The 57,671-nt window shown below is 63.3% G+C and carries 44 protein-coding genes, 5 tRNA genes and 1 pseudogene (1 of these 50 running past the window's edge); 30 read left to right on the forward strand and 20 right to left on the reverse strand.

Going from position 1 to position 57,671, the window contains the following annotated elements; all coding sequences use genetic code 11:
• Positions 1–269: 269 nt before the first annotated feature.
• Genes CKW37_RS04820 through CKW37_RS04830 form a run of 3 tightly spaced genes read left to right on the forward strand, consistent with a single transcriptional unit; the run spans position 270 to position 3,835 of the window.
• A complete protein-coding gene (locus CKW37_RS04820; protein WP_095154370.1) occupies positions 270–929 on the forward strand; it encodes a paraquat-inducible protein A in 660 nt (219 codons plus the stop codon).
• On the forward strand, positions 916–1,539 hold the full coding sequence (locus CKW37_RS04825; protein ID WP_095154372.1) for a paraquat-inducible protein A: 624 nt from the start codon (positions 916–918) through the stop codon (positions 1,537–1,539). The genes CKW37_RS04820 and CKW37_RS04825 overlap by 14 nt, the downstream gene beginning before the upstream one ends.
• Entirely contained in the window at positions 1,532–3,835 is a 2,304-nt protein-coding gene (locus CKW37_RS04830) for a PqiB family protein (protein WP_095154374.1), read from the forward strand. Before CKW37_RS04825 ends, CKW37_RS04830 begins: the two co-directional genes overlap by 8 nt.
• A gap of 128 nt (positions 3,836–3,963) precedes the next feature.
• On the opposite strand, the gene rpsT is transcribed toward CKW37_RS04830, so the two are convergent.
• Positions 3,964–4,236, reverse strand: a complete 273-nt coding sequence (rpsT, locus tag CKW37_RS04835) for a 30S ribosomal protein S20 (protein WP_095154376.1) — start codon at positions 4,234–4,236, stop codon at positions 3,964–3,966.
• Between the two features lie 253 nt (positions 4,237–4,489).
• Here rpsT and murJ point away from each other — a divergent pair, with 253 nt between their 5' ends.
• From murJ to ispH, 6 genes are all read left to right on the forward strand, one after another.
• Positions 4,490–6,028 (forward strand): murein biosynthesis integral membrane protein MurJ, encoded by a 1,539-nt coding sequence (gene murJ, locus CKW37_RS04840; protein WP_095154378.1) that lies wholly within the window; start codon positions 4,490–4,492, stop codon positions 6,026–6,028.
• Between the two features lie 118 nt (positions 6,029–6,146).
• Positions 6,147–7,097, forward strand: a complete 951-nt coding sequence (gene ribF / locus CKW37_RS04845) for a bifunctional riboflavin kinase/FAD synthetase (protein ID WP_095154380.1) — start codon at positions 6,147–6,149, stop codon at positions 7,095–7,097.
• Positions 7,094–9,925, forward strand: coding sequence for an isoleucine--tRNA ligase (gene ileS / locus CKW37_RS04850; protein ID WP_095154382.1), 2,832 nt, complete (start codon positions 7,094–7,096; stop codon positions 9,923–9,925). Before ribF ends, ileS begins: the two co-directional genes overlap by 4 nt.
• Positions 9,918–10,433 (forward strand): signal peptidase II, encoded by a 516-nt coding sequence (lspA, locus tag CKW37_RS04855; RefSeq protein WP_095154383.1) that lies wholly within the window; start codon positions 9,918–9,920, stop codon positions 10,431–10,433. Before ileS ends, lspA begins: the two co-directional genes overlap by 8 nt.
• Entirely contained in the window at positions 10,426–10,863 is a 438-nt protein-coding gene (gene fkpB, locus CKW37_RS04860) for an FKBP-type peptidyl-prolyl cis-trans isomerase (RefSeq protein ID WP_095154384.1), read from the forward strand. Before lspA ends, fkpB begins: the two co-directional genes overlap by 8 nt.
• A gap of 14 nt (positions 10,864–10,877) precedes the next feature.
• Positions 10,878–11,825, forward strand: coding sequence for a 4-hydroxy-3-methylbut-2-enyl diphosphate reductase (gene ispH, locus CKW37_RS04865; RefSeq protein ID WP_095154386.1), 948 nt, complete (start codon positions 10,878–10,880; stop codon positions 11,823–11,825).
• 7 nt (positions 11,826–11,832) lie between these two features.
• Here ispH and CKW37_RS04870 read toward each other — a convergent pair whose 3' ends face one another.
• The gene (locus CKW37_RS04870; protein WP_095154387.1) at positions 11,833–12,324 is read right to left on the reverse strand and encodes a GspH/FimT family protein; all 492 of its coding nucleotides are present in this window, start codon (positions 12,322–12,324) and stop codon (positions 11,833–11,835) included.
• A 106-nt stretch (positions 12,325–12,430) separates the two neighbouring features.
• On the opposite strand from CKW37_RS04870, the gene pilV reads away from it, so the two are divergent.
• The 5 genes from pilV to thiO are packed head-to-tail and all read left to right on the forward strand — an operon-like array spanning position 12,431 to position 15,531.
• Complete coding sequence (pilV, locus tag CKW37_RS04875) at positions 12,431–12,793, forward strand: type IV pilus modification protein PilV (RefSeq protein WP_095154389.1); 363 nt, start codon at positions 12,431–12,433, stop codon at positions 12,791–12,793.
• Positions 12,790–13,437, forward strand: a complete 648-nt coding sequence (locus CKW37_RS04880) for a PilW family protein (RefSeq protein ID WP_095154391.1) — start codon at positions 12,790–12,792, stop codon at positions 13,435–13,437. Before pilV ends, CKW37_RS04880 begins: the two co-directional genes overlap by 4 nt.
• Positions 13,437–13,952 carry a pilus assembly protein PilX gene (locus tag CKW37_RS04885; RefSeq protein WP_143501902.1) on the forward strand — a complete coding sequence of 172 codons (516 nt, stop codon included), beginning with the start codon at positions 13,437–13,439 and terminating at the stop codon, positions 13,950–13,952. Before CKW37_RS04880 ends, CKW37_RS04885 begins: the two co-directional genes overlap by 1 nt.
• A gap of 8 nt (positions 13,953–13,960) precedes the next feature.
• Positions 13,961–14,371, forward strand: a complete 411-nt coding sequence (locus CKW37_RS04890) for a type IV pilin protein (RefSeq protein ID WP_095154395.1) — start codon at positions 13,961–13,963, stop codon at positions 14,369–14,371.
• A 56-nt stretch (positions 14,372–14,427) separates the two neighbouring features.
• The gene (gene thiO, locus CKW37_RS04895) at positions 14,428–15,531 is read left to right on the forward strand and encodes a glycine oxidase ThiO (protein WP_095154396.1); all 1,104 of its coding nucleotides are present in this window, start codon (positions 14,428–14,430) and stop codon (positions 15,529–15,531) included.
• A 19-nt stretch (positions 15,532–15,550) separates the two neighbouring features.
• Here the strand turns inward: thiO and CKW37_RS04900 are convergent, their stop codons facing one another.
• Both CKW37_RS04900 and CKW37_RS04905 read right to left on the reverse strand, forming a co-directional pair.
• Positions 15,551–15,781, reverse strand: a complete 231-nt coding sequence (locus tag CKW37_RS04900) for a PP0621 family protein (protein ID WP_095154398.1) — start codon at positions 15,779–15,781, stop codon at positions 15,551–15,553.
• 103 nt (positions 15,782–15,884) lie between these two features.
• Positions 15,885–16,901 (reverse strand): outer membrane protein assembly factor BamD, encoded by a 1,017-nt coding sequence (locus CKW37_RS04905; RefSeq protein WP_095154400.1) that lies wholly within the window; start codon positions 16,899–16,901, stop codon positions 15,885–15,887.
• 149 nt (positions 16,902–17,050) lie between these two features.
• Between CKW37_RS04905 and rluD the strand changes: the two genes are divergently transcribed.
• The 8 genes from rluD (at position 17,051) to CKW37_RS04950 (ending at position 24,434) form a co-directional block, all read left to right on the forward strand.
• Positions 17,051–18,013 carry a 23S rRNA pseudouridine(1911/1915/1917) synthase RluD gene (gene rluD, locus CKW37_RS04910; RefSeq protein WP_095154402.1) on the forward strand — a complete coding sequence of 321 codons (963 nt, stop codon included), beginning with the start codon at positions 17,051–17,053 and terminating at the stop codon, positions 18,011–18,013.
• Positions 18,010–18,750 (forward strand): peptidoglycan editing factor PgeF, encoded by a 741-nt coding sequence (gene pgeF / locus CKW37_RS04915; protein WP_095154404.1) that lies wholly within the window; start codon positions 18,010–18,012, stop codon positions 18,748–18,750. The genes rluD and pgeF overlap by 4 nt, the downstream gene beginning before the upstream one ends.
• Before the next feature lie 125 nt (positions 18,751–18,875).
• Positions 18,876–21,440 carry an ATP-dependent chaperone ClpB gene (clpB, locus tag CKW37_RS04925; protein WP_095154406.1) on the forward strand — a complete coding sequence of 855 codons (2,565 nt, stop codon included), beginning with the start codon at positions 18,876–18,878 and terminating at the stop codon, positions 21,438–21,440.
• A 293-nt stretch (positions 21,441–21,733) separates the two neighbouring features.
• Positions 21,734–21,809, forward strand: a tRNA-Asn gene (locus tag CKW37_RS04930).
• 10 nt (positions 21,810–21,819) lie between these two features.
• Positions 21,820–21,896: transfer RNA gene (locus CKW37_RS04935), tRNA-Pro, on the forward strand.
• A 5-nt stretch (positions 21,897–21,901) separates the two neighbouring features.
• Positions 21,902–21,977, forward strand: a tRNA-Lys gene (locus tag CKW37_RS04940).
• Between the two features lie 98 nt (positions 21,978–22,075).
• A tRNA-Pro gene (locus tag CKW37_RS04945) sits at positions 22,076–22,152 on the forward strand.
• Between the two features lie 242 nt (positions 22,153–22,394).
• Positions 22,395–24,434 carry a multicopper oxidase family protein gene (locus CKW37_RS04950; protein ID WP_256587687.1) on the forward strand — a complete coding sequence of 680 codons (2,040 nt, stop codon included), beginning with the start codon at positions 22,395–22,397 and terminating at the stop codon, positions 24,432–24,434.
• 43 nt (positions 24,435–24,477) lie between these two features.
• On the opposite strand, the gene CKW37_RS04955 is transcribed toward CKW37_RS04950, so the two are convergent.
• The 3 genes from CKW37_RS04955 to CKW37_RS04965 form a co-directional block, all read right to left on the reverse strand.
• Entirely contained in the window at positions 24,478–25,773 is a 1,296-nt protein-coding gene (locus CKW37_RS04955; RefSeq protein ID WP_095154408.1) for an NAD(P)/FAD-dependent oxidoreductase, read from the reverse strand.
• A gap of 84 nt (positions 25,774–25,857) precedes the next feature.
• Complete coding sequence (locus tag CKW37_RS04960; protein ID WP_095154410.1) at positions 25,858–26,031, reverse strand: DUF3094 family protein; 174 nt, start codon at positions 26,029–26,031, stop codon at positions 25,858–25,860.
• Positions 26,032–26,198: 167 nt separating this feature from the next.
• Positions 26,199–26,828 (reverse strand): DUF1780 domain-containing protein, encoded by a 630-nt coding sequence (locus tag CKW37_RS04965; protein WP_095154412.1) that lies wholly within the window; start codon positions 26,826–26,828, stop codon positions 26,199–26,201.
• 139 nt (positions 26,829–26,967) lie between these two features.
• Between CKW37_RS04965 and CKW37_RS04970 the strand changes: the two genes are divergently transcribed.
• Complete coding sequence (locus CKW37_RS04970) at positions 26,968–27,657, forward strand: energy-coupling factor ABC transporter permease (RefSeq protein WP_095154414.1); 690 nt, start codon at positions 26,968–26,970, stop codon at positions 27,655–27,657.
• Here CKW37_RS04970 and yacG read toward each other — a convergent pair.
• From yacG to CKW37_RS04990, 4 genes are read right to left on the reverse strand one after another with little or no spacing between them, the layout of a single operon-like run.
• The gene (gene yacG, locus CKW37_RS04975) at positions 27,654–27,860 is read right to left on the reverse strand and encodes a DNA gyrase inhibitor YacG (protein ID WP_095154416.1); all 207 of its coding nucleotides are present in this window, start codon (positions 27,858–27,860) and stop codon (positions 27,654–27,656) included. The genes CKW37_RS04970 and yacG overlap by 4 nt on opposite strands.
• Positions 27,857–28,480, reverse strand: a complete 624-nt coding sequence (coaE, locus tag CKW37_RS04980) for a dephospho-CoA kinase (protein WP_095154418.1) — start codon at positions 28,478–28,480, stop codon at positions 27,857–27,859. Before coaE ends, yacG begins: the two co-directional genes overlap by 4 nt.
• Positions 28,480–29,346: an A24 family peptidase gene (locus CKW37_RS04985; protein WP_095154420.1), complete on the reverse strand. Its 867-nt coding sequence runs from the start codon at positions 29,344–29,346 to the stop codon at positions 28,480–28,482. The genes coaE and CKW37_RS04985 overlap by 1 nt, the downstream gene beginning before the upstream one ends.
• Positions 29,347–29,348: 2 nt before the next feature.
• Positions 29,349–30,554 carry a type II secretion system F family protein gene (locus tag CKW37_RS04990; RefSeq protein ID WP_095154421.1) on the reverse strand — a complete coding sequence of 402 codons (1,206 nt, stop codon included), beginning with the start codon at positions 30,552–30,554 and terminating at the stop codon, positions 29,349–29,351.
• A gap of 212 nt (positions 30,555–30,766) precedes the next feature.
• Between CKW37_RS04990 and CKW37_RS04995 the strand changes: the two genes are divergently transcribed.
• The 6 genes and pseudogenes from CKW37_RS04995 (at position 30,767) to CKW37_RS05020 (ending at position 48,581) form a co-directional block, all read left to right on the forward strand.
• On the forward strand, positions 30,767–31,183 hold the full coding sequence (locus tag CKW37_RS04995) for a pilin (RefSeq protein ID WP_095154423.1): 417 nt from the start codon (positions 30,767–30,769) through the stop codon (positions 31,181–31,183).
• Positions 31,184–31,238: 55 nt separating this feature from the next.
• A tRNA-Thr gene (locus CKW37_RS05000) sits at positions 31,239–31,314 on the forward strand.
• A 551-nt stretch (positions 31,315–31,865) separates the two neighbouring features.
• Positions 31,866–39,701, forward strand: a complete 7,836-nt coding sequence (locus CKW37_RS05005) for an autotransporter-associated beta strand repeat-containing protein (protein ID WP_095154425.1) — start codon at positions 31,866–31,868, stop codon at positions 39,699–39,701.
• 86 nt (positions 39,702–39,787) lie between these two features.
• Positions 39,788–47,314, forward strand: a pseudogene (locus CKW37_RS05010) (autotransporter-associated beta strand repeat-containing protein); the annotation flags it as partial.
• A 140-nt stretch (positions 47,315–47,454) separates the two neighbouring features.
• Positions 47,455–48,018: a hypothetical protein gene (locus CKW37_RS05015; RefSeq protein WP_095154429.1), complete on the forward strand. Its 564-nt coding sequence runs from the start codon at positions 47,455–47,457 to the stop codon at positions 48,016–48,018.
• Positions 48,015–48,581 (forward strand): nucleotidyltransferase family protein, encoded by a 567-nt coding sequence (locus tag CKW37_RS05020; RefSeq protein WP_256587689.1) that lies wholly within the window; start codon positions 48,015–48,017, stop codon positions 48,579–48,581. Before CKW37_RS05015 ends, CKW37_RS05020 begins: the two co-directional genes overlap by 4 nt.
• 54 nt (positions 48,582–48,635) lie before the next feature.
• Here CKW37_RS05020 and CKW37_RS05025 read toward each other — a convergent pair whose 3' ends face one another.
• The 8 genes from CKW37_RS05025 to CKW37_RS05060 all read right to left on the reverse strand — a co-directional run bounded on the left by CKW37_RS05025 (position 48,636) and on the right by CKW37_RS05060 (position 56,048).
• Positions 48,636–51,068: a TonB-dependent receptor gene (locus tag CKW37_RS05025; RefSeq protein ID WP_095154431.1), complete on the reverse strand. Its 2,433-nt coding sequence runs from the start codon at positions 51,066–51,068 to the stop codon at positions 48,636–48,638.
• Between the two features lie 91 nt (positions 51,069–51,159).
• Positions 51,160–52,125, reverse strand: coding sequence for a FecR domain-containing protein (locus CKW37_RS05030; protein WP_095154433.1), 966 nt, complete (start codon positions 52,123–52,125; stop codon positions 51,160–51,162).
• Complete coding sequence (locus CKW37_RS05035; RefSeq protein ID WP_095154435.1) at positions 52,122–52,652, reverse strand: sigma-70 family RNA polymerase sigma factor; 531 nt, start codon at positions 52,650–52,652, stop codon at positions 52,122–52,124. The genes CKW37_RS05030 and CKW37_RS05035 overlap by 4 nt, the downstream gene beginning before the upstream one ends.
• An 85-nt stretch (positions 52,653–52,737) precedes the next feature.
• A complete protein-coding gene (locus CKW37_RS05040) occupies positions 52,738–53,868 on the reverse strand; it encodes a hypothetical protein (protein ID WP_095154437.1) in 1,131 nt (376 codons plus the stop codon).
• A gap of 176 nt (positions 53,869–54,044) precedes the next feature.
• Positions 54,045–54,386, reverse strand: a complete 342-nt coding sequence (locus CKW37_RS05045) for a HopJ type III effector protein (RefSeq protein ID WP_095154439.1) — start codon at positions 54,384–54,386, stop codon at positions 54,045–54,047.
• Positions 54,379–54,675: a DUF1244 domain-containing protein gene (locus CKW37_RS05050; RefSeq protein ID WP_095154441.1), complete on the reverse strand. Its 297-nt coding sequence runs from the start codon at positions 54,673–54,675 to the stop codon at positions 54,379–54,381. Before CKW37_RS05050 ends, CKW37_RS05045 begins: the two co-directional genes overlap by 8 nt.
• Positions 54,676–54,689: 14 nt before the next feature.
• Positions 54,690–55,382, reverse strand: coding sequence for a dihydromonapterin reductase (gene folM, locus CKW37_RS05055; protein WP_095154443.1), 693 nt, complete (start codon positions 55,380–55,382; stop codon positions 54,690–54,692).
• An 84-nt stretch (positions 55,383–55,466) separates the two neighbouring features.
• Positions 55,467–56,048, reverse strand: coding sequence for an antibiotic biosynthesis monooxygenase (locus CKW37_RS05060; protein WP_095154445.1), 582 nt, complete (start codon positions 56,046–56,048; stop codon positions 55,467–55,469).
• Positions 56,049–56,262: 214 nt separating this feature from the next.
• Here CKW37_RS05060 and CKW37_RS05065 point away from each other — a divergent pair, with 214 nt between their 5' ends.
• Positions 56,263–57,207 carry a MerR family transcriptional regulator gene (locus CKW37_RS05065; RefSeq protein ID WP_095154446.1) on the forward strand — a complete coding sequence of 315 codons (945 nt, stop codon included), beginning with the start codon at positions 56,263–56,265 and terminating at the stop codon, positions 57,205–57,207.
• A gap of 6 nt (positions 57,208–57,213) precedes the next feature.
• Here CKW37_RS05065 and CKW37_RS05070 read toward each other — a convergent pair whose 3' ends face one another.
• Positions 57,214–57,671, reverse strand: partial view of a hypothetical protein gene (locus tag CKW37_RS05070; protein ID WP_095154448.1) — the 3' portion only. It continues 151 nt past the right edge of the window; the window shows 458 of its 609 coding nt (coding positions 152–609); the start codon falls outside the window, past its right edge; it ends in the stop codon at positions 57,214–57,216.

A 57,671-nucleotide genomic window follows, 5' to 3' on the forward strand; every position in this document is an offset into this window, starting at 1 on the left:
CCCGAACTCAGCAGTGAAACGATGCATCGCCGATGGTAGTGTGGAGCTTCTCCATGTGAGAGTAGGTCATCGTCAAGATTAAATTCCGAAACCCCTATCTGCGTATGCAGGTAGGGGTTTTGTCTTTTCCGGCTTTTTATCTTGGCTTAGGCAGCGCTGTTTTGGCGGCTTGAACGCTTCAGCAGAATGCTTAGACTGGCTGTCCTTGCTCCCACAAATGTGAGCAAGAGCACTAGAATAGAGCCCGACATCTTATTCAGAATCTATTTATGTCCGATCCCGCCGACGTTCGGCCGCTCGCGAATCTGCCCCTCGATCAGTTGGTTGCTTGCCATGAGTGCGACCTGCTGATGCGCAAGCCGGTGCTCAGTCGAGACGAAAAGGCTCAATGCCCGCGCTGCGGGTATGAGCTCTACGCCCACCGTCATAATGTGGTTGAGCGGAGCCTCGCATTGGTCCTGGCTGCTTTACTGCTCTATGTGCCCGCGAACTTCTTGCCAATCATGCAACTCCATCTGTTGGGGCAAAGCGCCGACGATACGGTGTGGAGTGGTGTGATCGGGCTGTATAGCACCGGAATGCGCGGCATCGCTGTTGTGGTGTTCCTGTGCAGCATGGCTATTCCGCTACTTAAACTGCTATGTCAGCTCGCTGTGCTGCTGAGTATTCGTTGGAATGTCGGTAGGAACTACGGATTGCTCCTCTACCGCATTTATCACCATCTGCGCGATTGGGGCATGCTCGAGGTCTATTTCATGGGTGTGCTGGTCGCTATCGTCAAGCTGCTGGATTTGGCCGAGTTGAGCCTTGGGCTGGGGCTCTTGTGTTTCATCAGTTTGTTGCTGGTCCAGGTCTGGCTTGAAGTGGTGATGTCACCACATCAGATCTGGGTAGCTTTATCTGGAGAGGATTTGCATGCGGGCGATTGATGCAGGGGTCCTGATTTGCGGCGAGTGCCATGAGCTCAATCGTCAGGAGCCTGATACTAGCGCCCAGACGTGTACACGCTGCGGTGCGATCGTTCATGCGCGCCGGCCCAATAGCCTGGCCAGAACCTGGGCCTTGCTGATTACTGCAGCCATTCTTTATATCCCGGCGAACCTGCTACCGATCATGACGGTCAGTACGCTGGGGCAGGGTAGTCCGGACACCATCATGTCCGGCGTCATTACCTTGATGAAGCACGGCATGTTGCCAATTGCTGCCGTGGTGTTCATCGCCAGTATTCTGGTGCCGACCTTCAAGCTGGTGGGCATCGCCTTGTTGCTCTATTCAGTGCAGCGTCATCAACCGTTGTCCGCTCGCCAGCGAATCCTCATGTACCGTTTCATCGAGTTCATCGGGCGCTGGTCGATGCTGGATATCTTCGTCATCGCCATTCTCGTGGCGGTGGTCAACTTTGGTCGCATCGCCAGTGTCGAGGCCAACCTGGGGGCGATTGCCTTTGCCAGTGTGGTGATATTGACGATGTTTGCAGCAGTAACTTTCGATCCCCGACTTATCTGGGATAACACGGAGTCGGACGACGACCATGAGTGATTTGCCTACGGCTAGAACCCGCCCCGCTTCGAATTGGTCGGCTATCTGGATTTTGCCTTTGATCGCGCTGGTCATCGGTGGTTGGCTGGGCTGGCAGGCCTACCGGCAGTCTGGCGTAGATATCGAGGTCCGTTTCGAGAGTGGCGAGGGTATCGTCGCGAACAAGACCGAAGTGGTCTACAAAGGTATGCCGGTCGGTAAGGTAAAGAGCCTGGTGCTGGACGCCAAAGGCAGTAATACCGGTGTAATTGCCACCATCGAGATGAGCTCGGCCGCCGAGCCTCATTTGTTGGCCAATACGCGCTTCTGGCTGGTCAAGCCCAGCGTAACGCTCGCGGGCATTACCGGGCTGGAAACGCTGGTTTCCGGTAACTACATCGCGGTCAGCCCAGGAGATGGAGAACCAACCAAGCGATTCGTCGCGCTGCCGGAAGCTCCTCCGTTATCCGATAGTGAGCCGGGGCTGCATCTGACGCTCAAGGCCGACCGGCTGGGTTCGCTCAATCGTGACAGTCCAGTGTTCTACAAGCAGATTCAGGTCGGTCGGGTGAAGAGTTACCGGTTGGCAGAAGACCAGGGCACTGTGGAAATCAAGGTTTTCATTGAGCCGGCTTATGCGCCGTTGGTGCGTAAACACACGCGTTTCTGGAATGCCAGCGGCGTCAGCGTCGATGCCAACCTGTCCGGGGTCAAGATCCGCAGTGAATCATTGGCCAGTATTGTGGCGGGCGGCATTGCCTTTGCCACGCCAGAGCACCGCAAGGACAGCCCGCCCACCGACCCGAGCCTGCCGTTCCGGCTGTATGAAGACTTCGATGCTGCCCAGGCCGGGATTCGGGTAAAGGTGAAGCTGAATGACTTCGAGGGGCTCCAGGCTGGCCGTACCCCGGTCATGTACAAGGGCATCCAGGTTGGCTCGCTGAAGGCTCTCAAGGTCGAGAGCGATCTGAACAGTGCGATGGCCGAGCTCACCCTGGACCCGCTGGCGGAAGACTATCTGGTGGAGGGCACTCAATTCTGGGTGGTCAAGCCCTCGATTTCCCTGGCGGGCATCACCGGTCTCGAGGCCTTGGTCAAGGGTAACTACATCGCGATTCGCCCGGGTGATAAAGGGGCATCCCCGCAGCGTGAGTTCGAAGCCCGCGCCAAGGCCCCTCCGCTCGACTTGAAGGCTCCAGGTCTGCACCTGGTGCTGTTCAGCGACAACCTCGGCTCGCTGGAGGTGGGAAGTCCCGTCCTCTACCGGCAAGTGAAGGTGGGTACGGTGCAGAGCTACCAGTTCTCCCGCAAGCAGCAAAAGCGCCTGCTGATTGGCGTGCACATCGAGCCGGAATACGCGGGCCTGGTCAATGGCTCTACACGGTTCTGGAACGCCAGTGGCATTACCCTTACGGGCGGCCTGTCAGGCATACAGATCAAGAGTGAGTCGCTGCAGAGTTTGATGGCAGGAGGGATATCCTTCGATACACCGGTACCGAACGTTGCTCTCAAGCGACGTATTCCTACATTCCGCCTGCACGAGAATCAGGAGGCGGCGAACCTTTCGGGTACCGCGATCACGATCAAGGTGGCTGATGCCGATGGTCTGAAAGTCGGTACGCCTATTCGCTTCAAGGGGTTGGATGTTGGCAAGGTAGAAGGGGTCGACCTGAGTGCAGACTTGCAATCCGTCTTGCTCAAGGCGCGCATAACCGAAGTGCCGGAGCGAATCGCCAGGGTCGGTACCCAGTTCTGGGTGGTCAAGCCAGCGCTCGGTATCGTCAAGACCGAGAACCTGGGCACTCTGGTGACGGGCCAGTATCTGGAAGTGCAGCCTGCGGCCAAGAGTCCGGGCCCGCAGCGTGACTTCGTGGCCTTGCCCGAGAAGCCAGAGGTCCTTGGGCCTCCAGAGGGCCTGGCGCTTGTGCTGAGTGCGGCGCGACGCGGGTCGATCAAGCCTGGTGTGCCTGTGACTTATCGCGAGATACCGGTCGGCAAGGTGACGGGGTTCGAATTGGGGCAGACGGCGGATCGGGTGCTGATCCACATCTTGATCGAACCGCGTTACGCGGCGTTGGTTCGGGGCGGCAGCCGCTTCTGGAACAGCAGTGGCTTCGGCTTTGAGCTGGGCCTCTTCAAGGGCGCAACGGTACGGACCGAGTCCTTGGAAACCCTGATCCAGGGCGGTATCGCCTTTGCGACGCCGGATGGTGAACAAATCGGCAAGCCGGCATTACCGCAGCAGACCTTCGCGCTGTTCGACAAGGCGGAGGACGAGTGGCTGCAATGGGCGCCGAAAATCCCGCTCGGTAAGTGATCCGCGTCCGGGCCCGGAGGAATTCTCCCCGGGCCCGGATGTGAATAACGCCGCTCTTGTAAGGTGTTCACCAAATTACAGGCAATAAAAAACCGACCCTGAGGTCGGTTTTTTAACAAGCTTGTCGCTTAGGCAGCAGCTTTCAGCGCCTTGATGTGGCCATTCAGACGGCCTTTATGGCGGGCAGCTTTGTTCTTGTGGATGATACCTTTGTCGGCCATACGGTCGATTACAGGTACAGCCAGGGTGTAAGCAGCTTGCGCTTTTTCGGCGTCTTTTGCGTCAATGGCTTTCACTACGTTTTTGATGTAGGTACGAACCATGGAACGCAGGCTGGCGTTGTGGCTGCGACGCTTCTCAGCCTGTTTTGCACGTTTTTTGGCGGAAGGTGAGTTGGCCACCGTCGAGCTCCTCGAAAGACTTGGTAAATAGCAAACAAAATAGGCCGCGAATCATGCCGATGAGTTGACCGGTTGTCAAGGCCGAGGGCGGAGTTCCGCCCAATGGCCAATCTCTCCATCGGGATGATTCCCTTCTGGTGCATGACCTGTAAACTCGGGAGCTTTTGCGCTGCCTCTTTTGCGCGGCGCGCAGTATCGCATATCCGGATGGCTTTCGGCCTGCCCTTCATCTATCTGCCATGAAAAACTTTCGATGAATCTGCTCAAATCCCTGGCTGCGGTCAGCTCCATCACCATGGTGTCGCGTGTGCTGGGTTTTGTACGGGACACCATTCTGGCGCGTATTTTCGGTGCTGGAGTCGCAACTGACGCCTTCTTCATTGCCTTCAAGCTGCCCAATCTGTTGCGCCGGATCTTCGCCGAGGGCGCATTTTCCCAGGCATTTGTGCCGATACTGGCCGAATACAAAACCCAGCAGGGTGAAGAAGCGACCCGCACTTTTGTCGCTTATGTCGCCGGCCTGCTGACCCTGGTGCTGGCACTGGTCACTGTGGTCGGCGTGTTGGCCGCCCCTTGGGTTGTCTGGGCTACGGCACCTGGTTTTGTCGATAGCGAGGAAAAGTTTCACCTCACCACCGATCTGTTACGTGTGACTTTTCCTTATATATTGCTGATCTCGCTGTCATCCCTGGCCGGCGCCATCCTCAATACTTGGAACCGTTTTTCGGTGCCGGCGTTCGTGCCAACCCTGCTCAACGTGGCGATGATTTTCTTCGCGTTGTTCCTCACGCCCTATTTCGATCCGCCGGTCATGGCGCTCGGCTGGGCGGTGCTGGCGGGTGGCCTGTTGCAACTGCTTTATCAACTGCCTCATCTGAAAAAGATTGGCATGTTGGTGCTGCCTCGCCTCAATGTCCGCGATACCGGTGTCTGGCGAGTGCTGAAACAAATGCTGCCAGCGATCCTTGGCGTCTCGGTCAGCCAGATCTCGCTGATCATCAACACCATTTTCGCTTCCTTCCTGGTGGCGGGTTCGGTGTCGTGGATGTACTACGCCGACCGCCTTATGGAGTTGCCTTCCGGCGTCCTGGGCGTGGCGCTGGGCACCATCCTCCTGCCGACCCTGGCCAAGACCTACGCCAATAGGGACCGCCAACAGTATTCGCAGATCCTCGACTGGGGGCTGCGCCTGTGTTTCCTGTTGGTGCTGCCGTGTGCCTTGGCCCTGGCGATCCTCTCGGAGCCCTTGACGGTAGCCTTGTTCCAATATGGCAAGTTCAGCGCGTTCGACGCGCAGATGACCCAGCGTGCGCTGGTTGCCTACTCGGTCGGGCTGCTCGGTATCATCCTGATCAAAGTGCTGGCTCCCGGCTTCTATGCGCAGCAGAACATCCGTACTCCAGTGAAGATCGCGATTTTCACCCTGATCTCGACCCAATTGCTCAACCTGGTATTTGTCGGGCCACTGCAGCATGCCGGACTGGCCTTGGCGATCAGCGTCGGTGCCTGCCTCAATGCCGGTCTGTTGTACTGGAAGTTGCGTCAGCAGCAGCTGTTCGAACCGCAGCCGGGCTGGGGGCGTTTTCTGCTCAAGCTCGTGATTGCGGTGATTTTGATGTCGGCCGTACTGATCGTTGGCCTGATGTTCATGCCGCCTTGGGCGCAGGGCGATATGTTGATGCGGTTCTTGCGGCTGGGCGCGCTGATTGCGGCCGGCATCCTGACCTATTTCGGCAGCCTGTTCCTGTTCGGCTTCCGCCCCCGGGACTTCGCCCGCAAGGCGCTGCACTGACGGACGGCGCGGGCCGGACGTCGGTTTTGTACGATCCACGTCCTGGCTTCGCGCTGTTGCCTGTCGTCGGCGCCCGGGTGTGGTTATAATCGACCACTTTATGAGCAAGAAGCGCGTTATGCAGCTGGTTCGAGGCCTCCACAACCTTCGCCCCCGGCACCGGGGCTGCGTTGCAACTATCGGCAATTTCGACGGTGTTCACCGCGGCCACCAGGCCATCCTGGCGCGTCTGCGTGAGCGCGCGGTAGAGCTGGGTGTGCCCAGTTGCGTGGTCATTTTCGAGCCACAGCCGCGTGAATATTTCGCTCCGGAAACCGCTCCGGCCCGTCTGGCCCGCCTGCGCGACAAGGTGGCCCTGCTGGCTGCCGAAGGTGTCGACCGGGTGTTGTGCCTGGCGTTCAACCAGCGCCTGAGCAGGCTCAGCGCCAGCGAGTTCGTCGAGACCATCCTGGTCGACGGGCTGGGTGTGAAGCACCTTGAGGTCGGTGACGACTTCCGCTTCGGTTGCGACCGTCTCGGCGACTTCGCCTTCCTGCAGGATGCGGGCAACTGCCATGGCTTCTCCGTCGAGGCGGCACAGACCGTCGAACTCGACGGGCTGCGGGTCAGCAGCACGCAGGTTCGCGATGCACTGGCCGCTGCGGACTTCGTGCTGGCCGAGCGCCTGCTGGGGCGGCCATTCCGCATCAGTGGTCGAGTACTGCACGGACAGAAGCTGGCTCGGCAGTTGGGCACGCCCACCGCCAACGTACAACTCAAGCGCCGTCGTGTGCCGTTGAGCGGGGTCTACCTGGTCAGTGTGCCAATCGATGGCAAGGCTTGGCCCGGTGTTGCCAATATTGGCGTGCGGCCAACCGTTTCCGGGGATGGCAGCGCCCACCTGGAAGTGCATCTGCTGGATTTTGCCGGTGATCTGTATGGCCGGCGCCTTACGGTGGAATTCCACCACAAGCTGCGCGAAGAGCAGCGCTTCGCCTCCCTGGAGGCGCTCAAGTCGGCGATCGATGCGGATATCGCCGCCGCACGTGCCCATTGGCACGCTCAACCGCTAACGAAGAGCCTGAAATGACCGACTATAAAGCCACGCTTAACCTTCCGGACACCGCCTTCCCTATGAAGGCCGGCCTGCCACAGCGCGAACCGCAGATCCTGCAGCGCTGGGACAGTATTGGCCTGTACCGGAAGCTGCGCGAAATTGGCAAGGATCGTCCGAAGTTCGTCCTGCACGACGGCCCGCCCTACGCCAACGGCAAGATCCACATCGGTCACGCGCTCAACAAGATTCTCAAGGACATGATTGTCCGCTCCAAGACCCTGTCCGGCTTCGACGCGCCTTATGTTCCGGGCTGGGACTGCCACGGCCTGCCGATCGAGCACAAGGTCGAAGTCACCCATGGCAAGCACCTGACCGCGGACAAGACCCGCGAGCTGTGCCGTGCCTACGCCGCTGAGCAGATCGAAGGCCAGAAGGCCGAGTTCATCCGTCTGGGCGTGCTGGGCGACTGGGACAACCCGTACAAGACCATGGACTTCGCCAACGAGGCCGGCGAAATCCGTGCCCTGGCTGAAATCGTCAAGCACGGTTTCGTGTTCAAGGGGCTGAAGCCGGTCAACTGGTGCTTCGATTGCGGTTCGGCCCTGGCTGAAGCCGAAGTCGAGTACGCCGACAAGAAATCCCAGACCATCGACGTAGCCTTCAAGGCCGCCGATGAAGACAAGCTGGCCGCCGCCTTCGGCCTGGCTTCGCTGCCCAAGCCGGCTTCCATCGTGATCTGGACCACCACCCCGTGGACCATCCCGGCCAACCAGGCGCTGAACATCCATCCGGAATTCACCTACGCCCTGGTCGACGTCGGCGACAAGCTGCTGGTGCTGGCCGAAGAACTGGTCGAGTCCTGCCTCAAGCGTTACTCGCTGGAAGGTTCGGTCATTGCCACCGCGCCGGGCTCGGCGCTGGAACTGATCAACTTCCGCCATCCGTTCTACGACCGTCTGTCGCCTGTTTACCTCGCCGAATATGTCGAGCTGGGCGCCGGTACTGGCGTGGTGCACTCCGCGCCGGCCTACGGTGAGGACGACTTCGTCACCTGCAAGCGCTACGGCATGGTCAACGACGACATCCTGACCCCGGTGCAGAGCAACGGCGTGTACGTCGACTCGCTGGAGTTCTTCGGCGGCCAGTTCATCTGGAAAGCCAACCCGCACATCGTCGACAAGCTGGCCGAAGTCGGCTCGCTGCTGTTCACCGAAACCATCAGCCACAGCTACATGCACTGCTGGCGCCACAAGTCCGCGCTGATCTACCGCGCCACCGCGCAGTGGTTCGTGGGCATGGACAAGCAGCCGGACACCGGCGACACCCTGCGTGAGCGTGCACTCAAGGCTATCGAAGACACCAAGTTCGTCCCGGCCTGGGGCCAGGCGCGCCTGCATTCGATGATCGCCAACCGTCCTGACTGGTGTATCTCGCGTCAGCGTAACTGGGGTGTTCCAATCCCGTTCTTCCTGAACAAGCAGACCGGCGAACTGCACCCGCGCACCGTCGAACTGATGGAAGAAGTGGCCAAGCGCGTCGAGCAAGAAGGCATCGAGGCCTGGTTCAAGCTGGACGCCGCCGAATTGCTGGGTGAAGAGGCTGCCCAGTACGACAAGATCGCCGACACCCTCGACGTCTGGTTCGACTCCGGCACCACGCACTGGCACGTACTGCGCGGTTCGCACAACATCGGCCACGAAGCCGGTCCGCGCGCCGACCTGTACCTGGAAGGTTCCGACCAGCACCGCGGCTGGTTCCACTCCTCGCTGCTGACCGGTTGCGCGATCGACAACCATGCGCCATACCGCGAACTGCTGACCCACGGCTTCACCGTCGACGAAAACGGTCGCAAGATGTCCAAGTCGCTGGGTAACACCATCGAGCCGCAGAAGGTCAACGACACCCTGGGCGCCGACATCATGCGTCTGTGGGTTTCGGCCACCGACTACTCCGGCGAGATGGCGGTTTCCGACCAGATCCTGCAGCGCAGCGCCGATGCCTATCGCCGCATCCGCAACACCGCGCGCTTCCTGCTTTCCAACCTGTCCGGCTTCGACCCGGCCCGCGACCTGCTGCCAGCCGAAGACATGCTGGCACTGGATCGCTGGGCGGTTGACCGTACCCTGCTGCTGCAACGCGAGCTGGAAGAGCACTACAGCGAATACCGTTTCTGGAACGTCTACTCGAAGATCCACAACTTCTGCGTGCAGGAGCTGGGTGGTTTCTACCTGGACATCATCAAGGACCGTCAGTACACCACTGGCACCAACAGCGTTGCCCGTCGTTCTTGCCAGACCGCGCTGTACCACATCTCCGAAGCGCTGGTGCGCTGGATCGCGCCGATCCTGGCGTTCACCGCCGACGAGCTGTGGCAGTACCTGCCGGGCGAGCGCAACGAGTCGGTCATGCTCAACACCTGGTACCAGGGCCTGACTGAGCTGCCGGAAGGCATCGAACTGGATCGCGCCTACTGGGATCGCGTGATGGCGGTGAAGGCCGCGGTCAACAAGGAACTGGAGAACCAGCGTTCGGCCAAGGCCATCGGTGGCAACCTGCAAGCCGAAGTGACCCTGTTCGCCGACGAGTCCCTGGGCAACGATCTGGTCAAGCTGGGCAACGAACTGCGCTTCGTACTGATCACGTCTGCGGCCAGCGTCGCGCCGTTTGTCGAAGCGCCGGCCGATGCCGTGGTTACCGATGTCGCCGGCCTGAAGCTGAAAGTGGTCAAGTCCGGTCACGCCAAGTGCGGCCGTTGCTGGCACTTCCGCGCTGACGTCGGGATCAACCCTGCGCATCCGGAAATCTGCGGTCGTTGCGTCGACAACATCAGCGGCAGCGGTGAGGTGCGTCACTATGCCTAATGTGGCTGCGGGGCGTTTCGGACGCCTTGCCTGGCTCTGGCTGAGCGTGCTGGTCCTGGTCCTTGACCAGGCCAGCAAGTTTTACTTCGAAGGTGCGTTGAGCCTGTACCAGCAGATCGTGGTCATTCCCGACTACTTCAGCTGGACCCTGGCCTACAACACCGGTGCCGCGTTCAGCTTCCTGGCTGACAGCTCCGGCTGGCAGCGCTGGCTGTTTGCCCTGATCGCGGTAGTGGTCAGTGCGGTGCTGGTGGTCTGGCTCAAGCGCCTTGGACGCAACGAAACCTGGCTGGCGGTCGCGCTGGCGCTGGTGCTCGGTGGCGCTCTGGGCAACCTGTACGACCGTATCGTACTGGGCCATGTGGTCGATTTCATTTTGGTGCACTGGCAGAACCGCTGGTACTTCCCGGCCTTCAACCTGGCCGACAGCGCCATTACCGCAGGCGCGGTGATGCTGGCGCTGGATATGTTCAAAAGCAAAAAGTCCGGAGAACCCGTCCATGACTGAAACCCGTATCGGCCAGAACACCGAAGTCACCCTGCACTTCGCACTGCATCTGGAAAACGGCGATACCGTCGACAGCACGTTCGACAAGGCGCCGGCGGTATTCAAAGTGGGCGACGGCAACCTGTTGCCCGGCTTCGAGGCAGCCATCTTTGGCTTCAAGGCGGGCGACAAGCGCAGCGTAGCCGTTGCCCCCGAGAACGCCTTCGGCCAGCCCAACCCGCAGAACGTACAGATCATGCCGCGCTCGCAGTTCCAGGACATGGAGCTGTCCGAGGGCCTGCTGGTCATCTTCAACGACGCGGCCAACGCGGAACTGCCCGGTGTGGTGAAGGCGTTCGACGACGCTCAGGTGACCGTCGACTTCAACCATCCCCTGGCTGGCAAGACCCTGAACTTCGAGGTGGAAATCCTCGGGGTGAAGGCCCTCTGAGCCTGGAGTCCCTCATGCAGATCAAACTCGCCAACCCCCGTGGCTTCTGTGCCGGCGTGGACCGGGCGATCGAAATCGTCAACCGGGCATTGGAGGTCTTCGGACCTCCGATCTACGTCCGCCACGAAGTCGTGCACAACAAGTTCGTCGTCGAAGACCTGCGCGCCCGTGGCGCCATCTTCGTCGAAGAGCTGGATCAGGTGCCGGACGACGTCATCGTGATTTTCAGCGCCCATGGCGTTTCCCAGGCCGTGCGCCAGGAAGCGGCCGGACGTGGCCTGAAAGTCTTCGACGCCACGTGTCCGCTGGTGACCAAGGTGCATATCGAAGTGGCGCGCTACAGCCGCGACGGTAAGGAGTGCATCCTCATCGGCCATGCCGGTCACCCGGAAGTCGAAGGCACCATGGGTCAGTACGACACCGCCAATGGCGGCTCCATCTACCTGGTCGAGGATGAAGAAGATGTCGCCCAGCTTGAGGTGCGCAACCCCGAGCAACTGGCCTTCGTGACTCAGACCACGCTGTCGATGGATGACACCAGTCGCGTTATCGATGCGCTGCGCACGCGCTTCCCCAGCATCGGTGGGCCGCGCAAGGACGACATCTGTTACGCCACGCAAAACCGCCAGGACGCGGTCAAGCAATTGGCCGCCGAGTCCGATGTGGTACTGGTGGTCGGCAGCCCGAACAGCTCCAACTCCAACCGCCTGCGCGAGCTGGCGGAGCGCATGTCGACGCCGGCCTACCTGATCGATGGCGCCGAAGACCTGCAACGCAGCTGGTTCGATGGCGTCGAGCGGATCGGTATCACCGCAGGCGCCTCCGCACCGGAAGTGCTGGTGCGCGGCGTGATTCAGCAGTTACGCGATTGGGGCGCCACAGGGGCTCAGGAACTGGACGGTCGCGAGGAGAACGTCACCTTCTCGATGCCCAAGGAACTGCGGGTTCGCCCGATCAACTGAGCTTCGTTTAGCACAAGGGCTTGTTGGTCGGCTCATGCAGCAGGCTGATACGCCCGCTGCGTGATAGCACGATCTGGTACAGGTTTTCCTGCCTGGGCTCCCCGCACACCTGCAGGGACCCGGACAGGAAAGCACCTCCGTGCCGCAACGGCACTCCCAACCCGCTGAAGCGTACCTGTTGGGCGACCGGCTGATTGCCGATAATCCTCACGTGCCCCTTCGCTGAATACTCTCGTAACAATGGTGTGTCGCTCTGTTCGAGCAGCATGCGCCAACCGTTGCCCCAGCCTCCCTCCATTGCTTGAAGCGTGATCACCCGGTTTCGCAGCAAGGCCTCGCTGCGCGCGGCTCTCAGTGCCTGGGCGAGGTGTTTCGCTGCGGCTTGCTGTTGCAGGTCACTGCTCATTTTGCTGTAGGTCGTTGTTCCGAGCTGGGTCAGCAAAGCCACCAGCGCCAGCGCGAACATCATTTGAATCAGTGTTACGCCCTTTTGCTTCACCGTGCGTTCCTTCCTGGAAGTGCTTCTCTGTAGGTTCGACCGCGAACCGGATGGCGTCGAGTCAGCCAGGTTTGCAGTTTGCCGAGGAATATTCGCGGAGGTGTGCATGGCAAGGAAGCCACAGCAGGGATTGACCCTGATTGAAGTCATGGTTGCGCTGGTGCTGCTGTCGTCAGGGCTGTTGGCGATGGCGGCGTTGCAAGGGCGCGCATTGCAGGGCTCCGATGGCGCCCGGATCACTAGCCAGGTTGCCTGGCTGGCGCAGGGGATGTTGGAGCGGGCGCGTTCGGCGGGCGGTATCGATGCCGCAGACCGGCTTGAGTTTCAGCAGTCGGTCGAGGCGTTTGTCGGCGGGGCAGGGCAAGGAAAGGTTCGGGAAGACGCCGGCCAGGTCCGTGTGAGCATTGGCTGGAGCGAGGAGCGGACTGGCGGTGGGCAGCGGCTCCATGAGCTGGGCGGTGTGCGATGAGGGCGGCAGCGGGTTTCAGCCTGGTCGAGGTGTTGCTGGCGCTGAGCCTCGGTTTGCTGGTGGTCATGGCCGGCAGCCGGGTTTTCATTGCTGCCTTGCAGAGCTGGCAGGCGCAGGAGGTTGCCGCCGGATTACAGGAAGATGCGCGTTTTGTCCTGCAGCGGCTGGCGCGGGATATCCGGATGGCGGGAATGTTCGGCTGCCTGCGGCCTGAGGCCATGACCTTCACAAGTCCGGCCACCGCGCAGGCATTCTCCCGCCCTGTCAGTCTGGAGCGCACGGGTGACGGCACGTTGCACAGCCTCACCTTGATCAGTGCCCAGGCTGGGGAGTTGGGCGGTGCGCCGGACTGGACGCTGATCACGGATTGCCGGACCACTGCCGATGTCGTTGAGGGCGTTGCGCCTCCTCGCGCAGGTACCTTCACGGTACCGCTGCGCCGCCAGGTGTATCGGTTGAACGCCGCCGACCTGTTGCTCAGCAGTGGTGGCAGCAATGCGGTGCTGATTGGAAATATCAGCCGGCTGGACGTCGAGCAGGAAACGGACCTCCTGAAACTCCGCCTCACCCTGGATGATCCGCAACGGCGAGTACGGGCGCAGACCTACCATCTGGCGGTCGCGCTTCGCAACGGGTGGCCCTGATGCGTCGGCGTGCGGCAAAGCAGCATGGAAACGTTCTGCTGCTGTGCATGACGCTGCTGATGTTGTTGGGCTTGCTGGGTCTGTCGGCCATGCAGGGTGCGATCCAGCAGCAACGCATGGCCAGTAATCTGCTGGCTTCGATGCGGGCGTTCGAGTCGGCGGAGCGCCTGTTGCGGGTAGGGGAGGCGCGTCTGCCAGGGGCCGTCATCGGTCCTTGTGGTGTCTGCCTGCCGCCCCCGGAAGCCGAGTGGGTGCAGGCGGCTGGTATCCATCATGGAGGCAGTGGCTCCGGACTTGTCTGGCAGGGTGGGGACGCCGGTCTGTACCTGATCCAGAACCTGGGGCCAAGCAATCGCGCGCGGGGCATGCCGGAAGAGCTGTCCGTCACGCTATTCCGTATTACTGCCATCGGCCTGGAGGGTGAATCCCGGGTCGTCCTTGAAAGCACCTTTGCGTGGCCGGAGCTGCCGGGTGATGTGCCTGCCCGGCGTGTCGCCTGGCGGCAAATATTCTAGGAGTATTCATGCAGCGAACCGAGAAGGGCCTGAGCCTCATTGAATTGTTGATTGTCGTCGCACTGGTCGGCATGCTGGCGAGCATTGCCTACCCCAGCTACAGCGAAATGGTCAAAAAGGCCGCGCGCACGGAAATAGTCGGGATCTTGTTCGAAAGCGCGCAGCACCTGGAGCAGCACCACTCCCGCACCGGTCGCTATACCGACTCCGAAGCGGGGGCGGCCCGACTGCCGGACGGAAACGCCCATTACAGCCTGTATGCCAAGCGCGAAGCCGACAGCTACGTCCTGACTGCCAGACGGCGGGTCGGCGCGGCCATGGCTTCTGACGCCTGCGGCGATTTCGAGCTTGATCATCGAGGAGTGCGGTCCAATCCTTCGCGCGGCGAAGATGCGCGCCTGGGCTGCTGGGGCGGTTGAAGTCATTCATGGCGCCGGGCTGGCGCCGCGGTTCATTTCGGGTACTGGATCTACAGATGACCAAGCAAGTAGTGATTGTGGGTGGCGGTGTGATCGGCCTGCTGACGGCGTTCAACCTGGCCAAGGACGTCGAGCGGGTGGTGGTGTGCGACAAGGGCGAGTTGGGCGGTGAGTCGTCCTGGGCGGGCGGCGGTATCGTTTCGCCGCTTTATCCCTGGCGCTACAGCCCGGCGGTGACTGCCTTGGCGCACTGGTCCCAGGATTTCTATCCACAGCTTGGCGAACATCTGTTCAGCAGCACCGGGGTCGATCCGCAGGTTCATGTGACCGGTCTGTACTGGCTTGATCTGGATGACGAAGCCGAAGCGCTGGCCTGGGCGAAGCGGGAAGGGCGTCCGTTGAGCAAGGTCGCGGTGTCCGAGGCATATGCCGCCGTGCCTGTGCTCGGGCCGGGCTTCAACAGTGCGGTGTACATGGCAGGTGTTGCCAACGTCCGTAATCCGCGCTTGCTGAAGTCACTCAAGGCGGCATTGCAGGCGCTGCCCAACGTTACCCTCCAGGAACATTGCGAAATCACCGGCTTCGTCCGCGAAGGCGAGCGCATTGCCGGCGTCCAGACCACTGCGGGGACTATCGAGGCGGATGAGGTAGTACTCACGGCCGGGGCCTGGAGTGGTGACCTTCTGCGCCTGCTAGGTTTCTCTCTGCCTGTGGAGCCGGTCAAAGGGCAGATGATTCTGTTCAAGTGCGCCGAGGACTTCCTGCCCAGCATGGTCCTGGCCAAGGGGCGCTATGCGATCCCGCGCCGTGATGGCCACATTCTGGTGGGCAGTACGCTGGAGCATGCCGGTTACGACAAGACGCCGACCCCGGACGCGCTGCAAAGCCTGCGGGCTTCGGCGATCGAATTGCTACCGGCGCTGGCGGATGCGACACCGGTAGGGCATTGGGCGGGATTGCGTCCCGGCTCTCCGGAAGGGGTGCCGTACATCGGTCGAGTGCCGGGCTGCGAGGGTCTGTGGCTGAACTGCGGGCATTACCGCAATGGACTGGTGCTGGCGCCAGCTTCCTGCCAATTGTTCAGCGACCTGCTGAGTGGACGCGAGCCGATCATCGATCCGGCACCTTATGCGCCCCACGGGCGCCTGGAAGCGCTCTGACCGGCGGCAGCCGTTGGCCTCAGCGTTTGTCGCTGGGGCCTTGTTCCAGATGTGCCGTGCTGCAATACCACTCGTTGCCGCGATGCAGGGCGCGGTCGTTTGGCAGGTGCACGCCGCAGTGAGAGCAGCGCACCATCTTCAGCGGGGCGTCCAGAGGCGTGGAGGTTGAGGCGGCACTGCCTGCCTTGAACTTGCGCCACAGCCAGAACGCGGCGGCAATCAGGGCAATCCAGAAAAGTAGGCGAACCATGGTGTCCAGCTTATTCAGTGAAGATGCGCCAGTTTAGAAGAGCTGCTGACGGCGGCCAATAAAAAAGGGAGGCCCAAGCCTCCCTTTTTTCATTTCGTTGCGATCAGTCAAACACGCCGAAGGTCATGTAGCTGAACCACGAACGGTCATCATTGTTGCCTTCGGCTTCGTGATGCTCTTCCTGCATCACATCACCGTCTTTAGGCAGCAGATCTTCCGGAATCGCTTCCTTGGCATCTTCGTACTGCTTGATCACGTCCTGGTTGGCGCGGGTTTCACCCGGCGGCAGCGGCGCGGCGGTTTCGATCAGGCCCAGCGTGGCCTTGGACAGCCAGCCGCGGTTGTCGGCTTCTTCCTGACGCGGCACGAACTGACCGTCAACCAGGCTCGGATGGTCAGGGTAGTTGAGCTTCAGGGTTTCCAGGCTGGTGGCAGCCAGGTCGTCCAGGTGCAGACGCTGGTAGGCCTCGACCATCACGGCCAGACCGTCGCCGACCGATGGGGTTTCCTGGAAGTTCTCGACCACATAGCGACCGCGGTTGGCGGCGGCGACGTAGGCCTGACGGGTCAGGTAGTAGTCGGCAACGTGGATTTCGTAGGAAGCCAGCAGGTTGCGCAGGTAGATCATCCGCTGCTTGGCATCAGGCGCGTAGCGGCTGTTGGGGTAGCGGCTGGTCAGCTGGGCAAATTCGTTGTACGAGTCGCGGGCGGCACCCGGGTCACGCTTGGTCATGTCCAGCGGCAGGAAGCGCGCCAGCAGGCCACGGTCCTGGTCGAAAGACGTCAGGCCCTTCAGGTAGTAGGCGTAGTCGACGTTCGGGTGCTGGGGGTGCAGGCGAATGAAACGCTCTGCCGCGGACTTGGCCGCTTCAGGCTCGGCGTTCTTGTAGTTCGCGAAGATCAGCTCAAGCTGCGCCTGGTCTGCGTAGCGACCGAACGGATAACGCGACTCCAGTGCCTTCAGTTTCGCGGTGGCGCTGGTATAGCTGTGGTTGTCCAGGTCAGCTTGCGCCTGCTGGTACAACTCGGCTTCGCTCAGGTTTTCGTCGACGACTTCCTTCGAAGAACAAGCAGCGGTCAGTCCGAGGATGGCGATCAGCAGCAGGTGTTTCACTTGCATGGCGGCTTGCGTCCCTATGACGGCCGCTGTCTTGGGCGTGGCCGTCCTGTTATGATGAGCGCCCCGTGGAACCCTCGGGGCAAAAGACGCCGTATTTAACCACAAGCGCGCAGCCGAAACCAAAGGCTGTGCCGTCGCCTGATTCGAGCATGTCCGAGATCATTCAACTTAGCGCAGAGGTGCCGTCCGAATTGGGCGGTCAACGCCTCGACCAAGTCGCCGCCCAATTATTCGCTGAGCACTCGCGCTCGCGCCTATCCGCCTGGATCAAAGAGGGCCTACTGACCGTCGATGGCAATGTCGTGCGCCCGCGTGACATCGTCCATGGCGGTGCCATCCTGGCCCTCGAGGCCGAGCAGGAAGCCCAGGGCGAGTGGATCGCCCAGGACATCGCGCTGGACATCGTCTACGAAGACGACCAGATCCTGGTGATCAACAAGCCAACTGGCCTGGTGGTTCACCCGGCTGCCGGTCATGCCGACGGCACCCTGCTCAATGCCCTGTTGCACCACGTCCCGGACATCATCAATGTGCCGCGTGCCGGCATCGTCCATCGCCTGGACAAGGACACCACCGGTCTGATGGTGGTGGCCAAGACCCTGGAAGCGCAGACCAACCTGGTCGCGCAGTTGCAGAGTCGCACGGTCAGCCGCATCTATGAGTGCATCGTGGTGGGCGTGGTGACTGCTGGTGGCAAGATCAATGCCCCTATCGGCCGCCACGGCTCGCAACGCCAGCGCATGGCGGTGATGGACAGCGGCAAGCCGGCCATCAGCCACTACCGTGTTCTGGAGCGCTTCCGCTCCCACACGCATGTGCGGGTCAAGCTGGAGACCGGGCGTACCCACCAGATTCGGGTGCATATGGCTCACGTCAACTTCCCGCTGGTAGGTGACCCCGTCTATGGCGGGCGCTTCCGCATTCCGCCAGCCGCCAACCCCACCATGGTTGATGCACTCAAGACCTTCCCGCGTCAGGCGCTGCACGCGCGCTTCCTGGAACTGGCGCATCCGACCACCGGTCAGCGCATGAAGTGGGAATCGCCGCTGCCGGATGATTTCGTCTGGATGCTGTCGCTGCTCAAGCAGGACCGCGAGGCGTTCGTCGGATGAGCCTCCTGGCTCCCAGCCTGCTGATTCCGGACTGGCCAGCGCCAGCCCGGGTCAGGGCGTGCGTGACAACGCGCGCGGGCGGGACCAGCCAGGTGCCTTACGACACGCTCAACCTCGGTGACCATGTTGGCGATGCGCCGGCAGCGGTGGCCGAAAACCGCCGGCGTCTGACCGAAGAATGTACCGTTCGTCCGGCCTGGCTCAAGCAGGTGCATGGTCTTGCGGTGGCTTATGCCGACCCGCAGGTGATTGCTGAAGCCGACGCCAGTTGGACAGATATTCCCGGTATCGCCTGCACGGTGATGACCGCCGACTGTCTGCCCGCGCTGTTCTGTGATCGCGCGGGCACCCGGGTAGCTGCGGCGCATGCCGGCTGGCGCGGTCTGGCGGGCGGTGTGCTGGAAGCCACGCTGGACACCCTGGCAGTGGATCCCAAGGATGTTCTGGTCTGGCTGGGTCCGGCCATCGGGCCGCAGGCCTTCGAAGTGGGCGCCGAGGTTCGCGAGGCGTTCATGGCCATTCATCCTCAAGCCGCTTCGGCTTTCGTGCCCGGCGCCCAGCCAGGCAAGTTCATGGCCGACATCTATGCCCTGGCGCGTATTCGCCTGGTTGCGCGAGGTGTCGAGGCTGTCTATGGCGGTGGTTACTGCACAGTGACCGACTCGCGCTTCTTCTCTTATCGACGCAATCCGCACACGGGTCGCTTCGCATCCTTGGTCTGGCTCGAACCCAACTGACCTGAGTCAACGGCGTCAGCCTTGAATCTTCCAAAATGATCCACATCTACAGTGGTATCTCAGGCAGGCTTCTCTTCATCAGGTGTGTCCATCGCTCCGGCCTGCCCTTTTAAGGAAGGTAACTTATGCGAATAGACCGTTTGACCAGCAAATTACAGCTGGCGTTATCCGATTCCCAATCCTTGGCTGTGGGTATGGACCATCCTGCCATCGAGCCCGCGCACTTGTTGCAGGCCCTCATTGACCAGCAGGGCGGTTCGATCAAACCACTGCTGATGCAGGTCGGTTTCGACGTGCCCAGCCTGCGTACCGCGTTGAGCAAAGAGCTCGACCAACTGCCGAAAATCCAGAATCCGACTGGCGACGTGAACATGTCGCAGGATCTGGCGCGCCTGCTCAATCAGGCTGACCGCCTTGCCCAACAGAAAGGCGACCAGTTCATTTCCAGCGAGTTGGTGCTGCTGGCGGCAATGGACGAGAACAGCAAACTGGGCAAATTGTTGCTCGGCCAGGGCGTGACCAAGAAAGCCCTGGAGAATGCCATCAGCAACCTGCGCGGCGGCGATGCGGTGAATGACCCCAACGCCGAAGAGTCCCGTCAGGCGCTGGACAAGTACACCGTCGACCTGACCAAGCGCGCCGAAGAAGGCAAGCTGGACCCGGTGATTGGCCGGGACGACGAAATCCGCCGCACCATCCAAGTCCTGCAGCGCCGGACCAAAAACAACCCGGTGCTGATCGGTGAGCCTGGCGTGGGTAAAACCGCCATCGCCGAAGGCCTGGCCCAGCGCATCATCAATGGCGAAGTGCCGGACGGCCTGAAAGGCAAGCGCCTGCTGTCGCTGGATATGGGCGCGCTGATTGCTGGCGCCAAGTTCCGTGGCGAGTTCGAAGAGCGGCTCAAATCGCTGCTTAATGAACTGTCCAAGCAGGAAGGGCAGATCATCCTGTTCATCGATGAACTGCACACCATGGTCGGCGCCGGCAAAGGCGAAGGCTCCATGGACGCAGGCAACATGCTCAAGCCGGCATTGGCCCGCGGTGAGCTGCATTGCGTCGGTGCGACCACGCTGAATGAATATCGCCAGTACATCGAGAAGGACGCGGCGCTGGAGCGGCGTTTCCAGAAGGTGCTGGTGGAAGAGCCGAGCGAGGAAGACACCATTGCCATCCTCCGCGGCCTTAAAGAGCGCTATGAAGTGCACCACAAGGTGGCGATCACCGACGGGGCGATCATTGCCGCGGCCAAGCTCAGCCATCGCTACATCACGGATCGCCAGTTGCCGGACAAGGCCATCGACCTGATCGACGAAGCCGCCAGCCGCATCCGCATGGAGATCGACTCCAAGCCCGAAGTGCTGGACCGTCTGGAGCGCCGTCTGATTCAGTTGAAGGTGGAATCCCAGGCACTGAAGAAAGAAGACGACGAAGCGGCGATCAAGCGCCTGGAAAAACTGACCGAGGAAATTACCCGGCTCGAGCGTGAATACTCCGACCTGGAGGAGATCTGGACGTCGGAGAAAGCCGAAGTACAGGGCTCGGCGCAGATCCAGCAAAAAATCGAACAGTCGCGTCAGGAGCTGGAATCGGCAAGGCGCAAAGGTGACCTCAGCCGCATGGCCGAGCTGCAGTACGGGGTGATCCCGGATCTGGAGCGCAGCCTGCAGATGGTGGATCAACACGGCAAGTCCGAGAACCAACTGCTGCGTAACAAGGTGACCGAGGAAGAAATCGCCGAAGTGGTCTCGAAGTGGACCGGTATTCCGGTGGCCAAGATGCTCGAAGGCGAGCGGGAAAAATTGCTGAAGATGGAAGGCCTGCTGCACGAGCGGGTGATTGGCCAGGATGAGGCGGTGGTGGCGGTGGCCAACGCCGTGCGTCGTTCCCGCGCCGGTCTGTCCGATCCGAACCGGCCAAGTGGTTCGTTCCTGTTCCTCGGCCCGACCGGTGTCGGTAAAACCGAGCTGTGCAAGGCGTTGGCGGAGTTCCTCTTTGATACTGAAGAGGCGATGGTCCGCATCGATATGTCCGAGTTCATGGAGAAACACTCCGTGGCTCGCCTGATTGGTGCCCCGCCAGGCTATGTCGGTTACGAGGAGGGCGGTTACTTGACCGAGGCGGTGCGTCGCAAGCCGTATTCGGTGGTATTGCTCGATGAGGTCGAGAAGGCCCATCCGGATGTGTTCAACGTGTTGCTGCAAGTGCTGGAAGACGGTCGCCTGACCGACAGCCACGGACGCACGGTGGACTTCCGCAATACGGTGATCGTCATGACGTCCAACCTGGGCTCTGCACAGATCCAGGATCTGGTCGGTGATCGCGAGGCGCAACGTGCCGCGGTGATGGATGCGGTGGGCGCGCACTTCCGGCCGGAGTTCGTCAACCGGATCGACGAGGTGGTGGTCTTCGAGCCTTTGGGCCGCGATCAGATCGCCGGTATCACGCAGATCCAGCTCGGCCGCCTGCGCAGCCGCCTGGCCGAGCGCGAGCTGAACCTGGAGTTGAGCCCGGAAGCCATCGACAAGCTGATTGCCGTCGGCTACGACCCGGTCTATGGCGCACGACCACTGAAACGGGCGATCCAGCGCTGGATCGAGAACCCGCTGGCGCAATCGATCCTTGCCGGGCGCTTCCTGCCAGGCACGTCGATTACCGCAACGGTGGATGGCGACGAGATCGTTTTCGCCTGATTTTTCGGCGGGTTGAGAGAAGGCCTCGAAATTCGAGGCCTTTTTTCTTTGCATTTTCTTTCGAGTGCTTGTAAAGTGCGCCCCGCTGTATGTCACCCCAGATTTCCGGCGGTAGAAGAAATCTGAAAACAAGTTGCAAATCAGTAAGTTGAATGCAAATTGAGGGGTTGACAAAGGTTTTGAAGGTTGTAGAATGACGCGCCTCAGAGACATGAACGCAGCGATGCACAAGGTCGAAGAGTTCGAGGCGGTAGTGATACAGCATTCGAAATTGCAGTACTGAAATTGATAGTTCCGCGATAGCTCAGTCGGTAGAGCAAATGACTGTTAATCATTGGGTCCCTGGTTCGAGTCCAGGTCGCGGAGCCAAATTTCAAGCCGGGGTATAGCGCAGTCCGGTAGCGCGCCTGCTTTGGGAGCAGGATGTCAGGAGTTCGAATCCCCTTACCCCGACCATTTTTGGGTCGTTAGCTCAGTTGGTAGAGCAGTTGGCTTTTAACCAATTGGTCGTAGGTTCGAATCCTACACGACCCACCATTTTCGAGTCCGGTTCGCTGGGTTTGGATCTTAAAAGGTTGGAACGCCATTAGCGTCCAGCCACGAAAAAGGCGCCTTAACCGGTGCCTTTTTTTTACCGGGGTATAGCGCAGTCCGGTAGCGCGCCTGCTTTGGGAGCAGGATGTCAGGAGTTCGAATCCCCTTACCCCGACCATATTCAGAAAAAGGGCACCCGCAAGGGTGCCCTTTTTCGTTTGTGCCTCAACCTTTTCCTGTTGCGCTCACGCCCCTGTTTTCCCTAGGGTGTGCGGGCAGGGATAGCACTAAGCCATTAATTCTTCTCGTCGAGCTCACCGCTCGGGCTTTTCCCTGCGCCAACAGCGGCCGTGGCAGGCGGGGAGTCTGCCCGCGTCCGCTTTATTGTCGTTTCCCGACAAATATTGCAGGAGCATTGGCATGACAGGATTTCACACGCGCCGCCGGCACGGCTGGCCGTTTGGCCTGAGCGCATTGGCACTGATGTGCAGCGCCGCAGCGGTACAGGCAGAGCAACAAGCCCGGACCTTTGCCAACCCACCTTCTATCGAGCAGGTCGCACCGACGCTCAAGACAGCCCGCGGCACCTTGCTGATGAAGGCCGAAGCGCCGGCTGGCGCGGTGGTCAATCCTCACGCCGGTAAAGAGCGTCTGCTGAATCTGGTGATCGACTACACCGACAGCACCATTTATGACCCGGCCACCCAGAATTCTGTGCCGGTCCATCTGCGCAGCTACAAAGGCACCGGCGTCGACCCACGCACCCCGTTTGTGGCGCCAACCATCAATGTCACGCCCGGCGATACCGTGCGGATCAACCTGGATAACCGTCTTCCACCGGAAGACAGTTGCACCGCCAGCGATCTGCCCATCAACAAGCCGCACTGCTTCAACGGCACCAACCTGCACTCTCACGGCTTGTGGGTAAGCCCGGCGGGCAACAGTGACAACGTGCTGTTGAAGATCAAGCCGAAGCAGAAATTCCAGTACGAATACAACATCCCGGCGGATCACCCGGCGGGCACCTTCTGGTATCACCCGCACCTGCACGGCTCGACAGCGCTGCAAGTCGGCAGCGGCATGGCAGGGGCGTTGGTGATTCGTGGCGATCGTTTGCCCACCTCGGAGTCCAACGGCGATATCGATACCCTGCTCAAGCCGATCCAGGGCCAGGATTTTGTCGAGCGCCTGGTGGTGCTTCAGCAAATTCCTTACGTGTGCCTCGGAAAGGACGGCAAAACCAAGCGAACCAAAGGCGGTGATGTGGATTGGAGCTGTAGCTCCGGCGAAACGGGTGTGGTGGAGTCCTACGACGCATTCGGGCCGGGCGAGTGGGGTAAGTCGGGTCGTTACACCAGCGTGAACGGCATGGTCCAGCCTACGTTCGAGGCGCGCACCGGTGAAGTGCAACGCTGGCGTCTGGTGCATGCCGGTATCCGCGAAACCGTGACCCTGCAGTTCGTCAAACTCAAGGACAGCGCTGCGTCCCAGAGCCTGGCGGGTGTGGCGGCGGCCGATTCGCAGAAGTTCATTGAGAAGAACTGTAATGGCGAAGTGGTGCCGTACCAGGTCATCGCCGCAGACGGCCTGACCATGGCCAAGGCCCAGAGCAAGGAGCTGCTGACCCTGCAACCCGGCTATCGCAACGACCTGTTGATTGCCTTCCCGGAGAAAGGTCGCTACTGCGTGATCGATCGTTCCGAAGCCCCTGCGGGTAACGTGACCCAGCTCACCAGCGATCACCAGCTGCTGGGCTTTGTCGATGCCGAGGCCGGGCAGGCCGTGACCGACAAGAAAAACCACATCAGCAACGTGCTGATCGCTGCTGCCCAGGCGAACATGCCGGAAGGCCCGGTTCGCGAGCAAGTGGTGGCCGACCTGAAGAAAGACCTTCTGCTGACCAGCTTCGTGCCTCATCGCACCATCGAAGAAAGCGAGTTGGTGAAGGATGTGCAGCAACTGGTGTTCAAGATTGGCAAGAACGACAAGGGTGTCACCGAGTTCGCCATCGGCACCACGGCGGAAAATGCCAAGCCTTACGACCCGGCCGTGGTCAATCGCGAGCTGAAGCTGGGTGATGCGCAGAAGTGGGTGTTGCAATCAGCCGTGGCGGGCCATCCGTTCCATATCCACGTCAACCCGTTCCAGATCCAGAAGATCATCGCGCCGGACGGTGTGACCGATCTCAGTGATTCAGGCGTTGTGGATAACCTCGACAAGGATAATCCCGACGCGCAGTACGCCGGTCTCAAGGGCGTGTGGAAGGACACCCTGTTCGTCAAACCCATGACGGATGACGGTAAGTACTACACGATCTACGTGAACACCCGTTACCAGCGCTACATCGGTGAGTACGTGCTGCACTGCCACATCCTCGACCATGAGGACCAGGGCATGATGCAGAACGTGCGGATTTCGCTGGATGGGACGCCGGGTGACGCGCACGGTGCGCATCACTAGCGTCTAACGATTTTGGGGCTGCATTGCAGCCCCAAAATGCGGATCAGTGCAGTTTCAGGCGCGGCTCGGTTCCCCGGCCAATGCGACTACCAAGCATCAGCATCAAGGTCCGGAACGTCCCGTAAAGCGCCATCTGGTGCATGCGGTACAGCGACACATAGAACATCCGCGCCAACCAGCCTTCCAGCATGACGCTGCCGGTCAGGTTGCCCATCAGATTTCCCACCGCCGAGAAGCGCGACAGCGATACCAGCGAGCCGTAGTCGAGGTAGGTGTAGGTCGCCAGCGGTTTCCCTTCCAGACGAGCCTTGAGGCTCTTGGCCAACAGCGATGCTTGCTGGTGAGCGGCCTGTGCCCGTGGCGGCACATTGCGGTCGCTGCCCGGCTGTGGGCAGGCGGCGCAGTCACCGAAGGCGAAAATGTTGTCGTCCAGGGTGGTTTGCAGGGTAGGACGTACTACCAGTTGATTGATCCGGTTGGTTTCCAGGCCATCGATGTCCTTGAGGAAGGCTGGGGCGCGGATGCCTGCGGCCCAGACTTTGAGGCTGGCTTCGATGACGTCGCCATTGGCGGTCTTCAGGCAGTCGGCGTTGACTTCGCTGACCGAGGCGTTGGTCATGACCGTGATGCCGAGTTTTTCCAGGGTCTTGTGCACCGGCACGCTGATGCGCTCTGGCAGCGCCGGCAGAACTCGCGGCCCGGCCTCGATGATGGTGATGTGCATGTCTTCCGGCTTGATCCGGTCCAGGCCATACGCTGCCAGCTCATGGGCGGCGTGGTGCAGCTCGGCGGCCAGCTCGACGCCGGTGGCGCCGGCACCGACGATGGCGACGCTGATCTTTTCCTTGGCCTGATCGCCAGCGTGGGCGCGCAGGTAGTGGTTCAGCAGTTGCTGGTGGAAGCGCTCGGCCTGCTTGCGGGTGTCGAGGAACAGGCAGTGCTGGGCGGCGCCCAGGGTGCCGAAATCGTTGGTGTTACTGCCGACGGCGATGACCAGGGTGTCGTAACCCAGGGTGCGCGCGGGCAGCAGCTCTCGGCCCTCTTCGTCGAGGGTGGCGGCCAACTGGATCTGTTGGGAGGCACGATCAAGCCCGCTCATGCGTCCGAGCTGGAACTGGAAGTGATTCCACTTGGCCTGGGCCACGTAGTTCAGTTCGTCCTCGGAGGAATTCAGCGAGCCTGCTGCGACTTCGTGCAGCAACGGTTTCCAGATGTGGGTCAGGTTGGCGTCGACCAGGGTAATACTGGCCGTGCCCTTTTTACCCAGGGTCTTGCCCAGGCGGGTCGCCAGTTCCAGGCCGCCGGCGCCGCCGCCGACAATCACGATGCGGTGAGTCATGGAGATATCTCATAAGGTTTACGGAATTCGGGTCCTGACTGGCCGGCCGCGTGGGGCGGGCGAAGTGGGCGAGCGCAAGGCAGCTCATAGCACCAACAAACTCAGGAGGCGGCTCACCAGCCCCAGTACCACGGTCACGCCCACGACCAACGCAAGGAGCAGCCAGGGCCGGAAAGGCTTGCGCTCGACTTGGTGTTGGGGGGCTTGCAGGTACTGATCGACACGTCGCTGGTCTTCGGGGGTCAGGCGGCTGGTCATGATGGCCTCGGCAGGTAGACGCTTGGAGTTGTGGGAAAGCTACAGGGTTCACTGTAGTCGCTTGCCACTGGCGTACCTGCCGGCAAAAGCTCGCATCAATAGCGAATGATTGCGCTTTGTATCACCGGCGCCGGATTTATGCCATCCCGCTTTAGCAGGAGGACGGATCAGAGGCTGATGCCAACGTCGAAGACAATGCTGCGCCCCAGGTTGCCGCGCAGGAAATCGGGCGCGTCGGGGTGGGCGAAGATCACCCGGGCGAAGGTCGGGCCGACCAGAGAGAGGGAGCGCCAGCCTTGGCGCAGGTACTCGGTGGGCGGCGGGAAGTGGCTGTTGAGGTCGAGGGTTTCGCGCTTGAGGCTGGCGAAAGCAATGATGTCCAGCTCACCCAGGTCCAGCCCGCGCTCGCGGTAGTTATGGGCCTTTTTCCGCAGGGTGGGGGCCAGCCGTTGCAGCAACTCGGGCGCGCCGATGCGCCGTGGGCGAGCTTCGCGACGGACCAGTTGCGACAACGAAAACGCGCTGCGCCGACGCTGCAGTTCTTCGCGCCATTCGTCGTTCAGGCGACGGCCCTCGTCCAGCACGAAAAACACCTCGAACGCCGCGTCGCGGAACAAAACGTCAGGCGGCTCCTGGCCGGCGGCGGTGAAATCCTCGCTACGGTAGGGGATGTTCAAGCCTTGCAGCAGGCGTTGGCAGACCCAACGCTCGCGTTCCCATTTGCGGGCATTGGAGAGAAACGCATTGGCTTGTTCGGCCTGAATGGTGAGCAGGCGCAGGTAGTCTGAGTCATCCATAGGAAACAAGCTTAGCGTCCAATTCCGCTTTGAGGGAGCAAGTGGCTGATTCTGGTCGGTTTTAGCTGCGCCAGCGCAGGGAACGCCGGCGAGCCGGGTGTAGACTGCCAGAATCCCCCGTGAAGAAGGGCTGCCTGCCGTGATTGGTGCACAACTGCTGTCGGATCTGAGCCTGAGCCTCGGCTGGATCATCTTCGTGCCGCTGCTGGCCTGGGCCGTGGCGAGTACCCGTTGGGTCGAGCTGTTCACCGACAGCCGGCGCCAGCACCTGTTTCTGGGCACGGTGTTCGCGTTGTTTGCGCTCTGGCTGGTACGGCGGGATTTCGAAACGGGCCTGTCCTACCACTTCATCGGCATGACCGCCGTTACCCTGCTACTGGACTGGCCATTGGCCGTGCTCGGTGCGTTCATGGCGCAGATCGGCCTAGTGTTGCTGGGTCGCCAGGATCTGGCGGCAATGGGCGTCAATGGCGTGCTGCTGATCGGCCTTCCGGTGCTGGTCACTGAGGTGTGCGCGATGCTTGTGGAGCGGGCACAACCACGCAATTTGTTCGTTTATATCTTCTGTTCGGGATTCTTTGCCGCGGCGCTGTCGGCGTTGGTGTGCCTGCTGGCAAGCCTGGGCGTGCTGTGGCTGGATGGGCGCTTCGTGATGCCGGTGTGGCTGGAGGACTTTATCGGCTACCTGTGGCTGGTGCTCTTCCCCGAAGCTTTTATCAACGGGATGGTGGTCAGCGCGCTGGTGGTGTTCTGCCCGGAATGGCTGGAGACGTTCAACAGGACCCGCTATTTGCAGGCCCCGTGGAAGGATGACGGACCGGAGCCTTAATGCGGCTCGCGCGGGTCGAATTCGCCGGAGAACAATTCGTCCTCGGCATCCGGTGCGACCGGAATCTTGTGCTCCTCGGCGGCCCAGGCGCCCAGGTCGATCAGCTTGCAGCGATCGGAACAAAACGGTCGGTTCGGGCTAGTAGCGCTCCATTCGACAGGGGCGCCACAGGTTGGGCAATCAACGTTCAGCGGCTGGCTCATGCTCGGCCTCCTCGCAAAGTCAGGTAAAAGTGGTGCAGGCGGTCGACTTCCGAATGCAGCCAGGCCAGGTCGCGGTCATTGACCAGCACATCATGGGCATGGCGCAGGCGCTCTTCGCGGCTGGCCTGTGCCTTGAGGATGGCCTGGACCTGCTCCGGGCTGGTCTGGTCGCGCAGCAGGGTGCGTTCGATCTGCAAATTCTGCGGCGCGTCGATCACCAACAGGCGGTCGGTACGCTGGTACTGGCCCGACTCGACCATCAATGGCGAGACGAACACGGCGTAAGGGGATTCGGCCTTGGCCAGGTAGCTGAAAATCTCCTGGCCGATCAGCGGATGCAGCAGGGCTTCCAGCCAGCGGCGTTGTTCCGGGTCGGCGAAGATCAGCTCGCGCAGCGCGGCGCGATTGAGCTGGCCGTCTTCCAGCAGGACGCCGGGTCCGAAGCGCTCGACAATGCTGGCCAGTGCCGGACGACCGGGTTCGACCACCCAGCGGGCGGCCTGGTCGGCGTCCACCAGGTGCACGCCCAGCTCGACGAAGCGTTGCGCGGCTGCGCTCTTGCCGCTACCGATGCCTCCGGTGAGGCCGAGAATCCAGGGAGTGAAAGCGGGCGTTGTCATCAAAATCCAGCGAGATGCAGATAGGAAGTGGTTATTTGACCACCCCAGAGCAGTGCGATCCAGCCTGTCACAGCCATATAGGGGCCGAAAGGTATCGGCGTGCTGGCGCGTTTACCGGCCAGACGCAACAGGACCAGGCCGAGAATGGCTCCCAGCAACGACGAAAAGAACAGGATGAACGGCAGAATCTGCCAACCACCCCAGGCACCGAGCAGTGCCAGCAGCTTGAAGTCGCCATAGCCCATGCCTTCCTTGCCGGTGATCAGTTTGAACAGCCAGTACACCGACCACAGGCTGACATACCCGATCACCGCGCCCCACAGCGCCTGTTCCAACGGCACGAACAGTCCGAACGCATTGACGATCAGCCCTAGCCACACCAACGGCAAAACCAGCGCATCGGGCAGCAGTTGGTGTTCGATGTCGATCAGGCTCAGCGCAAGCAGTCCCCAGCTCAACAGCATGAACGCCGCCGCGCTGGCGCTGAAACCGAAGTGCCAGGCGGCAAACAGGGTCAGCCCGGCGCTGGCCAGTTCGGTCAGGGGATAGCGGAGGCTGATGTGCGCTTTGCAGCCGGAGCAGCGACCGCGCAAGAACAGGTAGCTGATCAGCGGTATGTTTTGCCAGGGCCGGATGCGCTGCTGGCAATGCGGGCAGCGCGAAGGCGGGAGAAACAGGTCGAAACGCTCGCTCGGCTGCACCGGCAGCGCCAGTGCCTGGCGGGCGTCGTCGCGCCATTGGCGTTCGAGCATCAGCGGCAGGCGATGGATCAGCACATTGAGGAAGCTGCCGACGATCAGGCCCAGCAGCAGGGCGCTCCCCAGATAGGCCAGCGGCTGGCTGGCGAGGGTGTCCCACAGGTTCATGTTCAGATCACGTCACCCAGCTGGAAGATCGGCAAGTACATGGCAATCACCAGGCTTCCGATCAGAAGCCCCAGTATCAGCACGATCACGGGTTCGAGCAGGCTGGTGAGGTTTTCGATCAATTGATCAATGGCCTGTTCGTGGTGGTTGGCGATGCGTTCGAGCATATCGTCCAGCGTGCCGGATGTCTCGCCGATACCGCACATCTGTACGCAGAGGTTGGGGAACAGCGGATTAGCGCGCATCGCTGCGCTCATCGAGAGGCCATTGCCGAGGTCGTGGCGCAGGCGAAGAATCGCCTGTTCGTACAGCGCGTCGCCGCAGGCTCTGGCCACTGGCCCCAAGGCTTCGACCAAGGGAATGCCCGCCGCGAAGCAGGTGCATAAGGTCCGCGCGAAGCGGGCCAGCGCCGCGTGCTGCAGCAGGGTGCCGACCACGGGCAGGCGATGGCCGATACGCAACAGCCACAGGTGGAATTTCAGATGACGGCGGAACGCCTGCTGCACCGTGACGCCGCCGGCCAACAGCAGGGTCGCCATCAGCAGGATGTGATTGGACAGCCAGTCGGCCAGGCCAATCACCATCAAGGTGAACGCCGGCAGCTCCGCGCCCATGCCGGCGAACAGCACTTCGAACTGCGGCACCACCTGAAGCAACAGCAGGCTCGACACCCCCAAGCCCACCATTAGCACCAGCAGCGGGTAGATCATTGCCTTCTTCATTCGCGCCCGCAGGGTGGCGCGTTTTTCCTGGAAGGTCGCCAGTTGCTCCAGCAGGGTATCCAGGCGCCCGGAGGCTTCGCCGACCGCCACCAGATTGCAATAAAGCGTGTCGAAGTAGCGCGGGTGCTTGCGCAGGGCTTCGGCCAGGCTGTGGCCGGCGCTGATGTCGCGCTTGAGGGTGTGCAGCAGCGTGATCATGCGGGTGTTCTTGCTGCCCTCGGCGATGATGTCCAGGCCGTGCAGCAGAGGAATGCCTGCCTGGAACAGGGTCGCCAGGTGGCGGCTTAACTGGGTGAGTTGCGCCGCGCTGATCTGCCGCGAGAACTTCAATGTCGAGACGCGGCGCGAATGGTGGATGCGAGTGGTATGGATGCCGCGTTTGCGCAGCATGGCCTTGATCAGCGCCGGGCTTTGCCCATCGCTGCGGCCGCTGACCCGGGCGCCGTTCCGATCGACTCCCTGCCAGTTGTAGGTTCTGGTTTTCATGGTTATGGCGACGTCCTTGTAGCAAATGGCCAAACACAATTTCCGTAACAGCTCCAGCCGGCAGTGCTTCCCGGCCCGCACTAGAGTAGTCGAGCCGCCCCGGCGGTCCTGCCTGGCAGGGTGACAAAAGGTGTCGGCTCGGGCCTACTGGCGCGCCTGTCGGCACAACCGACCGATATGACTTGAAGTTTCAGTAATTGGGGAATGCATCCATGAAGGAGCAACGCGGGATTACATTGATCGAGCTGATGATTGTCGTGGCGATCATTGGCCTGTTGGCGACTATCGCCATGCCGCTCTACACCAACCACCAGGCACAGGCCAAAGCCACGGCTGGCCTGGCCGAAATCAGCGCGCTGAAGACCGGTTTCGAGGTTCGACTGACACAGGGGGCGGATATCGCCAATGTCACGCAGATCGGCGGCCAGGAACGCACCGCGAACTGCACCATCAGCGCCACGGCGGTAGCCGCCAGTGGCACTGGCAGCATCGCCTGCACCCTGGTGGATGCACCGGCGCCGGTACTCGGCAAGACCCTGACCCTGAACCGCTCGGCCACCGGCTGGACCTGCAGCACCAACATCGGCACCGACCAGGCGCCGAAAGGGTGCGAGGCGAAGGATCAATAGCCTTATTAAACAGTAAATTGCGTAAGGCTCACGGCAGTGGTAGCGTTGGCGCCACGCCGGTGTAGCTCAGTCGGTAGAGCAGCGCACTCGTAACGCGAAGGTCGCAGGTTCGATTCCTGTCTCCGGCACCAGAAAAACCAAAGGCCTACAGCGATGTAGGCCTTTTTTGTTTCTGGAGCGGGCAGGCATGGGGCTGGCAAACGTCTGGGCTGCCTTCCTGTGGATGCATTTCGTTGCCGAGCAGATTTGCTGCCATGCAGCGACAGTTCAGTGGATTCGCTAAGGCACAGATCCCATCACCACAAACTGATATTCGTTCGAAGCGAAGCCTATTCAAAACCATCTCAATGGTCAGGTTTGTAATATTTTGAAATGAATTCAGTCATCTCACTGAATCGCAACCTTTTTCCTGGCAGAACTACCGTTCGTCGGCTCAAGACCACGCCCCGCATCGCTTTCACCCAGCGAAACCGGCGACTAATCAGGAAGTATTAATACTAAGTGAACGTACGAATTGTCCGGCGTGGATCCAATTTTTCGGCTACAAATTCACCCCAAATGGAACCTGTATTCGCCAAGGTCAGGCTGTTCGACTCGCAGTGTGTGTATTTCCAAGGGGTTTTGTTCACGCTCCGACACGCATTTCAATGACGGATTCGCCTGATCCACGAAGGAGTCACACGTGGACAGAAGATTCGCCAAAAAAGCCTTTACCGCTCGTTTCGCTCCGCTGCCTCTGGCAATCAGCCTGGCGGCGGCCGGTGTGGTTTCCGGCCTCTTCAGTCCCGAGGTGTTGGCGGTGTGTGACACGCCGGCGCCCGGTGCCACCATCAACTGCACAGGCACCACTGTCGGGCTGACCACCGGCGTCAACAACCTCACGGTCAACGTGCTCACTGGCGCGGTTGTCAACGCGCCGCTGCTGGGCACGGCACTGAACCTCACGGGTAACAACTCGCGGCTGACCAACTCTGGCCTGATCGACCCATCGTTGCTGGGCACCGTGTCCGGATTGACCACCGGCGTAACGATGGGCAACGCGAACAACAGCATCGTGGTGGTCACCAACAACAACACCGGGATTATCCGCGGCACTTCCGGTCTGCTCGGTGCTTCGCTCGTCGGCCTCACCGGTATCGGCTTGAGCGTGCAGAACGGCGCGGCCGGTACTACTACCGTCACCAACAACGGCACCATCGAAGGGATGCCATTGGTAGGGGTATCGATCCTCGCATCGGATATTCCATTGATTGCGCTCTGGGGCGGCTCCAAGGCGGTTTTCACCAACAATGGCACTATCACGGGCCGGGTTTCCTTCCAGGGGACCTCCACCGGCAACGTGTTCACTAACACCGGGATCCTGAGCGGCAGCCTGTCCATGGGCACCGGCGGTGGCGCCAACCGTTTCAATGCCATTACCGGGTCGCTAGTGAGCGCCGGTGGCGGGGTCGGGATAGCGCTGCCGGTGCTGGGGCTGACCATCGGCTTTGCCGGCGCGGGCATCGTCGATGGCGGTACGGCCACGACCGCCAACACCCTGGCGTTGCAGAACGCTGTCGGTGGTGGCTCAGGTACCGGCGGGACAGGGACGATCAACGGCAACAATTACCTGCACTTCAACAACCTGATCGTCGACAGCGGAACCTGGGCGCTGTCCGGCCTGTTGTTCAATGGTGCCACCACACCGACCGTCCAACTCAACGGCGGTTTGCTGAACGTCACTACCTCGGCGCTGGGCAGCGCCTCGGTGACCGCCAATGGGGGCGGGCTCGGGGCTTCGGACATCGGTGTGGTGATCGGCAACACCATCACCCTCGGCACCAACGGCCTGACGGTATCGGGCAACAACAACCTGACCCTGTCCGGTGTGCTGACCGGTGGGGGAGCGCTGAGCAAGACCGGGCTCGGCCTGCTGACCCTGAGCGGGGCCAACGACTACACCGGTGGTACCACGATGAGCCAGGGCGGCCTGGTTCTCGGCAACGTGGGTGCCCTCGGCACCCAGACGCTGACGGTCACCGGCGCCAGCAGCCTGCAGAACGCTACGACGATGAACCTGGCCAACGCCATCCTGCTCGACGGCGGGGCGCTCAGCCTGACCAACACCGCTGCGCTGACCCTCGCCGGCGCGGTCAACGGGACCGGCTCGCTGATCAAGAACGGCACCGGCGACGTGACCCTCAGCGGCGCCAACAACTTTAGCGGTGGCCTCAGCCTCAATGCCGGCAAGCTGATCCTGGCCAATGCCGGCTCCGCCGGTTCGGGCACCATCACCGCCGTCACTGGCGCGGCCCTGGACACCAGTTCCGCCCAGACCCTGACCAACCTGGTTCAGCTCAACGGCAACCTGACCCTGACCGGCAGCAACGATCTGACCCTGGGCGGGAAAATTTCCGGCTCCGGCGGCCTGATCAAGAGTGGCTCCACCAGCCTGACCCTGAGCGGCAACAACGATTTCACCGGCAACACCGCCCTCAACGGCGGCAGCCTGATCCTGCAAAGCAACACTGCACTGGGCACTGGGCAACTGAGCCTGGGCGCCAATGCCTCACTGGATGCCAGCGGACAAGCCATCACCAACGCGATCAACCTGGGCACCCGCACCCTGACCCTGACCAATGCCACCGCCACCAGCCTTGGTGGCGCGATCACCGGCACCGGCGGCGTGATCAAGAGCGGCGCTGGGGACCTGACGCTGAGCGGTGCCAACACGGGCTATTCCGGCGTCATGCAACTGACCAACGGCAAGCTGATCATCGGCAACAACGCCGCGCTGGGTACTGGCAGCTTGCGCACGTCCGCCAACACCACCCTGGACACCGATGCCGCGCGCTCGATCAGCAACCTGGTCATCATGCTCGGTAATACGACCGTTGCCGGCAGCAATGATCTGACCCTGGGCGGCTCGATCTCTGGCGGCGGCTTCAGCCTGACCAAGAACGGCTTGGCCACGCTGACCCTCAACGGCTTCAGCACCTTCAGCGGGGGTACGATCCTCAACGCTGGCACCTTGCGCGTCGGTTCCAGCGGCGCGCTCGGCATCGGAGCACTGACCACCGCGGCCGGCACCACCCTTGATGCCAGCACCGCAGTGACCCTGGGCAATATCGTCAATCTGGGGGGTGACCTGAGCATCGGCGGCACCGCTAACCTCGGTCTCAGCGGCACCCTCAGCGGCGCCGGTGGTTTGATCAAGAACGGCAATGCCGACCTGACGCTCAGCGGTAACAACAACTTCCTGGGCAACACTCAACTGAACGCCGGACGCCTGGTGGTCGGCAACGCCGGCGCCCTCAGCCAAGGCGCGTTGATCGCGGCCAGCGGCACCACGCTGGATGCCAGTACCGCACTGACCCTGACCAATGCCGTCACCGCGAACGGCGTGCTGAACATCGGCGGCACTTCCGATCTGAACCTGTCGGGCGTGATCGACGGAGCCGGCGGACTGGTCAAGAACGGCAGCGCCAACCTGACCCTCAGCGGGGTGAACACCTACCTGGGTGGCACTACCCTGAACGCCGGGACCCTGACCCTGGCCAGCGCGGCCGCGCTGAGCAGTGGCGACCTCACCGTTGGAGGGGGCTCGACACTGGTGGGCGTCGGTCCGCTGACGCTGGGTAACGCCATTCACCTCAACAGTTCCTTGACCACCGCGGCCAGCGGCTCCCTGACCCTCGGCGGCGTGATCGACGGCGCCGGCAGCCTGACCAAGGCCGGGACCGGCACCCTGCTGCTGACCGGCAACAACAGCTATGGCGGCGGCACCCTCCTGAGCAGCGGCACCCTGAACCTGGGCTCCAACACCGCGCTGGGCACCGGTACGCTGAGCACGGCCAATGGCACCTCGCTGGACACTACCGGCGTCCTCAGTGTCGGCAACAATCTCAGCGTCGCTGGCACACTGAATCTCCTCGGCAGCAATGACCTGACCCTCGGCGGCGGCATCACCGGCACTGGCGGTCTGACCAAAGCCGGCAACGCCAGCCTGACCCTGAACGGCAACAACGCCTACCTGGGCAACACCAACCTCAATGCCGGCACCCTGGTGCTCGGCAGCAGTACCGCGCTGGGCTTCGGCATCCTGAATACGGCGGCGGGCACCGCGCTGGATGCCAACGCGGCCGTGTCCATCAACAATCAGGTCAACCTCGGCGGCAACCTGGCTGTCGGCGGTAGCGCCAACCTGGGCTTGAACGGCATAGTCAGCGGCGTTGGCAGGATCACCAAGGACGGCGCGGCCACCCTCACGCTCAACGGTGCCAACACCTACACCGGCGGGACCGTGCTCAATGCCGGTGTCCTCCAGGTGGGCAACGCCCAAGCGCTGGGGAGCAGCACGCTGATCGTCAGCGGCGCCTCGACCCTCGACAGCGGCACGGCGCTGAACATCGGCAACCGCCTCAGCCTCGGCACTGACCTGACCATCGGCGGCAGCAACAACCTCGGCCTGACCGGCGTGATTTCCGGCAACGGCGGCCTGATCAAGAACGGCGCGGCCGACCTGACCCTCAGCGGCGTCAACACTAACCTCGGCAACACCGTGTTGAACGCTGGCAAGCTGATCGTCAGTAATGCCGCCGCGCTGGGGCAGGGCGCCCTGATCGCGGCGGCCGGCACCACGCTGGATGCCAACACCGCCCTGGCCCTGGCCAACGCGGTCACCCTCAATGGTGCGCTGAATGTCGCCGGCACGTCCGACCTGACCCTGCAAGGCGTGGTCGACGGCAGCGGCGGCCTGATCAAGAACGGCAACGCCAACCTGACCCTCAGCGGCGTCAACCTCTTCCAGGGCGGCACCACCCTGAACGCCGGCACCCTGACCATCGGCAACGGCCTGGCCCTGGGCAGCGGCGACCTGACCATCGCTGGCGCCGCCAACCTCGCCAGCGCCGGCGCTCAGTCCATCGCCAATGCCATCCACCTGAATGCCGGCCTGACCCTGCCGGGTAGCGCCAACCTGACCCTCAACGGCGCCATCGACGGCGCCGCCGGCCTGACCAAGACCGGCACCGGCAGCCTGATCCTGAACGGCGCCAACACCTACGCCGGCGGCACCGTTCTCAGCAGCGGCAACCTGGTGCTCGGCTCCGCCACCGCGCTGGGCAGCGGCACTCTCAGCGCGACCAATGGCGGTTCGCTGGACGCCAATAAAGTCCTCAGCGTCGCCAACGCCATCGATGTCACCGGCAACCTGAATGTGCTGGGCAGCAACGACCTGACCCTCAGCGGCGACATCGCCGGCAGCGGCGGTCTGACCAAGTCCGGCGGCGCGACCCTGGTCCTGTCGGGCAACAACAGCTACCAAGGCAACACCAGCCTCAATGCAGGCATCCTGAAACTGGGCAGCAGCACCGCGCTGGGCCTGGGCACCCTGAACACCGCGGCGGGCACCACCCTGGATGCCACCACCGCGCTGGCGATCAGCAACCTGGTCAACCTGGGCGGCAACACCGCGATCGGCGGCAGCGCCGACCTCGCGCTCAACGGTGTGGTCAGCGGCACCGGTGCCCTGACCAAGCAGGGCACCGCGACCCTGAGCCTGAACGCCGCCAACACCTACACGGGTGGCACCAACCTGCTGGGCGGCACCCTGCAACTGGGCAACAGCCTGTCCCTGGGCAGTGGCGCGCTGAACGTCAACGGCGCCGGCACCCTCGACAGCAACACCGCGATCAACCTGGCCAATCAGGTCAACCTCAACGCGGCCCTGACCATCGGCGGCAGCGCCGACCAGACCCTCAGCGGCGTCATCGGCGGCAATGGCAGCCTGATCAAGGCCGGCGCGGGCAACCTGACCCTGACCGGCATCAACACCTACGCCGGCGGCACCACCCTGGCGGCGGGCACCCTGACCCTCGGCAACGCCTTGGCGCTGGGCAGCGGCGCGCTGAAGCTGAACGTCAGCGGCGCGGCCAACCTGGACACCACCTCGGCATTCGCCCTGGGCAATGCCGTCACCCTGGGCGCCAACCTGACCCTGGTCGGCCACAGCGACCTGACCCTCAACGGCGTCATCGACGGTGCCGCCGGCCTGGTCAAGACCGGCGCCGGCAACCTGACCCTGAATGGCGCCAACAGCTACCTCGGCGGCACCACCCTGGCCGCCGGCACCCTGACCCTCGGCAACGCCGCGGCGCTGGGCAGCGGCGCGTTGAACGTGACGGGCGCGGCGACCCTGGACAACAGCGCGGCGTTCGCCTTGGGCAACGCCCTCGTCCTGGGCGCGGACCTGACCCTGGCCGGCAACAACAACCTCAACCTCGGCGGTGTCATCAGCGGCACCGGCGGGCTGGTCAAGACCGGCCTGGCCGACGTGACCCTGAGCGGCGCCAACACCTTCAGCGGCGCGCTGAACATCCTTTCCGGCAGCCTGACCACGGTCGGCACCGGGGCGCTGGGCAACACCTCGCTGGTCAATGTCGGCGCCGGCGCCAGCCTCAACCTGGGCGCCAGCGGTAGCGTCGGCAGCCTTGGCGGCAGTGGCGGGATCAACCTCGGCAGCGGCGCCAACCTGAGCGTCGGCACCGGCGATCTCAGCGGCGTCTTCAATGGCGCGCTGAACGGCAATGGCGGTCTGATCAAGGTCGGCAACGGCAGCCTGGAACTGGCTGGCGTCAACGTCTACACCGGCAACACCCAGGTCAACGGCGGCGTGCTGAACGTCAGCGGTTCGCTGGCCAGCGGCCTCGTGCAGGTCAACAGCGGCGGCACCCTGACCGGCAGCGGTTCGCTGGCCGGCGCGGTCACCGTGGCCGATGGCGGTCACCTGGCCGCCAACAGCGGCGCCAACCTGAGCCTCGGCTCGCTGGTGCTGAGCGGCAACTCCAACCTCGATATCGGCCTCGGCTCGCCATCCACCGGTGGCAGCCCGCTGATTACCGTGGGCGGCAACCTGACCCTCGACGGCAACCTCAACGTCAGCGACATCGGCGGCTTCGGCGCCGGTATCTATCAGGTCATCAACTACACCGGCACGCTCACCGACAACGGCCTCGTCCTCGGCAGCCTGCCGAGCGGCGTGCTGCCAGGCGACCTCGAAGTGCAACTGGCGATCGCCAACCAGGTCAACCTGCTGGTGGGCGGCGCCAACGGCAGCGTGCTGTTCTGGGACGGCACCGGCCTGGTCGGCGACGGCACCATCCAGGGCGGCAACGGCGTGTGGGATGCGCTCACCACCAACTGGACCACCGTCAACGGCACCGGCAACCGTGACTGGAGCAGCAACTTCGCGGTGTTCCAGGGCGCGGCGGGCACGGTCGCGGTCAATGGCACCCAGACCGTCACCGGTCTGCAGTTCGTCACCGATGGCTACGTACTCAACAGCGGTGTGGCGGGCCAGTTGAATCTGGTCAACAACGACAGCGGCACGGCCACCGTGCGCGTCGATCCGGGTCGCACCGCGACCCTGAACCTCGGCCTCACCGGCAGCGGCCTGCTGAACAAGGCCGACAGCGGCACCCTGGTGCTCAACGGCAACAACAGCTACACCGGCGGCACCCGTCTCAGCGGCGGCACCCTGGTGGTGGGGAACAACTTCGCGCTGGGCAGCGGCCTGCTGACCACCGCCAACAACACCACGCTGGACAGCAACACCGCGGTCACCCTCGGCAACAACCTGAGCCTCGCGGGTGTGCTGAACATCGCCGGCAGCAACCCGCTGACCCTCGCCGGTGCCGTCAATGGCAGCGGCAGCCTGGTCAAGAACGGCGCCGGCAGCCTGACCCTCAATGGCGCCAACGGCTATGTCGGCGGCACCACCCTGAATGCCGGCAGCCTGGTGCTGGGCAACAACCTCGCCCTGGGCAGCGGCACGCTGCACGTTGCCGGCGCCGGCACGCTGGACAACAGCGCCGCGCTGACCCTGGCCAACCTGATCGACCTGGGCGCGACCCTGACCCTGGTCGGCAGCAACGACCTGACCCTCAACGGCGGCGCCAGCGGCGCGGGCGGACTGATCAAGAACGGCGCGGGCACGCTGACCCTGAACGGGGTCAACGCCTATACCGGCGGTACTACCCTGGCCGCTGGCGGCCTGGTCCTCGGCAACGGCGGCGCGCTGGGCAGTGGCGCTCTGAATGTCACCGGCGCGTCGACCCTGAGCAGCGGCAGCGCGCTGGCGCTGGCCAATGCCGTCAACCTCGGCGCCGACCTGACGCTGCCGGGCAGCGCCAACCTGACCCTCAACGGCGTGGTCAACGGCACCGGCGGCCTGAACAAGACCGGCACCGGGACGTTGGTGTTGAACAACAGCAATGCCTATCAGGGCAACACCACGCTCGCGGGCGGCACCCTGGTGGTCGGCAGCAACGGCGCCCTGGGCACCGGCCAACTCACCGCGAGTGCCGGCACCACCCTCGACAGCAACAGCGCCGTAACCCTGGTGAACAATCTCAACGTTCTCGGCGGCCTGAACATCGGCGGTAGCAATAACCTGACCCTGACCGGTCTTATCAACGGCGCTGGCGGCCTGATCAAGGAGCGCTCGGTTCCGCCACTGCCCTGGGCAGCGGCAAGCTGACCGCCGCCGGCGGCACGCTGGACAACACCACCGCCCTGACCCTGGGCAATGCGCTGACCGTCACCGGCAACCTGACCCTGGCGGGCGTGCAGAACCTGGTACTTGGCGGTGTGATCGACGGCGCCGGCAGCCTGACCAAAAACGGCACGGCCGACCTGACCCTGAGCAACACCAACACCTACACCGGCGGGACAACCCTCAACGGCGGCAAGCTGATCCTCGCCAGCAACGGTGCGTTGGGCACCGGCGACCTGACCGCGAACAACAACGTCGCGCTGGACAACAGCATCGCCCTGGCGCTGGCCAACAACGTGCACCTGCTGGGCGCGCTGGGCATCGGCGGCAGCGCCGACCTGACCCTCAACGGTACGGTCGATGGCGCGGGTCAATTGACCAAGAACGGCGCGGGCGTCCTGACCCTCAACGGCAACAACAGCTATGGCGGCGGCACCATGCTCAACGCCGGTGGCCTGGTGGTTGGCCAGAATGGCGCGCTGGGCACTGGCGCCCTGCAGGTCAACGGCGCTTCGACCCTCAGCAGCGGCAACAGCGCCGTAGTGCTGGGCAACAACGTGGCCCTTAACGCCAGCCTTGCCATCAACGGCGCCAACGATCTGGGCCTGAGCGGCGTGATCAGCGGTGGTGGGGAAGTGGTGAAGTCTGGTACCGGCACCCTGGCCTTGACGGGCGCTAACAGCGGCTGGACCGGCGGTACCGTCCTCAACGGCGGCACCCTGTCGATCAACAATAGCGCTGCGTTGGGCACCGGCACCCTGACCACCAACGGCACTGCAACGCTGCTTGTCAGCCAAGCGCTGGCCCAGGCCCTGAGCAATGCCATCGTGGTCAACGGCGACCTGACCCTGAACACCGCTGACGCGCTGACCTATGCCGGTCAACTGAACGGCAATGGCAATCTGACCAAAGATGGCGCCGGCGAGTTGATCCTGCTCCCCAGCGCCAGTCCCTTCAGCGGTACCTGGAACGTCGCTGCCGGTACCCTCACCTCGTTTGGCGCCGGCGCGATTGGCAGTCCGAGCCTGATTAACCTCGGCGCCAGCACCACGTTGAACATCAGCGGCAATACCAGCATCGGTGCGCTGACCGGTAGCGGCACCACCAACATCGGTGCCGGCAGCATCCTCTCCGTGGGCGGCAACAACGGCGACAGCGTATTCGCAGGTGCCTTCGCCGGTAACGGTGCACTGAGCAAGGTCGGCGCCGGTGTGCTGGAACTGAGCGGGACCAGCAGCCTGAACGGCAGCAGCACGGTCAACGCCGGCACCCTGAAGGTCACCGGTGCCCTGAACGTTGGCAGCCTCACCGTCAACTCTGGCGCGACCCTGACCGGTTCCGGTTCGCTCGGCGGCCTGGTCAGCGTTGCCAACAACGGCAATCTGTCCGGCACCAGCGGCAACACCCTGAGCTTCGGCTCGCTGGTACTTGCGCCAAACAGCCAAGTCAATGTCGCTCTGGGCTCGCCGGTCACCGGCAACGTCCCGCTGTTCAGCGTCGCGAGTACCCTGACCCTGGATGGCCTGCTCAACATCACCGACGCCGGTGGCTTTGGTAACGGTGTCTACCGCCTGTTCGAATACGGCGGCGCGCTGGTGAACAACACCCTCTCGTTCGGCAGTCTGCCGGGCGCTGTAACCGCGGGTTCTTTGCAGCTTCAGACGGGCAACGGCCAGGTCAACCTGGCGGTGAACTCGCCAGATCTGATCCTCCAGTTCTGGGACGGCGCCGGGACGGTGCCCAACGGCACCATCGAAGGCGGCAGTGGAGTGTGGGACAGCACCACCACCAACTGGACCCTTTTCGACGGCGCGACCAACGAGAATTGGCTCAGCAAATTCGCGGTCTTCCAGGGCGCGGCCGGTGTGGTCAGCGTCAATGGCACGCAGACCGTGGATGGCCTGCAATTCATGACCGATGGCTACATAGTGGTCGACGGTAACGCGGGCGCGTTGAATGTGGTCAACCGCAACGGTGGCCTGTTCGCCGTGCGCGTCGACCCGGGCGTAACCGCAACCCTGGAGCTGGATGTCAACGGCACCGGCACCCTGAACAAGCTGGACACCGGCACCCTGGTACTCAATGGCAACAACGGTTACACCGGTGGCACCCTGCTCAGCGGCGGCACCCTCGTGGTGGGCAGCAACAGCGCCCTGGGCACCGGCAACCTGAGCACCGCGGCCGGCGCCACGCTGGACAGCAACAAGGCGGTGACCTTGGCCAACAACATCGGCGTCACCGGCCAGTTGAACCTTGCCGGCAGCAACGCCCTGACCCTCAACGGCGTGGTCAGCGGCACTGGCAGCCTGGTCAAGAACGGTTCAGGCCGGCTGACCCTCGGCGGCACCAACACCTTCGCTGGCCCGCTGGCGCTGAATGCTGGCTCCCTGGTGCTGGCGTCCGATGGCGCGCTGGGCGCCGGGGCGCTGAACGCGGCCAACGGCACGCAACTGGACGTGAGTTCGGCAAGGACCGTGGCCAACACCGTCAACCTCGCCGGCAGCCTGACGCTGCTCGGTAGCAACGACCTGACCCTCAATGGCCTGGTCAACGGTTCTGGCAGCCTGCTCAAGCAAGGCAACAAGACCCTGGCCCTCAATGGCGTCAACGGCTTCACCGGCGGGCTCAACCTGCAAGCCGGCAAGCTGCTGCTCGGCAACGCTGGCGCGCTGGGCAGCGGCACCCTGACGGTGAGCGGTGTGTCGTCGCTGGATACCAGCAGCGGCATGTCCCTGGCCAACAATGCACAGCTCTTCGCCGCGCTGACCCTGGAGGGTAGCAACGACCTGACCCTCAACGGCGTGATCGACGGCTCCGACCGCCTGGTCAAGAACGGCTCGGGCCGCCTGACACTCAACGGCGCCAACACCTTCGCCGGCGGTGTCACCCTCAATGGCGGCAACCTGACCCTGGGCAATGCCGGGGCACTGGGCAGCGGCGCGCTGAACGTCACCGGCATCTCGCAACTGGACACCAGCAGCGCGCTGACCGTGGCCAACAACATCAACGTCGGCGGCACCCTGACGGTGGCCGGCAACAACGACCTGACCCTGAGCGGTGTCATCAGCGGCAACGGCACCCTGAACAAGGCCGGGCTTAACAACCTGACCCTGAGCGGCACCAACACCTTCGCCGGGATCCTCAACATCCTCTCGGGTCGCCTGACCGCCACCAGCGGTTCGCTGGGCAACCCGTCGCAGATCAACCTCAGCAGCGGCGCCGACCTCAACCTCGCCGGCAGCCTGAGCCTGGGCGATCTGGATGGCGCGGGCACCGTCGACATCAACAGCGGCACCACGCTGTCGGTGGGCAGCGGCGCCTTCGCCGGCAACCTGACCGGCACCGGCAACCTCGACAAGAACGGCACTGGCACCCTGACCCTGAGCGGCACCAACACCCACAGCGGCGCCACCACCATCAGCGGCGGCAACCTGATGGTCAACGGCAGCCTTGCCAGCAGCACGGTCACCGTCAACAACGGCACCAGCCTCGGCGGCTCCGGCGACCTCGCCGGCACTGTCACCGTGGCCAACGGCGGCAACCTGGTGCTTAACGGCGGCGACACCCTCAACGTCGGCTCGCTGGTGCTGAACGACACCTCCAACCTCAACGCCAGCCTCGGCGCGGCGCTGGCGGGCCAGCCTTCGCTGGTGGACATCGCTGGCGACCTGACCCTGGACGGCAAGCTCAACGTCACCGATGCCGGTGGCTTCGGCGCCGGTGTCTACCGCCTCATGAGCTACGGCGGCACCCTGACCGACAACGGCCTCGACCTGAACACCCTGCCGGGCACCGTGCAAGCCGGCAATGCGCTGCTGCAGACCGCGGTCAACAACCAGGTCAACCTGGTGGTGGGCGGCCCTGAGACCGTGCTGTTCTGGGACGGCGGCCAGATCGTCGGCAACGGCACAGTGGATGGTGGCTACGGCGTCTGGGATGTTTCCAACAGCAACTGGACCGATGCCAACGGCACCGTCAACCGGGCCTGGAACGACACCTTCGCGGTATTCCAGGGCACCGCGGGCACGATCACCGTCAATGGCTCGCAGAGCATCGGTGGCCTGCAATTCGCCAGCGACGGCTATGTGCTCAACGGCGGTATCGGCGGCGAACTGCTGACCAGCGGCACCACCAACGTACGGGTCGACGCAGGCAACACCGCGACCCTCGGCGTGGCAGTCAATGGCAGCGGCACCCTGACCAAGCTCGACAGCGGCACCCTGGTACTCAACGGCGCCAACGGCTACACCGGCGGCACTGCGCTGAACGGCGGCACCCTGGTGGTGGGCAACAACGCGGCCCTGAGCAGCGGTGACCTGACTGCCGCCGCCGGCACCACCCTGGACAGCAACACCGCGGTGACCCTGGCCAACCACGCCATCCTCAACGGCGCACTGGCCATCGGCGGCAGCAACGCCCTGACCCTCAACGGTGTGGTCAGCGGCGCCGGCAGCCTGGTCAAGAACGGCAACGCCAACCTGACCCTCAACGGCGTCAACACCTACGGCGGCGGCACCACGCTCAACGCCGGCACCCTGACCCTGGGCAACAACGGCGCGCTGAGCACCGGCAACCTCAGCGTCACCGGCGCCTCGACCCTCGACAGCACCGGCGCGCTGCAACTGGGCAACGCCATCAACCTCGGTGCCCAACTGACCCTTGCCGGGGTGCAGAGCACCACCCTGAGCGGCGCCATCAGCGGCACCGGCAGCCTGGTCAAGAACGGCAGCGGTTCGCTGGTGCTGAGCGGCGCCAACACCTACAGCGGCGGCACCACGATCAACGCTGGCAGCGTCAGCGGTGATACCACCAGCTTGCAGGGCGCGATCGTCAACAACGCGGCACTGACCTTCGAGCAGAACGCCAACGGCAGCTACACCGGCAACCTCACCGGCACCGGCAGCCTGACCAAAAACGGCACCGGCCAACTGTTGCTCACCGGCAACAGCGGCTTCACCGGCAACACCACGGTCAACGCCGGCAGCCTGGTCAACAACGGCACCCTGGCCAGCGCCAACGTGCAGGTCGCCAGCGGCGCCAGCGTCGGCGGCAGTGGCACCTACAGCGGCACCGTCAGCCTCGCCGATGGCGCCACGCTGAACGCTGGCACCGCCACCGCGCCGCTGTCTGTGGGCAACCTCAACCTGTCGTCGGGCAGCAACCTCAACTTCGACCTCGGCGCGCCGGGCAGCTCCACCACCGTGGTCAAGGTGGCGGGCAACCTGGTGCTGGACGGCACCCTGAACATCACCAATGCCGGCAGCTTCGGCACCGGTGTCTACCAACTGTTCACCTACGCCAGCCTGACCGACAACGGCCTGGTGTTCGGCTCGCTGCCGGGCACCACGCTGCCGGGCGACCTGACCCTGCAGACCTCCATCGCCAACCAGCTCAACCTGCTGGTCGGTGCCGACGACCTGCAGTTCTGGAACGGCGGCAAGACCAACCCCGATGGCACCGTCACCGGCGGCAGTGGCACCTGGGATTCGAGCACCAACTGGACCAACGCCAACGGCAGCAGCAACGCCGGCTGGGGCAGCCAGTTCGCGGTGTTCGGCGGCGCCAGCGGCACCGTCACCGTGGTCGGCCAGCAGTCGTTCAACGGCATGCAGTTCCTCACCGATGGCTACCAGGTGGTCCCCGGCAGCGGCGGTGCGCTCGCACCGGTCAATGCGCCTGACGGCAGCCTGGCCGCGATCCGCGTCAACGCCGGTGCCACCAGCACCCTCTCGGCGCCGCTGGTCGGCACCGGCGGCATCGAGAAAACCGATGCCGGCACCCTGGTCCTGACCGGTGCCAACACCTACAGCGGCGGCACCACCGTCAGCGGCGGCACCCTGATGGGCGACACCACCAGCCTGCAGGGCAGCATCCTCAACAACGCCACCCTGGTGTTCCAGCAGAACGGGACCGGTCAGTTCAACGGCACCCTCAGCGGCACCGGCACCACCATCAAGCAAGGCGCCGGCGACCTGCTGCTGGTCGGCAACCAGCCGACCAACGGCGCCTTCGACGTCAACCAGGGCACGCTGACCGTCGGCAACGCGGCCAACCCGGGGACCGTGCTCGGTGCCCAGGTTACCGTCGCCAACGGCGCCACCCTGACCGGTACTGGCAGCGTCGGTTCGCTGGTCAACCACGGCACCGTGGCGACTGGCGCCGGTGGCAACAACCTGAGCGTGGCGGGCAACTTCACCAACGCCAGCGACGGCACCCTGGCCATCACCATCACGCCGACCGTGGCCAACTACCTCAATGTCGGCGGCACCGCCAACCTGGGCGGGAGCCTGCAAGTGCTGGGGCTGGGCGACTACACCGGCGACGCCACCTACACCCTGGTCTCGGCCACCGGTGGCGTGAACGGCACCTTCGCCAGCAACAACCTGACGAACCTGCTGTTCCTCAGCTCGGCGCTCAACTACGGCGCCAACAACGTCACCCTGTCGGTGGCGCGCAATGGCGTGGCCTTCGCCGATGTCGCCGAAACCAGCAACCAGCGTGCCGTGGCCGCTGCCCTGGACAGCGCGGCGGCCCCGGCCAGCTTGCGCAGCACCCTCATCAGCGGCGATCGCGCAACGGCGGTGAAGGCCTTCGACAGCCTGTCCGGCGAAATCCACGCCAGCACCGCCAGCGTGCTGATCGAGGACTCGCGCTACATCCGCGACGCGGTCAACGACCGGATGCGCCAGGCCAGTTGCAGCGACGAGCAAGACCCGCGCCGCGCACTCGCGCCGAGCGGCAATCAACAGACCACCGGCCAGGGTTGCAATGGCGACGGTGTGGGCTGGATCCGTGCCGTCGGCGGCTGGGGTGACTTCGAGGGCGGCCATAACGCGGCCGACATCGACCGTGACCTGTCCGGTTTCCTGATCGGCTTCGACAACAGCCTCAACGACGAATGGCGCCTGGGTATCGCCGCCGGCTACACCAACAGCAGCATCAACGCCAAAGGCAAAGGGCAGGACGCCTCGGTGGACAGCTACCACCTGACCACCTACCTGAGCTACCAGATGGACGCCTTCGCCGCGCGTCTCGGCGCCGGTTACACCTGGCACGACATCGACAGCAAGCGCTACGTCGAAGCGGGCAGCTACAACGACCGCCTCAAAGCCAGCTACAAGGCACGCAGCGCCCAGGTATTCGGTGAAGTGGCGTACACCATCGATGCCGGTGGCGTGGCGTTGGAACCGTTCGCCGGTCTGGCTTACGTCAACTACGACAGCGACAAGGCCCATGAAAAAGGCGGAGTCGGGCGTCTGGAAGCCAGTGCCGATCAGGACGTGACCTTCTCCACTGTCGGCCTGCGGGTTGGCAAGGCGTTCGCCCTGGACAACGGCAGCACCCTGACGCCACGCGGCAGCATCGGCTGGCGGCATGCCTTCGGCGATACCAAGCCGGATGCGGACCTGCGCTTCATCGAAGGCGGTGCCGGCTTCAGCAGCGAGGGCGTTCCGATTGCACGGGATGCCGCGGTGGTCGAAGCGGGCGTGGACCTGAGTGTTGGCCAGGCTGGCAAGCTGGGCCTGGGGTACTCGGGCCAACTGTCCAGCGAGAACCGCGACCATGCGGTGACCGTGAGCTTCAGCCTGGGCTTCTGATGTAAGCCTTCGGCATCGCGAGCAAGCTCGCTCCTACAGAGGACTGAGATCCCTGTAGGAGCGAGCTTGCTCGCGATGCCGCCAAACGGCCCCATTTGCGGTATCGTCCGGCTCTCAATCCGTTCATCCAGGGTCGCCGCATGGCGCGTTTCTACCTTTCCGTCAGCCTTCTGTTCTACCTCCTGGCCCTCTGCTTCGATGCCGTGCACCTCGCTGGCGGCAGCGCCATGCCCGCCTTGCAGATGCTGCTTCAAGGACCCTGGGGCATTGTCTTCGGTCTGTTCGGCTGGTTCGCCAATCCGCTGTTCGGCCTGGCCCTGTTGGTACGCCGGCGCTGGCGCTGGTTCTCGCTGCTGCTCGGCCTCTGGTCGTTGTACCTGGCCCTCGCCAGCCACGGCATCGAGCGCTTGCCGGATAACCACAGCTACAGCTTCCACGACGTCAGCGGTTTCGCCGCCGGTTACTACCTCTGGGTGATCGCCCTCGGCGCGTTCTGCGCCGGCCAGGCCTGGTGGTGCAGCCGCGGGCGGGCAAGCGAAGTGCCGCGCTGGAGCCTGGCGGACGGCGGACTCGCGCTGCTGCTGTTGGTGGTGGTGATCATCGGCCTGCGCGATGCGGACCTGCGGTTTGATATCGAACGCGCTTTCGAGTGGCCGTCGCCTTCATCGGATCAGCACACCCCGCGCAAGGAAGACACCATTTGAACAAGCCCGTGCTGAGCGCGGAAACCGTCACCGCGATCGCCCTGGAAAACCCGGTCAACGCCGCTTTGCTGCGGATCCTCGCCGACCTCGACCTGCCGAACGCCATGCTCACCGCCGGCTGTCTGTTTCAGGCGCTGTGGAACCGTGAAGCCGGGCGCCCGCTCGATTGGGGCGTGAAGGATTATGACGTCATCTACTTTGACGAAGACCTGTCCTGGGAGGCGGAAGATCGGGTGATCCAGCGCGTGCGCCGGGCCTGCGGCGACCTCGCCGACAAGGTCGAGGTGCGCAACCAGGCGCGGGTGCACGTCTGGTATGAAGCGAAGTTCGGCGCGGCCTATCCGCCGTTGCAGTCGGTCACCGACGGCATCGACCGCTACCTGGTGCGCTCGACCTGCCTCGGGCTGGAGGTGCGCAGTGGGGCGTTGTACAGCACCCACGGGCTGGATGATTTGCGCGACGGCGTGCTGCGCAGCAACCCGCTGAATCACCAGCCGGCGATGTTCTTGCGCAAGGCCCGGAGCTATCAGGAACGGTGGGACTGGCTGACGATCGTGGCGTGAGCGGGCGCGGGCTGGTTCCGTCAGGTCCGCGGGCTCAAATGGAGGCGCTGCCGATCAGAAGTCGTAGCGCGCACTCACCGCGAAATTCCGCGGATTGCCGTACAGCCCTTGTGCTCCGTAGAGGCTGGTCATATAGGTTTTGTCGAACAGGTTGTTCAGGTTCAACGAGCCCGACAGGTGTTCGCTGACCTTGTAGCGGGCCATGGCGTTCACCACGGCGTAATCACCCTGGGTCACCTGATAATCACCGAACTCGACGTGCGTCGGGCCGTACCAGTTCACGCCACCGCCGACCGTCAGGCGATTCCAGTCCCCTTGCAGGTTGTAGGTGCTCCACAGCTTGAGCATGTCGAGCGGAACGGTGGTCAGGGCCCGGTCGCCGTCAGCATCCTTGGTTTCGGAGTGGGTGTAGCTGGTGCTGAGGTTCCAGCCCGGTAGCAGTTCGCCGCTCACTTCCAGGTCATAGCCTTTGGTGGTGGCGCCTTTCACCGCGCGGGATGCCGTGGTGGTGGTGCCGGGCACGGTGTAGCCAGCGTCCAGTTCCGCCATGTTGTCCCGTTCGATCTGGTACAGCGCCACGCTGGCGTTCAGCGCCCCATTGAAGAACGCGCCTTTCCAGCCGGTTTCGTAGTTCTGCCCGGTGACCGGGTCGAGCACCGCGCCGTTGCGGTCCTGGTTGCTCTGCGGCTGGAAAATGTCGGTGTAGCTGACGTACACCGACTGCTCGGGCGTGAGGTCGTAGACGAGCCCGGCATAGGGCGTGAACACGCCGTTCTCGCGGCGCCGCGAAGTGTTCGGCGCCAGGTTGCTGAAGTACGTCAGGTCGTAGTCGTAACGGAAGTCCGAGACGCGCCCGCCGACGATCAGGCTCAGGTCATCGCCGAGCTTGAAGCGGTTGGCGGCAAACATGCCTTCCTGCTGGTAGCGGGTCTTCATCACGAAGCTGGGGGTGAAGGTGGTGCCTTTGGGCAGGTAGTTGTCCCAGGTGTTGAAGTTGAACAGGTTGGCGATGCCGTCGCTCCAGACGTTATGGGTGTTGTCGTAGCTGGTGTAGTTGTAGCCGGCGACGAAGTCATGGGTCTGGCCGAACAGGCTCCACGGCCCTTGCAGGGTGACGTTCAGGCCTTTCTGGGTCTGCTCGGCCTTGGCCAGGCCCCGGTCGGCACGGGCGTTGCCGGTCTGCTGGTTCAACGACGGCAGGACGCCGACGCCTTTGAACAGGTAATTGCCGATCAGGTCGGTGCGGTCGACATCCATGTAGTTGGCCGAGAGGTTCAGGCTCCAACCGTTGGCGAAGTTGTGATCCAGGGCAACCAGGTAGTTGTACGTCTCGATCTCGTCCTTGGCCCAGCGTGCACCCACGCTGGTGGAGCGCGAGAAGTGCGTGGGCTGGCCGTTGCTGTACACCAGCGGAACGCCGGCAGCGCCGTCGGCTTCGGTCTTCGCGTAGTCGATGCCGGTGCGCAGCACCGTGTCTTCGCCGAGGTCGAATTCCACCACGCCATAGAGAATGTCGCGGCTGTTGCCGTAGGCATCCATGAAGCTGTTCTGCTGTTGCCGAGCGCCGACCAGGCGTCCGCGAACATTACCGCTTTCGGTCAACGGCCCGGAGATATCGCCTTCGGTGCGGTACAGGTCCCACGAGCCCGCGCCGGCCTGCAGATAAGCCTGGAACTCGCGGGTCGGGCGTTTGCGCACCATGTTGATCAGCCCGCCCGGCGCGCCCGAGCCGGTCATCAGGCCGCTGGCGCCGCGCAGCACTTCGACGCGGTCGTAGAGCACCATGTCCATCGCGGTCTGCGGGATGGTGCGGGTCTGGCTGTCGCTCTGGGTGGTGATGCCGTCGATCTGGTAGTTCTCGATGACACTGCCGCGGGAGAACACGTCGAAGCGGTCCATGCCGCTGTACGAGACGTTGATTCCCGGTGTTTGCTCGAGCACATCGGTGAGGCGATCGAGCTTCTGGTCCTCGATGCGCTGGCGCGTCATCACGCTGACGGACTGCGGCGTTTCCCGCAGGGTCAGGGGCAGTTTGGTCGCGGTGCTGGTCGAGCCGGTGGTGTACGAGCCAGTGCCTTCGGTGGTTGCGCCGAGGCCGGCGCCGACCACCGAGGTGGCGCCCAGTTCGAGGGCGTTGGCGTTGCTCGGCACCGCCTCCAGCGAGTAGTTGCCGTCGCGGTTGACCAGGCCGAGCCCGCTGCCGCTCAGCAGTTGGCCGAGGCCGTCGATCACGCCGTAGTTGCCGCGCAGGCCGCGGCTTTGTTTGCCGGCGGTGAGGGTGGCGTCCACCGACAGCAGGATGCCGGCTTCGCGGGCGAACTGGTTCAGTGCCTGGTCCAGCGTTCCGGGGGCGATGGCGTATTCGCGCACCGCTTGCTGGCTGGCGCTGGCGGCCAGCACGGCGTGGCAAGGAAGCAGCGCGGCAGCGAGCGCACCGCTGATCAGCAGGGCGGGAGTGAGTCGAGGCGGGAGGGGCAACAGCGGCATTGCGGGACTTCCTTCTTGAGAGCGCTTCGGGGGATTCAAGAGGTATCCCGAACGAGCCGGCGAAACCGACAAGGCCGGCGGCAGATTTTTTTCAGTCCCGTGGCAGCACGCTGACCCAATAGCGGGTCATGCGCTGGACCCGCACCGGCAATGTCTGTTCCAGCGCCTGGAGAATCCGGTCGGTGTCCGCCAACGGAAACACCCCCGACAACGGATAATTCGCCACCGCCGGATCGCACCGCAGCACTCCCGGACGGTAGCGCGACAGTTCCGCGATAAAGCGCCCCAGCGACATTTGCTCGGCCACCAGCCGGCCTTCGCTCCAGGCGATGGCATTGAGGTCGGCCTTGCCCGGCGGGCCGTTGCGTTTCGAGGTGAACCACAGCGACTGGCCGGCCTTGAGCTGAACCGGCGAGCCTTCTCGCAAACGGATCTCCAGAGCGCCTTCGTACAACTGCACGCTGCTGCTCCCGGCCTGGGTGTGCACCGAGAAACGCGTGCCCAGCGCCTGCACATCACCGGCCTCGGTTTCAACGATCAGGGCCGTATGGGCGAAGGCCGGGTCATGGCCGCTGTTCAGCAGCACCTCGCCGCGCAACAGACGGATGCGCCGCTCGCGGTCGTTGAAACGGATATCCACGGCGGTGTCGGTGTTGAGCTGCAACTGGCTGCCGTCGGCGAGGGTGCGCTGCAGCGTTTCGCCGACGCCGCTGCGCAGATCGGCCATGGCCTCGCGCCAGGGCAACGCGCGGTGCGCGAGGGCGCCGCTGCCGCCAATCAGCAGCAGGGCGGTGAGCAATTTCAGGGTGTGGCGACGGCGCAGCGCCGGTTGCTGGCGCAGTACATTCAGGCTCGTCGCGGCAGGAACCTGGGTCAGTTCCTGCTGCAAGCGGCCCAGCCGTGACCAGGCCCGGCGATGCTCGGCGTCGTCCGCCAGCCAGGCGTCAAACGCCGCTTGCTGCTGGCTGTCCAGCGAGCCTTGCCAGTGCAGCATCAGCCAGTGACTGGCCTGCTCGACCACAGGTTCCGCGATGGGGGCGTCGGCGTGTCGGGTCATTCGCTGTACATCACCGCGTAGCAGGACTGGATCGCCCGGGTCATGTACTTCTGCACCGCGCTCAGGCTGACGTTCAGGCGCTCGGCGATCTGGGCATAGCCCAGGCCCTCGAACTGCGACAGCAGGAATGCCTCGCGCACCTTGGCCGGCATGGCGTCGAGCATGCGGTCGATGCGCATCAGGGTTTCCATGATCAGGGCGCGGGTTTCAGGCGAGGGTTCCATGGCCTCCTCGGCGTGGGCGAGGGTGTCGAGATAGGCCTGCTCGATGCGCTGGCGGCGCCATTGATCGATCACCAGATTGCGGGCGATCTGCAGCAGGTACTGACGGCCCTGGCCGAAGCCAGGCAGGCGGCGGGTGGCCAGCAGGCGAAGGAACGTGTCCTGGGCAATATCGGCGGCATGTTCCCGGTCGGCGAGGCGTCGACGCAGCCAGCCTTGCAGCCAGCCGTGATGATCGGCATAGAGGTCGCGGATCTGCATCTGCACGCCTGACTCGGGCGAAGCCTCGACCACCTGCCTGTCCATGGATGTTTCCAGTTGTTAATGGGAATCGGTCGCAAGTGTAATGGCGGCGCTCACATTTGCAAACAGACAGTTTTTTCGGCGCCCCTCACGCCAACGCGCAGTTCCAGTTGTTGCGGACAGTCAGCCCGTTGAACACCACGTCGAAGCGGTGGCCGGTACGCAGGCCCTGCAGCTTGTCATCGACGACCGGCACGATCGGCAGGTTGTAGGTTCGCGCGCAGTGGGTAATGGCGTTGATGACCCGGTCGTCGGAATAGAACCCCATGACGTCGCCAAGCCCCGGAACGTCGTACAGCTCCGGATCGATCGCATCGACCAGGTACTGATGCCCCTGGTGAACGCAGACTTTGATGAAGATGCCGGTCACCGTCGTGGCGGTGCTGAACAGCCGGGAGGTGCCCAGCACCACGATCTCGTTGTAGTGCGACTCGCCACCGGTGCCCTGGGTCTGGGTGATTACCTGGGCCAGGTTCGGGTAGCTGTGCAAGGCGTGTTTCAAGGCCATGTTGTTCTGGCCTTTGGCGATGCCCCGGGCCTGGTCGATGCCATTCATGGTGCGGGCGTTGTCGTTGGGAAACTGGATGTCGCGAGGGGCGAAGCCGAAGATGTTCCACACCGGCGCATTGATGATCCAGCCCAGCGGCGAGGCCGTGGAGCACTTGGTGCTGGACAGCAGGCTGCAACTGAGCACCAGGCTGGAAATCGTCGCCGGGTTGGACAGCGAGCGCAGCACCGGCTTGGCGATCACCCGGTTGGGCGCCGAGCCTTCGCCTATCACATAGTCGGCCCAGCCGGCGTCATCGCTGGCCACTTCTTTCTGGGCGCCGAAGCCGTGCACCAGCATGGGGAACGTTTCGCCGTGGGGGACCAGCGGGTTGTAGGTGCAGCGATAACCCCAGCCACTGACTTCGGCGTTGTTGAAGTCGGGGCACAGGTTACGCAGCTTGTTGCGCACGTCCCGTTCGGAGAGGTTCATGTGCGGCCACAGGCTGCGAACGTAATCTGGCCGGGCCAGCACATCCATGATCAGGTAAGCCCGCTTCAGGTCCGACGCGGAGTCGGTCAGCACCTGGGTCAGGGTGTTTTTCTGCGCCAGGGTCGCCCGGCTCAGGCGTTGCGCGACCAGCCTGCGTGCGGCCAGGCCGCAGACATTCTCGACCGCCCCGAGTGCCCACCTGGCTTGCGCGTGCTCGGCCAGCTCCAGTTGATCAAACATGCTCGACTGCTCCTTGAACCGCGCTGTGTGGGTGCGATGTCACTCTAATGGCAACTACGCGAGCGCTGAACAATAGTCGATCTTTTTGTTGCAGGGGAGGGGGTTGATGGACGTGCGCGGAAGGAGGGTTTCGGTGGAGCAGACCCGCCATCGAAGGCGGGCCTGCTCTGGACGGCTCAAGCCTTGCGCTTGAGCGGCTCACCGTCGAACTTCACCCCGGCCAGGCCGTGGGCGATGAGGGCGCGGATGTTGCCGTGGTCGCTGCCTTCAGGGGTGGCCAGCACCGAGCGGTAATGCTCGCCGAACGCCAGCAGCGCTTCCTGATCGCTCAGGCCTTCCAGCAGGGCCAGGCCGAGGGTCTTGCAGGAACCTTCGTTTTGTCCGGCCGCGCTTTCCACGCCGCCGTTGTTGAAGGCGCGCTGTTCGTAGTCATAGTGCTCGGCGATGAACGCCAGGGTGTCGGCGAAGGCGTGCTCGCCACTGTTGAGGCGGGTACGCAGGGTGTTCAGGTCAGTCATGCGGTTTTCCTTTGGCGAACGCGGCTTGCTGCTCGGCGCTGGCTTCTTTCTGGTATTGGCTTTTCCACTGGTCGTAAGGCATGCCGTAGACCACCTCGCGGGCGTCATCCAGGCTGACCTCGATCTGGCGTTCGTCCGCGGCGGCCTTGTACCACTTGGACAGGCAGTTGCGGCAGAAGCCGGACAGGTTCATCAGGTCGATGTTCTGCACATCGGTGCGGTTGCGCAGGTGTTCGACGAGGCGACGAAATGCCGCGGCTTCGAGTTCGAGTTGTTCTTGCGGGCTCATGGGCGTTCTCGTTATCAGGCGATACGGTTTTTCAGATGACGGCCACCGTTGATGACCACGCTGCTGCCGGTGCTGTACTGGCTTTCGAGCAGGAACAACACTGCGTCGATCAACGGCTGGGCACCGGGCTCGAATTCCAGCAGGGCCTTTTTCAGGGTCTGCTGGCGGTAGTGCTCGTCGCCGCCTTCCTTGAGGATCAACAGCCCCGGCAGGATGGCGTTGACCCGCACGCTGGGGGCGTACTTTTCTGCGAACGACAGCACCATATTCTGCAGCGCGGCCTTGGTCGCGGCATAGCCGATATGGCTCTTGCTGCCGCGGGACGACGTTTCGTCGCAGATGTGGATGATGTCGGATTTTTCCAGCTTGAGCAGTTGCTCGCCCAGCGCCAGGTTCAGGTGGTACGGCGCCTCGACGTGCAGCTTGAACATGGTGTTGAGGTTGTTCAGGTCATCGTCGAGCCACAGCGAAGCGTTGTGGATGATGCCGCGCAGGCCGTCGTAGTGGGTGCGCAGGTGCTCAATGAGGGCTTCGCGGTCCCGTTCGCTGCACAGGTCGGCCTGGAACTGGATGATATTCGGATGCGCCGCGGTCGGGTTCTTGCTGCGGCTGGCGCTGACGACCGTGTGGCCGGCCTGCGCCAGTTGCGTGGCCAGCGCCAGCCCGACTCGCTGGCTGCCACCGGTAACTAGGATTGGGCTGTTCATAAGCGGGAACGATCAACTTTTCAGGTTCGCAGGGTCAGGTGCCAGCATACCCGAACTCGCCGCCATTGACCGCCCCCGGGGTCCTCAGCGGCTTTCCAGCGAACCGGGCTCAGGCGCCGCTGGCCGTGGGCTCTTGGCCGGGGCATTGAGCCAGTTGGCGAGGCAGCGGGTCGATAGCGGAATGAAGAAATAGACCATCAGCGGCGTCAGCCCAAGGGTGCTGAGCAGGATGCGCGGTAGCAGGCTCAGTTCCGCCAGCCAGTGACCGAACAGCAGGTTGAACGCCAGCGACACCGGAAAGAACGCCAGCCAGATTGCCACCGCCTGCTTCCAGCGCGGCGGGCGCTGCGCGGTGCTGTTGCCGAACCAGCCTTCGATGCCGCTGACGCGTTGTTCGGTGGGTTGCTGGAACAGGCCGTTGCCGCGGGCCAGCCAGGCGCTGCGCGAGGCGGAAAATTCCCAGGCGTGGAGGGTCTTTTCGTCGACGAAGCGGAAGATGATCTGGAATTCGTCGCCATGGGGCGGCGGTGCGAGAACCCCGGAACCGAGGTAGCCGGGAAAGTCGGTGGCGAGCTGCTCGCCTTCGTGCAGCCAGGCGATCATGTCCTGGTAACGGCCTTCGGCGACGCGCCGCGCGACCATCAGGGTAACGGGAGGGGTAGACATCGTGTATCTCCTGACGAATGCCCGCAGCGGGTAGCCGCGACCATGGAACGCAACCCGGGGTGTTGGGCTGCATCCGAAAACAAGCAAGGATTATTCCGTAAATTACGTGACTCGTCAGTGTTGGCGTGACGGAGTGCACAGATGGCCTTTGGCCCGAAGAGCATGTGAAGGGGTAGAATGCCGGACATTTCCTACAGCAGGCGGCGCTCCGGCGATGATCGACCCGACCTCACTCACGGACCGTGGGCTGCAACACGAAGAGTTGTTTCCCATCCGTGAAGTCTCGCGCCTGACCGGCATCAACCCGGTCACCCTGCGTGCCTGGGAGCGCCGTTATGGGCTGATCCAGCCGACGCGCACCGAAAGTGGGCACCGCTTGTATTCCCGCGCCGATATCGACGAGGTCCGCCATATCCTTGGCTGGATCGAGCGCGGCGTGGCGGTGAGCAAGGTGGGCAAGATTCTCGCCCGCAACCGCGGCGGCGATGTGCGGCCCAGCGAAGTGGCCGATCCGCCGTCCGTCGACGACCACGAAAAATGGCAGGCGCTGCTGGGCCAGGCCGTGCGGGCGTTCGATGAAGTCCGGCTGGAGCGGGTCTACGGGCAGGTCTTTGCCAGCTATCCGCTAAGCGTGGTGTTCCAGGACATCCTGATGCCGGTCTGGCAGGAATTGCGGATCGCCCATGACGGCTTTGGCCGCACCAGCGAGTGGCTGTTTCTCGACACCTTCCTGCGCGCCCGGGCCTGGCAGCGCCTGCAACTGGCGCGGGAGCAACAGGAGGTCCGCGTGGTACTGACGGCGCTGCCCGAGCAATGCCGGGAGCTGGAACTGCTGGTGTGTGCCTTGTTGCTGGGCAGCAGCGAGATTGCCGTGTCGGTCCTGGCGCCGGGCCAGCCGCTGGAAGAACTCAGCCTGGTCTGCGAGCGCATGGCGCCGGATGCGCTGGTGCTGTTCTCCAACCATTCACCCGCCGCCGATCTGCCCAAGCGTCTGGCGCGCCTGGCACTGGCGCTGGATTGCCCGCTGTTGTTTGCCGGCGAAGGGTCGGAGCTGGCGCAGGACAGCCTGGTCGGTTCGCAGATTATCTGCCTGGGGGGCGAGGGACGTTTGATGCGGCGGCGTCTGCAACAAGCGTTGGACGGCCATCTGGATACCTGACGCCGCTCAGGAAGAATGCAGTTCCGGGTGGGCGAGGCGGTGCTGCTGGAGGATGTACTGGCGCAGCCGCTCGATTTCTTCCGGCGGGTGCTGGCTCAACTTGTAGGCCGCCAGTCCTTCGGCGGTCAGCCGTTGCAAGGTGCCGCGCAGGGCGATGGGCGCGATGCCGTCGGGGCTGAACCAGAGGTTGAAGGTTTTTGGCGATTTCTTGCCGGCCGGTACTTCCACCAGCGCACCCTTGAAGGAAATTTCCCGGACTTTCAGGCCGCTGCTCAGGCCCAGTTCGTCTTCGAGCATCACCGGCGTGTCCAGCGTCAGGCGCCAGGGCCGGACCACTTCGCCTTCTTCATAGATGCTCGGGGCGCCGACTTGCAGGTGCAGGGCATGGAATTCATCTTCCACCAGCACCAGCGGAAAACTCATCTGCTGGTTCTCGAACTGCGCCTGCACGGTCACCTGCTCAT

The organism is Pseudomonas sp. Irchel 3E13, from assembly GCF_900187455.1.
Lineage (GTDB): Bacteria > Pseudomonadota > Gammaproteobacteria > Pseudomonadales > Pseudomonadaceae > Aquipseudomonas.

Coding starts and splice junctions, on each gene's coding strand:
- CKW37_RS04820 (WP_095154370.1), top strand. CDS start 270: ATGTCCGATCCCGCCGACGTTCGGCCGCTCGCGAATCTGCCCCTCGAT.
- CKW37_RS04825 (WP_095154372.1), top strand. CDS start 916: ATGCGGGCGATTGATGCAGGGGTCCTGATTTGCGGCGAGTGCCATGAG.
- CKW37_RS04830 (WP_095154374.1), top strand. CDS start 1,532: ATGAGTGATTTGCCTACGGCTAGAACCCGCCCCGCTTCGAATTGGTCG.
- murJ (WP_095154378.1), top strand. CDS start 4,490: ATGAATCTGCTCAAATCCCTGGCTGCGGTCAGCTCCATCACCATGGTG.
- ribF (WP_095154380.1), top strand. CDS start 6,147: ATGCAGCTGGTTCGAGGCCTCCACAACCTTCGCCCCCGGCACCGGGGC.
- ileS (WP_095154382.1), top strand. CDS start 7,094: ATGACCGACTATAAAGCCACGCTTAACCTTCCGGACACCGCCTTCCCT.
- lspA (WP_095154383.1), top strand. CDS start 9,918: ATGCCTAATGTGGCTGCGGGGCGTTTCGGACGCCTTGCCTGGCTCTGG.
- fkpB (WP_095154384.1), top strand. CDS start 10,426: ATGACTGAAACCCGTATCGGCCAGAACACCGAAGTCACCCTGCACTTC.
- ispH (WP_095154386.1), top strand. CDS start 10,878: ATGCAGATCAAACTCGCCAACCCCCGTGGCTTCTGTGCCGGCGTGGAC.
- pilV (WP_095154389.1), top strand. CDS start 12,431: ATGGCAAGGAAGCCACAGCAGGGATTGACCCTGATTGAAGTCATGGTT.
- CKW37_RS04880 (WP_095154391.1), top strand. CDS start 12,790: ATGAGGGCGGCAGCGGGTTTCAGCCTGGTCGAGGTGTTGCTGGCGCTG.
- CKW37_RS04885 (WP_143501902.1), top strand. CDS start 13,437: ATGCGTCGGCGTGCGGCAAAGCAGCATGGAAACGTTCTGCTGCTGTGC.
- CKW37_RS04890 (WP_095154395.1), top strand. CDS start 13,961: ATGCAGCGAACCGAGAAGGGCCTGAGCCTCATTGAATTGTTGATTGTC.
- thiO (WP_095154396.1), top strand. CDS start 14,428: ATGACCAAGCAAGTAGTGATTGTGGGTGGCGGTGTGATCGGCCTGCTG.
- CKW37_RS04900 (WP_095154398.1), bottom strand. CDS start 15,781: ATGGTTCGCCTACTTTTCTGGATTGCCCTGATTGCCGCCGCGTTCTGG.
- CKW37_RS04905 (WP_095154400.1), bottom strand. CDS start 16,901: ATGCAAGTGAAACACCTGCTGCTGATCGCCATCCTCGGACTGACCGCT.
- rluD (WP_095154402.1), top strand. CDS start 17,051: ATGTCCGAGATCATTCAACTTAGCGCAGAGGTGCCGTCCGAATTGGGC.
- pgeF (WP_095154404.1), top strand. CDS start 18,010: ATGAGCCTCCTGGCTCCCAGCCTGCTGATTCCGGACTGGCCAGCGCCA.
- clpB (WP_095154406.1), top strand. CDS start 18,876: ATGCGAATAGACCGTTTGACCAGCAAATTACAGCTGGCGTTATCCGAT.
- CKW37_RS04950 (WP_256587687.1), top strand. CDS start 22,395: ATGACAGGATTTCACACGCGCCGCCGGCACGGCTGGCCGTTTGGCCTG.
- CKW37_RS04955 (WP_095154408.1), bottom strand. CDS start 25,773: ATGACTCACCGCATCGTGATTGTCGGCGGCGGCGCCGGCGGCCTGGAA.
- CKW37_RS04960 (WP_095154410.1), bottom strand. CDS start 26,031: ATGACCAGCCGCCTGACCCCCGAAGACCAGCGACGTGTCGATCAGTAC.
- CKW37_RS04965 (WP_095154412.1), bottom strand. CDS start 26,828: ATGGATGACTCAGACTACCTGCGCCTGCTCACCATTCAGGCCGAACAA.
- yacG (WP_095154416.1), bottom strand. CDS start 27,860: ATGAGCCAGCCGCTGAACGTTGATTGCCCAACCTGTGGCGCCCCTGTC.
- coaE (WP_095154418.1), bottom strand. CDS start 28,480: ATGACAACGCCCGCTTTCACTCCCTGGATTCTCGGCCTCACCGGAGGC.
- CKW37_RS04985 (WP_095154420.1), bottom strand. CDS start 29,346: ATGAACCTGTGGGACACCCTCGCCAGCCAGCCGCTGGCCTATCTGGGG.
- CKW37_RS04990 (WP_095154421.1), bottom strand. CDS start 30,554: ATGAAAACCAGAACCTACAACTGGCAGGGAGTCGATCGGAACGGCGCC.
- CKW37_RS04995 (WP_095154423.1), top strand. CDS start 30,767: ATGAAGGAGCAACGCGGGATTACATTGATCGAGCTGATGATTGTCGTG.
- CKW37_RS05015 (WP_095154429.1), top strand. CDS start 47,455: ATGGCGCGTTTCTACCTTTCCGTCAGCCTTCTGTTCTACCTCCTGGCC.
- CKW37_RS05025 (WP_095154431.1), bottom strand. CDS start 51,068: ATGCCGCTGTTGCCCCTCCCGCCTCGACTCACTCCCGCCCTGCTGATC.
- CKW37_RS05030 (WP_095154433.1), bottom strand. CDS start 52,125: ATGACCCGACACGCCGACGCCCCCATCGCGGAACCTGTGGTCGAGCAG.
- CKW37_RS05035 (WP_095154435.1), bottom strand. CDS start 52,652: ATGGACAGGCAGGTGGTCGAGGCTTCGCCCGAGTCAGGCGTGCAGATG.
- CKW37_RS05040 (WP_095154437.1), bottom strand. CDS start 53,868: ATGTTTGATCAACTGGAGCTGGCCGAGCACGCGCAAGCCAGGTGGGCA.
- CKW37_RS05045 (WP_095154439.1), bottom strand. CDS start 54,386: ATGACTGACCTGAACACCCTGCGTACCCGCCTCAACAGTGGCGAGCAC.
- CKW37_RS05050 (WP_095154441.1), bottom strand. CDS start 54,675: ATGAGCCCGCAAGAACAACTCGAACTCGAAGCCGCGGCATTTCGTCGC.
- folM (WP_095154443.1), bottom strand. CDS start 55,382: ATGAACAGCCCAATCCTAGTTACCGGTGGCAGCCAGCGAGTCGGGCTG.
- CKW37_RS05060 (WP_095154445.1), bottom strand. CDS start 56,048: ATGTCTACCCCTCCCGTTACCCTGATGGTCGCGCGGCGCGTCGCCGAA.
- CKW37_RS05065 (WP_095154446.1), top strand. CDS start 56,263: ATGATCGACCCGACCTCACTCACGGACCGTGGGCTGCAACACGAAGAG.